At 55.1% G+C, this 56,599-nt stretch carries 53 protein-coding genes and 1 pseudogene (2 of these 54 cut by a window edge); 27 read left to right on the top strand and 27 right to left on the bottom strand.

Annotation, left to right across the window (positions count from 1 at the left end; genetic code table 11):
- From pgpB to lapB, 3 genes are all read left to right on the top strand, one after another.
- On the top strand, positions 1-157 hold the end of the coding sequence (gene pgpB / locus ACUTQ5_RS13560) for a phosphatidylglycerophosphatase B (RefSeq protein WP_445651680.1). The gene continues 617 nt to the left of window position 1, outside the view; only the last 157 of its 774 coding nucleotides appear in the window; its start codon lies beyond the left edge, outside the window; the stop codon is at positions 155-157.
- 284 nt (positions 158-441) lie between these two features.
- Positions 442-744 carry a LapA family protein gene (locus ACUTQ5_RS13555; RefSeq protein ID WP_261093700.1) on the top strand — a complete coding sequence of 101 codons (303 nt, stop codon included), beginning with the start codon at positions 442-444 and terminating at the stop codon, positions 742-744.
- A 6-nt stretch (positions 745-750) separates the two neighbouring features.
- Positions 751-1,920 (top strand): lipopolysaccharide assembly protein LapB, encoded by a 1,170-nt coding sequence (lapB, locus tag ACUTQ5_RS13550; protein ID WP_112362439.1) that lies wholly within the window; start codon positions 751-753, stop codon positions 1,918-1,920.
- A gap of 51 nt (positions 1,921-1,971) precedes the next feature.
- On the opposite strand, the gene ACUTQ5_RS13545 is transcribed toward lapB, so the two are convergent.
- Together ACUTQ5_RS13545 and bhsA are read right to left on the bottom strand one after the other, a co-directional pair.
- Positions 1,972-2,274, bottom strand: coding sequence for an Arc family DNA-binding protein (locus ACUTQ5_RS13545; RefSeq protein WP_445651679.1), 303 nt, complete (start codon positions 2,272-2,274; stop codon positions 1,972-1,974).
- 167 nt (positions 2,275-2,441) lie between these two features.
- The gene (bhsA, locus tag ACUTQ5_RS13540; RefSeq protein ID WP_445651678.1) at positions 2,442-2,702 is read right to left on the bottom strand and encodes a multiple stress resistance protein BhsA; all 261 of its coding nucleotides are present in this window, start codon (positions 2,700-2,702) and stop codon (positions 2,442-2,444) included.
- A gap of 328 nt (positions 2,703-3,030) precedes the next feature.
- On the opposite strand from bhsA, the gene pyrF reads away from it, so the two are divergent.
- Positions 3,031-3,759, top strand: coding sequence for an orotidine-5'-phosphate decarboxylase (gene pyrF, locus ACUTQ5_RS13535; protein ID WP_445651677.1), 729 nt, complete (start codon positions 3,031-3,033; stop codon positions 3,757-3,759).
- 10 nt (positions 3,760-3,769) lie between these two features.
- Complete coding sequence (yciH, locus tag ACUTQ5_RS13530; protein ID WP_445651676.1) at positions 3,770-4,096, top strand: stress response translation initiation inhibitor YciH; 327 nt, start codon at positions 3,770-3,772, stop codon at positions 4,094-4,096.
- Between the two features lie 189 nt (positions 4,097-4,285).
- On the opposite strand, the gene osmB is transcribed toward yciH, so the two are convergent.
- Positions 4,286-4,504, bottom strand: a complete 219-nt coding sequence (gene osmB, locus ACUTQ5_RS13525; protein WP_445651675.1) for an osmotically-inducible lipoprotein OsmB — start codon at positions 4,502-4,504, stop codon at positions 4,286-4,288.
- A gap of 363 nt (positions 4,505-4,867) precedes the next feature.
- Between osmB and araD the strand changes: the two genes are divergently transcribed.
- Positions 4,868-5,563 (top strand): L-ribulose-5-phosphate 4-epimerase, encoded by a 696-nt coding sequence (araD, locus tag ACUTQ5_RS13520; protein WP_445651674.1) that lies wholly within the window; start codon positions 4,868-4,870, stop codon positions 5,561-5,563.
- Positions 5,564-5,611: 48 nt separating this feature from the next.
- Here the strand turns inward: araD and ACUTQ5_RS13515 are convergent, their stop codons facing one another.
- The 3 genes from ACUTQ5_RS13515 to ACUTQ5_RS13505 are packed head-to-tail and all read right to left on the bottom strand — an operon-like array spanning position 5,612 to position 9,743.
- The gene (locus ACUTQ5_RS13515) at positions 5,612-6,358 is read right to left on the bottom strand and encodes a DeoR/GlpR family DNA-binding transcription regulator (RefSeq protein ID WP_012145371.1); all 747 of its coding nucleotides are present in this window, start codon (positions 6,356-6,358) and stop codon (positions 5,612-5,614) included.
- 48 nt (positions 6,359-6,406) lie between these two features.
- Positions 6,407-8,839 (bottom strand): formate C-acetyltransferase/glycerol dehydratase family glycyl radical enzyme, encoded by a 2,433-nt coding sequence (locus ACUTQ5_RS13510; protein WP_445651673.1) that lies wholly within the window; start codon positions 8,837-8,839, stop codon positions 6,407-6,409.
- 4 nt (positions 8,840-8,843) lie between these two features.
- The gene (locus tag ACUTQ5_RS13505) at positions 8,844-9,743 is read right to left on the bottom strand and encodes a glycyl-radical enzyme activating protein (RefSeq protein WP_445651672.1); all 900 of its coding nucleotides are present in this window, start codon (positions 9,741-9,743) and stop codon (positions 8,844-8,846) included.
- Positions 9,744-9,889: 146 nt separating this feature from the next.
- Here ACUTQ5_RS13505 and fsa point away from each other — a divergent pair, with 146 nt between their 5' ends.
- On the top strand, positions 9,890-10,555 hold the full coding sequence (gene fsa, locus ACUTQ5_RS13500) for a fructose-6-phosphate aldolase (RefSeq protein ID WP_174352078.1): 666 nt from the start codon (positions 9,890-9,892) through the stop codon (positions 10,553-10,555).
- 243 nt (positions 10,556-10,798) lie between these two features.
- On the opposite strand, the gene ACUTQ5_RS13495 is transcribed toward fsa, so the two are convergent.
- The 3 genes from ACUTQ5_RS13495 to ACUTQ5_RS13485 form a co-directional block, all read right to left on the bottom strand.
- Positions 10,799-12,856: a carbon starvation CstA family protein gene (locus ACUTQ5_RS13495; protein WP_445651671.1), complete on the bottom strand. Its 2,058-nt coding sequence runs from the start codon at positions 12,854-12,856 to the stop codon at positions 10,799-10,801.
- 274 nt (positions 12,857-13,130) lie between these two features.
- Positions 13,131-15,065 carry an exoribonuclease II gene (locus tag ACUTQ5_RS13490; RefSeq protein WP_445651670.1) on the bottom strand — a complete coding sequence of 645 codons (1,935 nt, stop codon included), beginning with the start codon at positions 15,063-15,065 and terminating at the stop codon, positions 13,131-13,133.
- A gap of 208 nt (positions 15,066-15,273) precedes the next feature.
- A complete protein-coding gene (locus ACUTQ5_RS13485; RefSeq protein ID WP_445651669.1) occupies positions 15,274-17,580 on the bottom strand; it encodes an FdhF/YdeP family oxidoreductase in 2,307 nt (768 codons plus the stop codon).
- A gap of 347 nt (positions 17,581-17,927) precedes the next feature.
- Here ACUTQ5_RS13485 and ACUTQ5_RS13480 point away from each other — a divergent pair, with 347 nt between their 5' ends.
- Positions 17,928-18,608, top strand: a complete 681-nt coding sequence (locus ACUTQ5_RS13480) for a hypothetical protein (protein WP_445651668.1) — start codon at positions 17,928-17,930, stop codon at positions 18,606-18,608.
- Between the two features lie 80 nt (positions 18,609-18,688).
- Positions 18,689-19,585, top strand: coding sequence for a LysR family transcriptional regulator (locus tag ACUTQ5_RS13475; protein WP_445651667.1), 897 nt, complete (start codon positions 18,689-18,691; stop codon positions 19,583-19,585).
- Here the strand turns inward: ACUTQ5_RS13475 and ACUTQ5_RS13470 are convergent, their stop codons facing one another.
- The 6 genes from ACUTQ5_RS13470 to sapA all read right to left on the bottom strand — a co-directional run bounded on the left by ACUTQ5_RS13470 (position 19,586) and on the right by sapA (position 26,557).
- On the bottom strand, positions 19,586-20,776 hold the full coding sequence (locus tag ACUTQ5_RS13470; protein WP_445651666.1) for a CMD domain-containing protein: 1,191 nt from the start codon (positions 20,774-20,776) through the stop codon (positions 19,586-19,588). It lies immediately after the preceding gene.
- 483 nt (positions 20,777-21,259) lie between these two features.
- Complete coding sequence (gene sapF, locus ACUTQ5_RS13465) at positions 21,260-22,072, bottom strand: putrescine export ABC transporter ATP-binding protein SapF (RefSeq protein WP_099062884.1); 813 nt, start codon at positions 22,070-22,072, stop codon at positions 21,260-21,262.
- A gap of 1 nt (position 22,073) precedes the next feature.
- Positions 22,074-23,066, bottom strand: coding sequence for a putrescine export ABC transporter ATP-binding protein SapD (gene sapD / locus ACUTQ5_RS13460; protein WP_445651665.1), 993 nt, complete (start codon positions 23,064-23,066; stop codon positions 22,074-22,076).
- Complete coding sequence (gene sapC / locus ACUTQ5_RS13455) at positions 23,066-23,956, bottom strand: putrescine export ABC transporter permease SapC (RefSeq protein WP_445651664.1); 891 nt, start codon at positions 23,954-23,956, stop codon at positions 23,066-23,068. Before sapC ends, sapD begins: the two co-directional genes overlap by 1 nt.
- Positions 23,943-24,908: a putrescine export ABC transporter permease SapB gene (sapB, locus tag ACUTQ5_RS13450; protein WP_445651663.1), complete on the bottom strand. Its 966-nt coding sequence runs from the start codon at positions 24,906-24,908 to the stop codon at positions 23,943-23,945. The genes sapC and sapB overlap by 14 nt, the downstream gene beginning before the upstream one ends.
- Complete coding sequence (gene sapA, locus ACUTQ5_RS13445; protein WP_445651662.1) at positions 24,905-26,557, bottom strand: ABC transporter substrate-binding protein SapA; 1,653 nt, start codon at positions 26,555-26,557, stop codon at positions 24,905-24,907. The genes sapB and sapA overlap by 4 nt, the downstream gene beginning before the upstream one ends.
- Before the next feature lie 205 nt (positions 26,558-26,762).
- Between sapA and folE2 the strand changes: the two genes are divergently transcribed.
- The 3 genes from folE2 to zigA are packed head-to-tail and all read left to right on the top strand — an operon-like array spanning position 26,763 to position 29,442.
- Positions 26,763-27,692: a GTP cyclohydrolase FolE2 gene (gene folE2 / locus ACUTQ5_RS13440; RefSeq protein ID WP_445651661.1), complete on the top strand. Its 930-nt coding sequence runs from the start codon at positions 26,763-26,765 to the stop codon at positions 27,690-27,692.
- Positions 27,682-28,242, top strand: coding sequence for a carbonate dehydratase (locus ACUTQ5_RS13435; RefSeq protein WP_445651660.1), 561 nt, complete (start codon positions 27,682-27,684; stop codon positions 28,240-28,242). Before folE2 ends, ACUTQ5_RS13435 begins: the two co-directional genes overlap by 11 nt.
- A gap of 12 nt (positions 28,243-28,254) precedes the next feature.
- Positions 28,255-29,442: a zinc metallochaperone GTPase ZigA gene (gene zigA, locus ACUTQ5_RS13430; protein WP_445651659.1), complete on the top strand. Its 1,188-nt coding sequence runs from the start codon at positions 28,255-28,257 to the stop codon at positions 29,440-29,442.
- A gap of 192 nt (positions 29,443-29,634) precedes the next feature.
- On the opposite strand, the gene pspF is transcribed toward zigA, so the two are convergent.
- Positions 29,635-30,642 carry a phage shock protein operon transcriptional activator gene (gene pspF / locus ACUTQ5_RS13425; RefSeq protein WP_445651658.1) on the bottom strand — a complete coding sequence of 336 codons (1,008 nt, stop codon included), beginning with the start codon at positions 30,640-30,642 and terminating at the stop codon, positions 29,635-29,637.
- 183 nt (positions 30,643-30,825) lie between these two features.
- On the opposite strand from pspF, the gene pspA reads away from it, so the two are divergent.
- From pspA to tyrR, 7 genes are all read left to right on the top strand, one after another.
- Positions 30,826-31,491, top strand: coding sequence for a phage shock protein PspA (gene pspA / locus ACUTQ5_RS13420; protein WP_445651657.1), 666 nt, complete (start codon positions 30,826-30,828; stop codon positions 31,489-31,491).
- 57 nt (positions 31,492-31,548) lie between these two features.
- Positions 31,549-31,776, top strand: a complete 228-nt coding sequence (gene pspB / locus ACUTQ5_RS13415; RefSeq protein ID WP_012145351.1) for an envelope stress response membrane protein PspB — start codon at positions 31,549-31,551, stop codon at positions 31,774-31,776.
- Positions 31,776-32,135, top strand: coding sequence for an envelope stress response membrane protein PspC (gene pspC / locus ACUTQ5_RS13410; protein ID WP_445651656.1), 360 nt, complete (start codon positions 31,776-31,778; stop codon positions 32,133-32,135). Before pspB ends, pspC begins: the two co-directional genes overlap by 1 nt.
- 97 nt (positions 32,136-32,232) lie before the next feature.
- Positions 32,233-32,499 carry a phage shock protein PspD gene (gene pspD, locus ACUTQ5_RS13405; RefSeq protein WP_445651655.1) on the top strand — a complete coding sequence of 89 codons (267 nt, stop codon included), beginning with the start codon at positions 32,233-32,235 and terminating at the stop codon, positions 32,497-32,499.
- Positions 32,480-33,877, top strand: coding sequence for a YcjX family protein (locus tag ACUTQ5_RS13400; RefSeq protein ID WP_445651654.1), 1,398 nt, complete (start codon positions 32,480-32,482; stop codon positions 33,875-33,877). Before pspD ends, ACUTQ5_RS13400 begins: the two co-directional genes overlap by 20 nt.
- Positions 33,874-34,935, top strand: a complete 1,062-nt coding sequence (locus ACUTQ5_RS13395; protein ID WP_445651653.1) for a TIGR01620 family protein — start codon at positions 33,874-33,876, stop codon at positions 34,933-34,935. Before ACUTQ5_RS13400 ends, ACUTQ5_RS13395 begins: the two co-directional genes overlap by 4 nt.
- Before the next feature lie 330 nt (positions 34,936-35,265).
- Positions 35,266-36,837, top strand: coding sequence for a transcriptional regulator TyrR (tyrR, locus tag ACUTQ5_RS13390; protein WP_445651652.1), 1,572 nt, complete (start codon positions 35,266-35,268; stop codon positions 36,835-36,837).
- Between the two features lie 64 nt (positions 36,838-36,901).
- On the opposite strand, the gene tpx is transcribed toward tyrR, so the two are convergent.
- Positions 36,902-37,405: a thiol peroxidase gene (tpx, locus tag ACUTQ5_RS13385; protein WP_445651651.1), complete on the bottom strand. Its 504-nt coding sequence runs from the start codon at positions 37,403-37,405 to the stop codon at positions 36,902-36,904.
- A gap of 222 nt (positions 37,406-37,627) precedes the next feature.
- Here tpx and ycjG point away from each other — a divergent pair, with 222 nt between their 5' ends.
- On the top strand, positions 37,628-38,599 hold the full coding sequence (ycjG, locus tag ACUTQ5_RS13380) for an L-Ala-D/L-Glu epimerase (protein WP_445651650.1): 972 nt from the start codon (positions 37,628-37,630) through the stop codon (positions 38,597-38,599).
- A gap of 5 nt (positions 38,600-38,604) precedes the next feature.
- On the opposite strand, the gene mpaA is transcribed toward ycjG, so the two are convergent.
- Positions 38,605-39,312, bottom strand: coding sequence for a murein tripeptide amidase MpaA (gene mpaA / locus ACUTQ5_RS13375; protein WP_445651649.1), 708 nt, complete (start codon positions 39,310-39,312; stop codon positions 38,605-38,607).
- 198 nt (positions 39,313-39,510) lie between these two features.
- Here mpaA and ACUTQ5_RS13370 point away from each other — a divergent pair, with 198 nt between their 5' ends.
- Both ACUTQ5_RS13370 and ACUTQ5_RS13365 read left to right on the top strand, forming a co-directional pair.
- Complete coding sequence (locus tag ACUTQ5_RS13370; RefSeq protein ID WP_445651648.1) at positions 39,511-39,861, top strand: hypothetical protein; 351 nt, start codon at positions 39,511-39,513, stop codon at positions 39,859-39,861.
- A 160-nt stretch (positions 39,862-40,021) separates the two neighbouring features.
- Positions 40,022-41,656 (top strand): peptide ABC transporter substrate-binding protein, encoded by a 1,635-nt coding sequence (locus ACUTQ5_RS13365; protein WP_445651647.1) that lies wholly within the window; start codon positions 40,022-40,024, stop codon positions 41,654-41,656.
- A 68-nt stretch (positions 41,657-41,724) separates the two neighbouring features.
- On the opposite strand, the gene ACUTQ5_RS13360 is transcribed toward ACUTQ5_RS13365, so the two are convergent.
- Entirely contained in the window at positions 41,725-42,801 is a 1,077-nt protein-coding gene (locus tag ACUTQ5_RS13360; protein WP_445651646.1) for a hypothetical protein, read from the bottom strand.
- Positions 42,802-42,946: 145 nt separating this feature from the next.
- On the opposite strand from ACUTQ5_RS13360, the gene zntB reads away from it, so the two are divergent.
- Positions 42,947-43,930 (top strand): zinc transporter ZntB, encoded by a 984-nt coding sequence (gene zntB, locus ACUTQ5_RS13355; protein ID WP_445651645.1) that lies wholly within the window; start codon positions 42,947-42,949, stop codon positions 43,928-43,930.
- Between the two features lie 218 nt (positions 43,931-44,148).
- Here the strand turns inward: zntB and ACUTQ5_RS13350 are convergent, their stop codons facing one another.
- The 4 genes from ACUTQ5_RS13350 to umuD form a co-directional block, all read right to left on the bottom strand.
- Positions 44,149-44,547 (bottom strand): VOC family protein, encoded by a 399-nt coding sequence (locus ACUTQ5_RS13350; RefSeq protein ID WP_445651644.1) that lies wholly within the window; start codon positions 44,545-44,547, stop codon positions 44,149-44,151.
- Between the two features lie 139 nt (positions 44,548-44,686).
- Complete coding sequence (gene ttcA, locus ACUTQ5_RS13345) at positions 44,687-45,619, bottom strand: tRNA 2-thiocytidine(32) synthetase TtcA (protein WP_012145335.1); 933 nt, start codon at positions 45,617-45,619, stop codon at positions 44,687-44,689.
- A 126-nt stretch (positions 45,620-45,745) separates the two neighbouring features.
- A complete protein-coding gene (gene umuC, locus ACUTQ5_RS13340) occupies positions 45,746-47,014 on the bottom strand; it encodes a translesion error-prone DNA polymerase V subunit UmuC (RefSeq protein WP_445651643.1) in 1,269 nt (422 codons plus the stop codon).
- Positions 47,014-47,436, bottom strand: coding sequence for a translesion error-prone DNA polymerase V autoproteolytic subunit (umuD, locus tag ACUTQ5_RS13335; RefSeq protein ID WP_445651642.1), 423 nt, complete (start codon positions 47,434-47,436; stop codon positions 47,014-47,016). Before umuD ends, umuC begins: the two co-directional genes overlap by 1 nt.
- A 306-nt stretch (positions 47,437-47,742) precedes the next feature.
- Here umuD and ACUTQ5_RS13330 point away from each other — a divergent pair.
- Positions 47,743-48,054, top strand: a pseudogene (locus ACUTQ5_RS13330) (alginate lyase family protein); the annotation flags it as partial.
- Between the two features lie 25 nt (positions 48,055-48,079).
- Here ACUTQ5_RS13330 and nifJ read toward each other — a convergent pair.
- Positions 48,080-51,613: a pyruvate:ferredoxin (flavodoxin) oxidoreductase gene (nifJ, locus tag ACUTQ5_RS13325; RefSeq protein ID WP_445651641.1), complete on the bottom strand. Its 3,534-nt coding sequence runs from the start codon at positions 51,611-51,613 to the stop codon at positions 48,080-48,082.
- Between the two features lie 251 nt (positions 51,614-51,864).
- Between nifJ and ACUTQ5_RS13320 the strand changes: the two genes are divergently transcribed.
- The gene (locus ACUTQ5_RS13320) at positions 51,865-52,197 is read left to right on the top strand and encodes an SMR family transporter (protein ID WP_445651640.1); all 333 of its coding nucleotides are present in this window, start codon (positions 51,865-51,867) and stop codon (positions 52,195-52,197) included.
- Between the two features lie 84 nt (positions 52,198-52,281).
- Here the strand turns inward: ACUTQ5_RS13320 and ACUTQ5_RS13315 are convergent, their stop codons facing one another.
- The gene (locus ACUTQ5_RS13315) at positions 52,282-52,497 is read right to left on the bottom strand and encodes a hypothetical protein (RefSeq protein WP_445651639.1); all 216 of its coding nucleotides are present in this window, start codon (positions 52,495-52,497) and stop codon (positions 52,282-52,284) included.
- Positions 52,498-52,808: 311 nt separating this feature from the next.
- Here ACUTQ5_RS13315 and ACUTQ5_RS13310 point away from each other — a divergent pair, with 311 nt between their 5' ends.
- Complete coding sequence (locus ACUTQ5_RS13310) at positions 52,809-53,069, top strand: DUF333 domain-containing protein (protein WP_445651638.1); 261 nt, start codon at positions 52,809-52,811, stop codon at positions 53,067-53,069.
- 43 nt (positions 53,070-53,112) lie between these two features.
- Here the strand turns inward: ACUTQ5_RS13310 and hslJ are convergent, their stop codons facing one another.
- Positions 53,113-53,541, bottom strand: a complete 429-nt coding sequence (gene hslJ / locus ACUTQ5_RS13305) for a heat shock protein HslJ (RefSeq protein WP_445651637.1) — start codon at positions 53,539-53,541, stop codon at positions 53,113-53,115.
- 21 nt (positions 53,542-53,562) lie between these two features.
- Positions 53,563-54,555, bottom strand: a complete 993-nt coding sequence (locus tag ACUTQ5_RS13300; RefSeq protein ID WP_445651636.1) for a 2-hydroxyacid dehydrogenase — start codon at positions 54,553-54,555, stop codon at positions 53,563-53,565.
- 548 nt (positions 54,556-55,103) lie between these two features.
- On the opposite strand from ACUTQ5_RS13300, the gene ACUTQ5_RS13295 reads away from it, so the two are divergent.
- On the top strand, positions 55,104-56,599 hold the 5' portion of the coding sequence (locus ACUTQ5_RS13295; RefSeq protein ID WP_445651635.1) for a YdbH family protein. The gene runs 1,117 nt beyond the window's last position; only the first 1,496 of its 2,613 coding nucleotides appear in the window; its start codon is at positions 55,104-55,106; its stop codon lies beyond the right edge, outside the window.

Below are 56,599 nucleotides of genomic sequence, written 5' to 3'. Positions count from 1 at the left end.
GCATTGGCCACGGGATCTGGCTGTGGCGACCTTGCTCAGTTGGCTGTTGGTGACGATAGCTTGCTGGTTGGCCCAACGCTGGTTTGGCCCTTTAACGCCACCGCCGCAAGAGCAGCAGGAAATAGCGGAAAGAACCTCGGAAGATAAAACCAGGTGACGCCGTCACTTAATGCGGTGTCGCTATGGCACCGCATTAACCGCTTACATTTCCTGTCATTGCAATTCTTATTAATGCCCCCACATCCTTATTAATCTATTATTTTGAGAAGCTTTCTCATTAATTTGGTCGGGAGCGTCGTTTACTGTCGAATATGCCAGCAGATATGTGGTTTTATCGTGCAGCAGGGTTTCCCTGCCACGATGGGAAATGCTAACTTAAAGGTTAGGGAAGCCACGTATTGGCATAATTCATCCGATTAACTCGGCATCGCGGGAAAGAATGTGAAATATTTGCTGATTTTTTTGTTGGTTCTGGTGATTTTCGTGATTTCTGTCACGTTGGGCGCGCATAACGATCAGGTCGTAAGTTTTAACTATCTGGTTGCGCAGGGCGACTATCGCGTATCGACCCTGTTGGCGGCGTTGTTTGGCGCCGGTTTTGTTATCGGCTGGGTCATTTGTGGCCTGTTTTATCTGCGTACCCGCATTGCGTTGGGGCGAGCCGAACGCAAAATCAAAAGGTTGGAACTGCAGCTTGAACAACCTGCTGAATCGGCAGTTCCGTCCGTTGTCAGCAAGGAATAACCTTCTATGTTAGAGCTGCTGTTTCTGTTGTTGCCCGTGGCTGCCGCGTACGGCTGGTACATGGGGCGCAGAAGTGCTCAACAGGACAAACAACAGGAAGCCAACCGTCTGTCGCGTGAGTATGTGGCCGGGGTTAACTTCCTGCTTTCCAACCAGCAGGATAAAGCGGTCGATCTCTTCCTTGATATGCTGAAAGAGGACAGCAATACCGTAGAAGCCCACCTGACGCTGGGTAACCTGTTCCGTTCGCGCGGCGAAGTAGACCGCGCAATCCGCATCCATCAGGCACTGATGGAAAGCGCCTCCCTGACCTTCGAGCAACGTCTGCTTGCCGTGCAGCAGCTGGGCCGCGATTATATGGCCGCCGGCATGTACGACCGCGCCGAAGATATGTTTGGCCAGTTAATCGGCGAAGAAGATTTCCGCATTTCCGCGTTGCAGCAACTGTTGGTGATCCACCAGGCCACCAGCGACTGGCAAAAAGCCATCGATGTGGCGGAAAAACTGGTCAAATTGGGTAAAGATAAACAACGTATCGAGATCGCCCATTTCTACTGCGAACTGGCATTGCAGGCGATGGGCAGTGACGATCTCGATAAGGCGATGGGCTTGCTGAAAAAAGCGGCCTCGGCAGATAAACAGTGCGCCCGGGTATCTATAATGGTGGGCCGAATTTATATGGCGCAGGGTGAATACGCCAAGGCGGTTGAATCGCTAACGCGTGTGCTGAACCAGGATAAAGAGCTGGTGAGCGAAACCTTGCCGATGCTGCATGAGTGTTACCAGCATCTGGAACAGCAACAGGATTGGGCGGATTTCCTCAAACGCTGTGTTGAAGAAAATACCGGTGCCACCGCAGAGCTGATGCTGGCGGAAATTATTGAGCAGAATGAAGGGCGTGACGTGGTGCAGGTGTATATCAACCGCCAGCTCCAGCGCCACCCGACGATGCGGGTATTCTATCGCCTGATGGATTATCACTTGGCAGATGCGGAAGATGGGCGTGCGAAAGAAAGCCTGTTGTTACTGCGTGATATGGTCGGTGAACAGATACGTACCAAACCGCGTTATCGCTGCCATAAGTGCGGATTTACCGCACACTCGCTGTATTGGCATTGCCCGTCATGCCGGGCATGGTCATCGGTTAAACCGATCCGAGGGCTGGATGGCCAATAATCTGCAATAAAAACGGGGCTAAAATAGTCCCGTTTTTATTATGTTAGCGCTTTATTTTTTCTTGCCGGCTTTGACGCCGCCTTTCAGCAGCTGACGCAGCTTCTTCAATTCTTTCTGGTTCAGCGGCTGCTCGATTTCTTCTTCAATCCCCTGATTGTCAATTTCACCGTGATGCAATTCCGCCGATTTTTTAGCGGTTTTGTTTTTGTCCCCCTTGGCCGGTAAGTCGAAGCTATTTTCAAGACGTTGACAGACCTCGGCGCTCAGAGAAAGTTGGTTATCGGCGGCAATGGCACGAATTTTCTCTTTGAGTTCCAGAGGGATTTTAATCGTTAGTGTAGATATCTCGCTCATTTTGAAGCCTTTCTGCGGGAAGATTGTCTTCAAGCTAAGCCAGTCGTGAGTGAGAGTCCAGTGTGTAATAAAAATTTAATATTTCCGTAACATTAGCGAGGGGTAATGAACGACAAGACGGGGGAATTGAGGGAGAGCCCGGCGTGCCGGGCTCTATACCAGAGTGCTTATTTGTAGATGACGGCGGTGCCACTTAGCATGTTATTACCACCGGCAGAGATAATGCGGTAGCTGCTGGCGCCCTGGGCTTTGGCTTTGGCAGCCAGTTTGGCTTCCAGGCTGCTCAGAGTGGTGGCATGGCCTGCAGAGACGACACCGGATGCGGTCAGGCTGGTGGCCTGCTGCAGGTCTACCGGCTCAGCGGCGAAGGTAGCAAAAGAGGTCATGGCGATAGCGGCTGCTGCTGCAAAATATTTGATGTTTTTCATAAGAAACTCCAGTCTATTTATTTAGGTTGGAAGTCGTTCGATTCCGATGTGTTGAATAATAAAGCACCCATATAGATTTAAAATCTGATAATGCTGAATATCTAATTCAAAATATTTGATTAACAATTTACGCATCTTTACGGCGCTTTACGCAGCCAGGGTTAATGGCATCGGGGCTATATTGACGCTTGATGACGAACCTGGGGATAACATTACTTAACTGCAGGCTGCGCTGCGGCTGGGATTTCTGTCGGCTGGCATGTAGAATGCGGCGGTCAGTTTGGCGGGTTGTTACCTGGTTATGTCCATTTTACAGAAGGTAGAAGAAATGAAGTCTGAAAATAACATTAATAACAATGACTTAAAATCATCTCCGATCATCGTTGCGCTTGATTACGCAGATATTGGCGCAGCATTGGCATTTGCCGATCGTATTGATCCGCAAGACTGCCGGCTAAAAGTGGGTAAGGAAATGTTCACCCTGTTTGGACCGCAACTGGTGCGCGACTTGCACGCCCGCGGGTTCGACGTATTTCTGGATTTGAAATTCCACGATATTCCCAACACCACCGCTCGTGCGGTCGCGGCGGCGGCTGAACTGGGCGTGTGGATGGTTAACGTCCACGCCAGCGGCGGTGCGCGTATGATGACCGCCGCCAAAGAGGCGTTGCTGCCTTATGGCGCGCAGGCGCCGTTGTTGATCGCCGTGACCGTGCTTACAAGCATGGAGGCGGAGGATTTGCAGGCTATCGGCATCGACCTTTCTCCGGCCGATCAGGCGGAACGTCTGGCGCGTCTGACCCGAGATTGTGGACTGGACGGCGTGGTCTGTTCTGCGCATGAGGCCGAGCGCCTGAAAGCAGCCTGTGGCCAACAGTTCCAACTGGTTACGCCGGGTATCCGTCCTGAAGGCAGCGATGCCGGCGATCAGCGCCGCATCATGACGCCGGTACAGGCACAGGCGGTGGGTGTTGACTACATGGTGATTGGGCGCCCGATCACCCAATCTGCCGATCCTGCCGCTACGCTGAGCGCCATTCGCGCTTCACTGGCCTGAGGAGATACTGATGAAGGACGATAACAGCCGTCTGGTTTATTCCACCGACAGCGGGCGTATCAAGCAGGAAGAAGTTAAGCCACAGCGCGACAAGGGTGATGGCATCGTGCGTATTCAACGCCAGACCAGTGGGCGCAAGGGGAAGGGCGTTTGTCTGATCTCTGGTGTTGATCTCGATGATGCGGGGCTGGAAAAACTGGCGGCTGAACTGAAGAAGAAGTGTGGCTGTGGCGGTTCGCTCAAGGACGGCGTGATTGAGATCCAGGGTGATAAGCGTGATTTGCTAAAACAGCTGCTGGAAGCCAAAGGGATGAAGGTCAAACTGGCGGGCGGTTAATCACTAGGGAAATTGCCATGCCGCGGTGTAATGCTGCGGCATGGCAGTGGGTGATGCTGCCGGGCGTTGACCCGTTAATGGCAATGATGCCACTGACTAAAAGTAAAACAGACCTGAAATATTCTTTATTATGGTTAATACGTCAAAGCGTAAACGCTTTTGCCAGCCTGTCGGCTAGTGGCGGTCAGGTTATTTACCTACCTGATGACCAATGATGCCCCCAACGGCGGCTCCGCCGAGCGTACCCAGTGCGCTACCATCGGTTAACACCGCGCCGCCCACAGCCCCAGCACCGGCACCGATAGCGGTGTTACGGTCACGTTTGGACATGTTGGAACAAGCGCTGAGTGAAAACGCCAGCGCAAGCGCCAGAGCGGCAGTGGCGAAACGTTTATTGATAATCATCATAGTGACTTCTCCTTAGCATTGGCTTATGGGAGTGCCCTATAAGTATAGGCATGAACCCTAAATTTGGCCTGCTCTTGGCTCCCAAAGCGTATCGATATAAAAAATGGCATTTTTTGTTAAAGGCAGAACAATTGAAAAGCTAAAGGCGCTCTCTCTGCCAATATCCACTATAAGCCTCTGCTTGACGATAAATAGGTAAATAGTCCTAAAGTCCATTTTCCCGCCTTTTGCAGGCTATTTCCTCTGTGCCCCACAGTTCTCGGTTTCCAGCAGAAGGCTACGCGGTCTTTAGCGATTTACGCCATACCCTCTAAGGGACAGCCTACCGACAATATTCCCAACAGTCTTAACCGGGAAAGACAAATGCTTAACGATCTCAAGCAGCAGGTATTAGAGGCCAATCTGGCCTTGCCACGCCATCATCTGGTGACATTCACCTGGGGTAACGTCAGTGCTGTTGCTCGCCGCGAGGGGGTGATGGTGATCAAGCCGTCGGGGGTAGAGTATGCATTGATGACCCGTGACGATATGGTGGTGGTGGAGCTGGAAAGCGGCAAAGTGGTGGAGGGGAATAAAAAGCCGTCATCGGACAGCGATACCCACCGGGCGCTGTACCTGGAGTTTGCCGCTGCCGGGGGGATTGTTCACACTCATTCGCGGCATGCCACCATCTGGGCACAGGCGGGGCTGGATATTCCTGCCTGGGGCACCACCCACGCCGATTATTTTTATGGTGACATCCCCTGTACCCGCCAGATGCACAATGCGGAAATCAATGGCCGCTACGAGTGGGAAACCGGCCGGGTGATCGTCGAAACTTTTGCAGAACGCCAGTTGGATCCGGCGGCGATACCGGCGGTGCTGGTGCACTCACACGGACCCTTTACCTGGGGAAAGGATGCGGAAAACGCAGTGCACAATGCGGTGGTGCTGGAAGAGATTGCCTACATGGGGATTTTTTCGAGCCAACTGACACCGGGGCTGGCGAACATGCAGCAGATGCTGTTGGATAAACATTACCTGCGCAAGCACGGTAAAAATGCCTATTATGGTCAGTAACCCTCAGGTAGGCCGTCGTGTGACGGCCACCACTTTCTCGCCTGACACCTAGTCGTTTACTATATCCAACTGAATTCCCTGGCGTTTTAATTGGTGCTGATAGTCCAGCGACAGCCGGGAATCGGTGATCACCCGATGCACTTTCCCCTGCTGAGTCAGCGGATTGGGTTGGATTTGTCCAAACTTGGACGAGTCGGTCAGGACAATATTTTCTACGCCTTTTGCCAGTACGGCATTAACCACATCGGCGCGCATCATATCGCGACCGGTAAAGCCGGTGTCCGCATGGTAGCCGTCAATGCCGATAAACGCCTTGCTGAAATGCACCTGCTGAATGCACTGTCGCGTTAACGGCCCGACCACGGTTTCGCTTTTTTTCTGATACAGGCCGCCCAGCACGATCACTTCGCAGTCGGTCTCTTTCAGCAGGTTGGCGATATAGTGGCTGACGGTGATCAGCGTGATGCGCTTGCGTTCGGCAATGTAGCGAGCCAAAAGCGCGTTGGCACTGCCGCTTTCGATAAAGATGGTTTCATCGTCGTTAACCAGCGATGCGGCATATTGCGCCAGCTTTTGCTTGAGAGTGAAGTTGGACATCATGCGTGCATCGACGTCGTCACTTTCCAGCGCCAGTGCGGAACCATGCACCCGCTTCAAGTAACTGCGCTTCTCCAGCAGGTTCAAATCCTGACGGATTGTCACCTCAGAAACGCCGGTAGCAGCAGCTAAATCGCTGACGCTGATGCGCCGACGGTCGTTAACCAATTGCAATATTGTCTGTTGTCTTGAATTCATATCAACCTGATGTGCGGCCACCAAGGTGCGGCCGCTAATATTTGTTGTTTAAATAGTATGTTCTGTTCGCGCAATAATATCATCCTGCGCGTCAGGGGATAATGCGGTAAAGAACGCGGAATATCCAGCAACACGAACCACTAAATCACGATACTGGTCAGGATGTTGCTTCGCTTCCAGCAGGGTTTCTCGCGACACAATGTTGTACTGTACGTGCCAGCCCTGATAGTCCTCAAAGAAGGTGCGCAGCATCAGCATCAGCTTTTCACGATCGACCGGGTTTTCCAGAGTGGCCGGGTTGAGTTTCTGGTTCAGCAGCACGCCACCGAGGATTGAGGCGGTAGGTAACTTTGACAGTGAATTAAACACGGCAGTCGGCCCCAGGTGGTCGGTACCTGATGCCGGGCTGGCACCTTCCGCCAGCGGCGTATGCGCTTTACGCCCATCCGGTGTTGCCAGGGTAGCCGCGCCAAAGGGGATGTTAGCCGAAATGGACGAAGTACCGGCGTAGTAAGTGCCGCCGATCGGGCCACGACCAAAGCGGGTATTGTGGTACTGCCCGAGTTCGTCAATGTAGGTTTGATAAGCGCGCACCAGCAATTGGTCGACCTCATCCACGTCATTGCCGTATTTTGGCGCGGCGTTGAGCAGCCGCTGACGTAACTGCTCACCGCTTAACCCGTCAAAGTCATTGGCCAGCGCTGCTGCCAACTGTTGCTGGCCGATCGCACCCTGATCGAACACCAGTTTACGCACTGCCGCCAGACTGTTGCCCAGGTTGGCAATACCGACCTGTAGGCCCGAAACCCAGTCGTATTTTGCACCACCTTGCTTAATGCTTTTACCGCGTTCAATGCAGTCGTCCACCAATGCTGAGCACAGAATGTCGTGAGCATTTTCTTCCAGCACGCTATCGACCACGCACTCAATTTCAATCGACTTACGGGTGTAGTAGCGGATCTGGCTGTCCCAGGCGTCAAGCACCTGATCGAAATGGCTGAAGTTGCCTCGCGACAACGCCAACTCCTGGTGCAGGAACACCTTGCCAGAGGTGGCATCACGCCCTTGATCCAGCGCCGCCAGCAATACTCGGGCGAAGTTGATAAAACTCATGCCGGTGCAGCGATAACCCCATTTCCCGCCAACGGCGGTTTCGATACAGCCAATCGCCGCATAATCATAGGCATCCTGTACCGCCACCCCCAGCTTGATAAATTCGGGAATGACGATCTCATCGTTGTTGAAGGCCGGCATGCCGAAGCCACAACGGATCACCTGCACGCAGGCATCGAGAAAATCGCTGCTCATCCCGGCATGGTAACGAACGCTGAGGTTAGGTTGGGTTGAGCGCAGACGGCCACAGGACTCCAGAATGGTATAGGATAAAGGATTCACCGCGTCGCAGGGTTGGCCATCGATCAGCTTCTGTCCGCCAAGAGTGACGTTCTGATACAGCGGGCTGCCTGCCGAGGCTTTGGAGTGCGAACCAGAACGGATCTTGTTGATCTCCAAAAGTTTCAGCCAGCAGCTGTGCAGCATTTCAATCGCACGCTCACGCGGCAGAGTCTGCTCCAGCTCGACATCGCGGCGATACCAGGGGTACAGGTATTGGTCGAGACGGCCAAAGGACACCGAATGGCCGTTGGACTCAATTTGTAACGTTAACTGAATGAAGTAACACAGTTGCAGCGCCTGCCAGAAGGTCTGCGGTGGGCGGTGAGCGATTAACTCGCAGTTTTCCGTGATGGCCAGCAGCTCTTCACTCCGCCAGTGGCGACTTTCCGCCAGTGCCATGTTGCGGGCCAGTTCGGCAAAGCGCAGGATATGGGCGCTCAGTGCCTCCAGGGTCAGGTCGATAGCCTTCAGGAATTGTTCCTGCTGTAACTCTTGCCAGTCGGTGAGGCGAAGGCGGCTGCGGCGCTCGTCCACCTTGTCGCGTAGCCCGTCCAGGCCTTTTTCCAGCAGCAGTGGGAAATTTACCGCCAGGTGGGCATCTCCCGAAGTCATATTGCCTTCGGCCTTGATGATGCCGGTGGCCAGCAGCGCCTGTTGTTCATCGGTGAACATGCCGTAGCAGCGGTCTTGTACCGTCTGGCCGCGCCACCACGGGCATATCCGGTGCAGGATGGCCTTATTCTCTTCGCTGATGGAAAAACCGGCGCCTGGGCGGTCGGCCAATTGGTCAATCTCGTCTTCTATCCAACTGACGGTATATTCCGGGAAGATCGGCGCGGCGCGCAATTCGCTGGCCTGGTTGCCGATAATCAGCTCATCGTTGTCGATTCTCAGGGTGCGTTTGGCCAGATGGTTAGTTAATGCCAGCGCCCGACGCACCGGCAAGGGTTTGTCCAGGTGTTGCTGATAGGCTTCGGTATAGTGCTGTGCGCGTTCGGTGCAAACCGGCGGTTTGACGATATGGATCAGCGCTTTCTTGTGGGCCAGGGTGCGTGCAGTCAGGGTGGTCAAGTCCAGCGTGGTCATGATGTTATCCTCGCAAAATAGCGGTTAGCCCTTTGGTTTTGGCGTACTGCTCGGCATAGGCCAGCAGTTCGGGTGTATCCAGTGGGGTACGGGCTGCGTGATAGGGTTCGCCGAGCAGGTGGTATTTGTTGATGCCCAGTGTGTGATACGGCAAAAAATGAATCTCTTTGGCACCGGCTTCATCGGCGGCGAAATCGACAATCGTGCGGACAGAGTGGTGATCGGCGTTAAACTCCGGGATCAGCGGCACGCGCACAATGGTTTGGGTGCCGCGCTCAGCCAGCCGACGAAAATTGTCCATTACCCGTTTGGCGGAGCCGCCGGTCCACTGTTTGAAGCGCCGTTCATCGACGTGCTTCAGATCCGCCAGCATCAGGTCAAGCCAGGGCAGTGAAGGGGCGATGTACGACCACGGGGTATGGAGGCATGACTCCACTGCGGTATGAATTCCAGCCTCACGACTGCGGCGCAGTAGTTCTGCCGCCACGGTCGGTTGCATAAAGGGTTCGCCGCCGGACAGCGTCAGGCCACCGCCGGTCCTTAGATAAAAGGGGCGATCGCGCAGGACCTCGGCCATGATAGCGTCGATATTTATCGCGCTGCCGCACAGGCTGAGCGCGCCAGTTGGGCAACGGGCAGCCAATGCGGCATAATCTTCATGGCTGAGTAAATCGCGCTGGATCACCAGATTATCGTCTATCCGCCGGACAGCCTGCGGATCCTCTTCGCTGCATAGCGTGCAGCCGCCAAGACACAGGCGTGGGTCGAACAACAGGTCTGCCTTTCGCGCCCGGCTTTCCGGGTTTTGGCACCAGCGGCAGCCGAGCGAGCAGCCCTTCAGAAACACTACGCTGCGAATACCTGGGCCATCATGGGTGGAATAGCGCTGCAGATTGAAGATCACGAGTCACCTGTCATTCGATTGCTTTTCTGTTTTTATTAAATTTGTTTCGAATGAAAGTTGATTTGATTTCGATCACATATAAACGTATTGCATGTCCTACTATGCTCAGAGTTTGAATTCGCCCACAGAAGATTCAGGAGTCCGTAATGGAGCTATATCTCGATACCGCTGATGTGAACGCCGTGAAACGCCTGGCGCGCATCCTTCCGTTGCATGGCGTGACCACTAATCCAAGTATTGTTGCCAAAGAGGGGAAACCGATTTGGGAGGTGTTGCCGGCTCTGCGTGATGCGATGGGGGGCACCGGCAAGCTGTTTGCTCAGGTGATGGCCAACGATGCCGAACTTATGGTGGCTGAAGCGGCGCTGCTTCATCAGCGAGTGCCAGGGCTGGTGGTGAAGGTGCCGGCGACCGCTGAAGGGCTGGCAGCAATTAAGAAACTGAAAACGATGTCGATCCCGACCTTGGGGACGGCGGTCTACGGCGCGGGTCAGGGATTGCTGGCGGCGTTGGCCGGGGCAGAGTATGTCGCCCCTTACATTAACCGTCTGGATGCGCAGGGCGGCGACGGCATCAAGATGGTGCAGGAGCTGCAACAGTTGCTGACGCTGCATGCACCAGGAGCCAGAGTGCTGGCCGCCAGTTTTAAAACGCCGCGTCAGGCACTGGAGTGTTTACTGGCAGGTTGCCAGGCCATCACCTTGCCGGTCGACGTTGCCGAGCAGTTCCTTGCCGCACCTGCGGTACAGGCGGCGGTAGAGAAGTTCGAACAGGATTGGCAGGGGGCCTTTGGGACTAACTTATTGAACTGAGCTGTAAACAAAGAAAAGGGCACTGATCAAGTGCCCGCAGACTGATGACAAACCTCATTCCTGCCCAGAGCGAGTTGAGGTCGATAAATAAAAATCAGGAAAATAAATTTATTGATTTTCGGCTGTTCACCACAAAGCAGGAAAAACCACGCTTTTTCCTGCTTTGTCAGCAACCTAAGGGCACTGATCAAGTGCCCGGTTGTTTAGAAGTAGGGGCGCTGCATGCCGCGTCTAATCGCAGGTTTAGCTATTCTCACGCAGGACGATCGGTGACTCCTGCGCCATAGGCTGGCTGGAGTTCAGCGCACGGCGGATCACAAAGAAGGCGGAGACCAGCATGGTAACCGCCACCAACATAAAGAAAGCACAGAGTGCGGCGTTAATCTGGTTGCTGAACACGATGGTTTCCATATCCTTTAAGGTCTTGGCCGGTGCGATTAACGTACCTTGCTCAATACCGGTAGAGAATTTCTTCGCCTGTGCCAGGAAGCCGATACTCGGTTTTTCATGGAAGATCTTCTGCCAACCGGCGGTCATTGAGGTGATAAACAACCAGACGGTGGGGAGAATAGTCACCCAGGCGTAGCGCTGTTTTTTCATTTTGAACAGCACCACGGTGCCGAGGATCAGCGCCATTGACGCCAGCATCTGGTTACCGATACCGAACAGCGGCCACAGAGTGTTGATGCCGCCGAGTGGGTCGACCACCCCCTGATAGACAAAGAACCCCCAGCCGGCGACCGCCACCGTCGTTCCCGCCAGATTACCGAACCACGAACGGTTGTTGGCCAACCGAGGGATCGCCACGCCAACTAAATCCTGCACCATAAAGCGGCAGGCGCGGGTCCCGGCATCGACGGCGGTCAGAATAAACAGGGCTTCGAACAAAATGGCGAAATGATACCAAAACGCCATCATCGCGCGGCTGTTAAACACCTCGGTAATGATGTGCGCCATACCTACCGCAAAGGTCGGTGCGCCACCGGCCCGCGACAGAATCGAGTGCTCTCCGACGTCTTTGGCAATCATCGTCAGGGTTTCCGGGGTGATCATAAAGCCCCAACCGTTAATCACCTGCGAGGCATTTTCCACCGTGGTGCCGATCAGCGCCGCCGGTGAGTTCATGGCGAAGTAAACGCCCGGATCGATAACCGAGGCGCAGATCAGTGCCATGATGGCCACAAAGGACTCCATCAACATGGCGCCATAGCCGATAAAGCGGATATGGCTTTCACGCTCCACCAGTTTCGGTGTTGTACCGCTGGATACCAACGCATGGAAGCCGGAAATTGAGCCGCAGGCGATGGTAATAAACAGGAACGGGAACAGCGAGCCGGCGAACACCGGGCCACTACCGTCGATAAAGCGCGACACCGCTGGCATTTTCATTTCCGGCATGGCAAAGACGATGCCAATCGCCAGCCCGATAATGACGCCAATCTTCATAAAGGTGGACAGATAGTCACGCGGCGCCAACAGCAGCCACACCGGCAGTACCGAGGCGACAAAGCCATAGACCACCAGCACCCAGGTCAGCGTAGTACCGTGCAGCGTGAAGAACGGGCCCCAGTAGGGGTCTTGTGCCACATTGCCGCCGTAAATAATCGCCAGCAGCATCAGGGCAAAACCCACCACCGAAATTTCGGCGATTTTACCCGGCCGAATAAAACGCATATACACGCCCATAAACAGCGCGATAGGAATGGTAGCGGCGATAGTGAACAGGCCCCATGGGCTGTCGGCCAAAGCTTTTACCACCACCAGCGCCAGCGCAGAGAGAATGATAATCATCACCCCCAGCGCACCCAGCATGGTGATCACCCCGGCGAAGGCGCCCAGTTCCTGCTTGGCCATTTCACCCAGCGAACGGCCGTCACGGCGAGTGGAGATAAACAGGATCAGGAAGTCCTGCACGGCACCGGCCAGCATCACCCCAACCAGGATCCAGATGGTGCCGGGCAGAAAGCCCATTTGTGCAGCCAGGATCGGGCCAACCAACGGCCCGGCACCAGCAATAGCGGCAAAGTGGTGACCAAACAGCACCCATTTGTTGGTGGGCACGTAGTCCAATCCGTCGTTGCGACGTTCCGCCGGCGTCATGCGGCGATCGTCGAGCTCAAAGACTTTCCTGGCAATAAACAGGCTGTAGAAGCGGTAAGCGATGCTGTAGCAGGCGACCGCCGCTACCACTAGCCAAACCGCATTAACATGCTCCCCACGGCTTAGCGCCAGCATGGCGAAGGCAAATGCGCCCACCAACGCCACCGCCAGCCAGACGATCCCGGACTTGACGTTTTTCATGATCAACAACTCCTTGGTGTGCAGAAATAAAAAAGAGAAGCTCTTATTGGAGAATGGATACAAATTAAAAGTAGGAGTTTTGTGCGTGAAAAACAGCAGGTCGGATGAGAAATGTGAAGCTGGTTGAGTAATAGCGTAAAAACAATGTGATGGTGTTGTAGCGTTCCCTCTCTTTTATGACGCAAAGACATCGGCGTTGTTATTCAATCGACGAAAAAAAACACCGGAGGTTAACCCGTCCGGTGTTTGTCTGACCTCAGTGAATCTTGCGAGCTTAGGCCGCCGGTCTGGCGATCACGCTGCGGGTTTCCATACGCACTTCGGCGATGGTGACCTGCAGGTTATCACCCTGGCGGTAGACGACTTCGCCTTTGATCTGAACGGTGCCGGTCTCCTGGCTGCAGACCATTTCATCACGCACCGCGTGAATAAAGGGAGCCGGGATAAAGGCCACTGCGCCGTTGTCCAGCAGGCGTACACGCAGGCCGCCGCGGGTCACGTCGATGATCTCTGCATTGAAGCGCTCATCGGTGCCGGCTTTATCTTTCAGGTAGCGGGCATACAACCAGTCGCCCACGTCGCGCTCTGCCATGCGGTTCAGACGACGGCGCTCTGCCAACTGGACGGTAACTTCGTCCTGCGGCTTCTCCGCGGACTGCTCGGCGATAATGGCTTTCAGCAGACGGTGGTTAACCATATCGCCGTATTTACGGATCGGTGAGGTCCAGGTGGCGTAGGCTTCCAGCCCCAGGCCATAATGCGGGCCCGGTGTGGTGCTGATCTCGGCATAGGTCTGGGAACGACGGATGCGGCTGTCGAGGAACTGGGTCGGCTGTGAATCCAGGTGACGGCGCAATTCGCAGAACCCTTCCAGCGTCAGCAGTTTCTCGGCATCGGCTTCCACGCCGTTGGCCTGCAGCACGGTAACCGCCTGTTCAACCAGCAGCGGATCGAAACCGGTATGCACGTTGTAAATGCCGAAGCCGAGATGGTCGCGCAGCACGATAGCGGCGCAAACGTTGGAAGCAATCATGCACTCTTCAACGATACGGTTGGCCGTGCGGCGTTGCTCGGTGACGATCTCCAGCACTTCGCCTTTTTCGCCCAGAACAAAGCGGTAGTCAGGGCGATCTTTAAATACCAGAGCGTGCTGGTGGCGCCAGGAGTTACGCACATCGCACACGCGATTGAGCAGGGTGATTTGCTGTGCAATGTCGTCACTTGGCGGTTGCCAGCCAGCAATGTCTTCCAGCCAGTCGGACACTTCGTCATAAACCAGTTTGGCTTTTGACTCGATCTCGGCGGCGAAGAAGCGAATGTCGTCAGCCAGGGCGCCGTCGGCACCGATGGTCACGCGGCAGGCCAATACCGGACGGCGTTGGTTCGGGCGCAGTGAACACAGGTTGTCTGACAGATCGCGTGGCAACATAGGGATGTTGAAGCCTGGCAGGTAGTTGGTGAAGGCGCGCTTGCGGGCGATTTCATCCAATGGGCTACCTTGCTCGACGTAGGCGGTCGGATCGGCAATGGCGATGGTCAATTGCAGTGAGCCGTCGCCGTTGTCCTGTACGAACAACGCATCGTCCATATCTTCGGTGCTGGCACTGTCAATGGTGACAAAATTCAGCGCAGTCAGGTCTTCACGCGGCAGTGAAGCATCCGGCTCGCTGATGGCGATCATCTCCGGAGCTTCTTTTTCCAGATTATGACGGGCCAGCGTGACCCACCATGGCGCCAGGTGATCTTCACCATCGGTAATAAATTGGGTCAAATCGGCGTTGAAACCGCGGTCGCCTTTCAGCGGGTGGCGACACATTTCTGCCACTGCCCAGTCACCGGCCTGGAAATTGTGGTTCAGACCACGCGCGGGACGACACTGAATCGCGTCTTTCAGCAACGGATGATCGGGCACGATCGACAAACGGTCATCGCGCTTTTGCACTCGGCCAACAAAGCGCGACAGGAATGGCTCGATCAGCGTTTCCGGTTCGGCGATTTCGCGCTCTTTTTCGGTATGCAGAGTCGCGCTCACACGGTCGCCGTGCATGACTTTCTTCATGTACGGTGGCGGAATGAAATAACTTTTTTGACCGTCTACTTCAAGAAAGCCAAAGCCTTTCTCAGTCCCTTTTACTACGCCTTCAACGCGCGGGGTCTGAGAGTGAAGTTGCTGTTTAAGCTGCGCCAGCAGCGGGTTATCTTGAAACATATCGTCCAGTGAATGGGTTGTGAGTGGCAAGATTTGCGGCTGACAGTTTTACGCGAATCACCCGCTGCGGGCAAGCCAAACGTCACGGTTTTACCGTGTTAGCGCGTGAATTTAGGGAATATTCAAAAAACAAAAGTCGTCACGGAGCAAAGTGGTACGGAAGGCGATTGAAATATTAGCGCGCCCGGCGTAAACCGGGCGCTGCAGGTCAGGCGATACGCAGCGTTGACTGTGCGATGCAGCGGCGTATTTCTACCGGTATCGATTTGGAGGTCGGAGTGCCAGTGCCATCACCAAAGCTGGCCAGTGGCACCAGTGGGTTGGTCTCGGGATAATAAGCCGCCAGATTGCCGCGTGGGATATCGTAGCTCACCAGTTTGAAACCGCTCACCTTGCGGGTGATACCGTCATTCCACAGGGTTTCGATCTCTACCAATTCGCCGTCCTGCATATCCAGAACGGCCAGATCTTCCGGATTTATAAACAGCACTTCTCGTTGGCCATATACGCCACGGTAACGGTCATCCAGCCCGTAGATGGTGGTGTTGTACTGATCGTGCGAGCGCAAGGTCTGCAGTGTGAAGGGGGCCTGGCGACCGTCTAACTGCGGGAACAGGCTGTCTGGCAACGGGGCAGCGCCGAATTCCGCTTTGCCGCTGGGGGTCGCGAAGCGTAGTTCAGCGGCGGCGTTACCCAGATAGAAACCACCCGGTTGCTCGCAACGACGGTTGAAATCCTCGAAGCCGGGAATGGTGGCGGCGATGTGATTGCGGATCAACGAATAGTCATCTGCCAATTCCAGCCAGTCGAGTTGTTGGCTGCCCAGTACTGCATCGGCAATTCCGCAGACAATGGCGGTTTCCGAGCGCTGGGTATCCGCCAGGGGTTTCCCGACGCCTTCAGATGCATGCACCATACTGAACGAGTCTTCCACCGTGATGTACTGCGGGCCGCTGGCCTGCAAGTCCTGTTCGGTTCGGCCGAGGGTCGGCAGGATCAACGCGTCCTTGCCGGTCACCAGATGGCTACGGTTAAGCTTGGTACTGATATGCACCGTCAGGTCGCAGCAGCGCAGGGCGCGGGCGGTGCGTTCGGTGTCCGGTGCGGCGGCGGCCAGGTTACCGCCCAGTGCCAGCAACACCTTCACTTCGCCACGCAGCATGGCTTCAATCGCCTTTACGGTGTTATGGCCCGGCTCGCGTCGCGGTGAGAAGTTAAAATGTTGTTCCAGGCTGTCGAGCAGCGCCTTGGGCGACTTCTCATCGATCCCCATGGTGCGGTTGCCCTGCACGTTGCTGTGGCCGCGTACCGGGCACAGACCGGCCCCCGGTTTGCCTAACTGACCGAACAGCAGTTGCAGGTTGGTGATTTCACGTACCGTCGGCACCGAGTGTTTATGTTGGGTCACGCCCATTGCCCAGGTGCAGATCACGCGTTCGGCACCCTGATAAATGGCCGCCGCCTGGCGTAGTTGCGCTTCGCTGAGGCCGGACTGCTGGGTGATTTGCTCCCAGGAGGTGGCATCCACCTGGGCCAGATAGTTCTCCACGCCGACGCTGTGCTGTTCAATAAAAGCCAGATCGAACAGGCCTGGCTCACCGGCAGCCAGGCACTGACGGTGGCCTTCTAGCAAGGCTTTCACCATACCGCGTACCGCGGCCATATCTCCGCCGAGGTTGGGTTGGAAATAGGACGAACTGATCGGTGATGACTTGGGCGTCAGCATTTGAATCGGGCTTTGCGGATCGGCAAAGCGCTCCAGCCCACGTTCGCGCAGGGTGTTAAAGCTGACGATACGTGCACCACGGCTGGCAGCGTTTTTCAGGCTGTGCAGCATGCGCGGGTGGTTGGTGCCGGGGTTCTGACCAAATACGAAGATGGCGTCGGCCTTTTCAAAGTCATCCATACGGATGGTGCCTTTACCCACGCCGATACTTTGTTTCAGCCCGACGCCGCTGGCTTCGTGGCACATGTTGGAGCAGTCAGGAAAGTTACTGGTGCCGAGCATGCGACCAAACAGTTGATACAGATAGGAGGCTTCGTTACTGGCGCGTCCCGAGGTATACAACTCGATCTGGTTCGGATTATCCATTTGCCTGATGTGCTGGGCAATCAACGCCAGCGCGTCTGGCCAACCGATCGGCTCATAGTGGTCGGTTTCGGCGTTATAGCGCATCGGGTGGGTGAGGCGGCCCTGATATTCAAGAAAGTAATCGCTTTGTTGCTGCAGAGTGCTGACGCTGTGGGCGGCAAAAAATTCCGGTTCGACCGCATTACGCGTGGCTTCCCAACTGACCGCTTTGGCACCGTTTTCGCAGAAGCTGAAGGTGCTGTGATTATCATCGCCCCAGGCACAGCCCGGGCAGTCGAAACCGCGGGCCTTATTTACGCGCATCAGGTTACGCAGGTTTTTCAGCGTCTGTTTGCTGTCGAGCACATAGCGAGTGGTGGCTTCGAGTGAACCCCAGCCGCCCGCCGCACCTGTATAAGGCTTTATTGACGGTTTAAATTTCATCTTGGTCTTCGCAGGTGGTTGTAGCTAAAAAGTGAACGCTTTTTTAAGCGCTTTCAGTGTTTATGTCACAAGTTTAGGAGGGCGCGGCTTCAGCGTCTAATCGAATGGGGCTATGGCGGCATAGAGCCGGTTTATCGCATGCGCGGAGCGGGCAAACAAATGGTTGCATAATGACATGGGCTGAAAAAGAGTAATGATTCCGCTTTCGTCACAACTAACGCATTCTATGCCTATGATTATATTGGCATTTTATTTTGCCCGTAGAGCCTGAGGAACAGCAATTAAAGCGTTCAGTATTGGTGGTGATAACCGGAATTTTGCTGCCTTCGGCGGTATAGGCGGCAGATGTGCCACTCAACTTTCCCCTCATGACACCACCGGCGAGAGACGCCGCCTCTTACGTGCTGATGGATTACACCACCGGCCAGGTATTGGCACAGGAAAATGCCGATCAAAGGCGTAATCCGGCCAGCCTGACCAAGCTGATGACCGGGTTGGTGATTGATCACGCGCTCGATCACAAGATAGGTCTGGATGATGTGGTACCGGTGGGGAAAGATGCCTGGGCTGAAGGTAATCCGGTATTCAAAGGGTCATCGTTGATGTTTTTAAAACCCGGTGACAGGGTCACGGTTCGTGACCTCAGCCGTGGCATTATTATTGCCTCCGCGACCGAAGGCGACCGTCGGCTGATTGCTGTGGTGATGGGCGGCAAAAGTTCGAAAGGGCGCAAAGAACAGGCGCGTAAACTACTGACCTGGGGTCTGCGTGATTTCGTTACCCTGCATTTGTTCAGTGCCGGGCAAAGCCTGGGGCAGGAGAAAGTGTGGGACGGCGATCGCCATGAGGTTGCGGTGGGCAGCCGGCAGGATCAATATCTCAGTCTGCCGAAAAGCGAAGCGGACAAACTGAAGGCGCAATATGTGATCAAGATGCCGCGTCTTGATGCCCCGCTGGCTCAGGGGCAGCCGGTCAAGCAGGGCGGCATGTTCTCGAGCCTGATGGACTATGTGAAGTTGAAAGTCTAACCCTCGGGGCGCAGTGCTCTGCGCCCGAAATCCTGCAGCGATGATATACTCAGGCCAGTGATGACTTGTTGAGCCGTTTTATGGATATTAAGCAACTGATCTACCTGTGTAATCTCGAGCGTGAGCGCCATTTCGGGCGTGCGGCGCAAGTTAGCTTTGTCAGCCAGCCAACGCTATCCATGAGGCTGAAAAATCTGGAAAAAGAGCTGGGTGTCTCGTTGATCAATCGCGGTAACAATTTCGAAGGTTTTACCGCCGAAGGTGAACGAGTGCTGTCGTGGGCGCGTGAGATTGTCTCAGTCTATCAGGGGCTGAAGCTGGAGGTGGAGTCACTTAAGCACGGCCTTAACGGTACGCTGCGCATCGGTGCCGTTCCTCAATGCAGCATTTCGTTGGCTCAAATGTTAAAGGCGGTCAGCGAGCGTTTTCCGCAGTTGGACTACCGGGTGTCAGTGTTGAGCGCCGATCAGCTGCTGGAGGCGTTGACGGCGCATACTGTGGATATCGGCATCGGCTTCTTTGAGCTTTCCACATTGCAGGAGCTGCATTTCCAGTCGCAGCCATTGGCGGACGCCGGCGTTGAATTGGTATTCCACCCTGAGTACTTCCCCGAACTAACAGGGGATGCACCAATGACGCTGGAGGAGGTGGCCGCACTGCCGCTGTGCCTGGCGGAACCGACGCGCTACTTCCGCCGCTACCTTGATCAAAACTTCCGTGAAGCAGGTTTGACGCTGCATGTACGTATGGAAACCACCTCGATATTCCAATTGCTGCAGGGTATTTTTGTTGGCCTGGGCTGCGGATTGTTTCCGCCAGGCAACCTGTTGCCGTCGATGATGCCGGAGCTGCAACACCGGCCGATTACCATCGCAGCCATGTCACGCCATGCCGCCGTGGTCACCGCCGAACCGGGGCGTGCATCGCCATTGGCGCAGCACTTTTTTGATGCCGCGCGCGGTTGGCTGTTGCGGTAACTATTCCGCCTGGTTTTCGCTGAGGTGCTGTGTGTCCCCCAGGGTTTGGCGTAAGCGGTTCTCCCAGGCGTAGAGTGCCCCGGTGAGGATCACGTCCAGCGCCTGAGCCTGATTCATCCCACTGTTAAACAACGGCTGCACGCTACGCGGAGTAAATTTTTCCGGCGTGCGAGTCAGATCTGCAGCCACGCGGACCACCGCCTGATGAACCGGGTTATCGGTGCTCTCCAGCCCATGATCAATATTGTCGAACAGGGCACAGACCAATACATCATGCTCAATATCCTGCGCTACGGTGGAGGCACAGTAGCGGCTGCCGTTAATGCGGGAAACCGCTAGCGTCGCCAGTGCCTTCAGCCGCGCGGAAAGGCCATAGCCATCGGCGTTGATGCTGTTAAATACGCCGTTGCGTTCGCGTAGCGCGGGGGCATCGTGGGCCAGTAGCAGATAATAAGACTCGCTGCGGGCGTCGGGGTGGCTTTGATCCAGCACGTCAAGCTGTTCAGCGCATGCCTCTTCCAGCACCACCGATGGCAGCCGTGCATGCCATGTCTGTTCTTCCGTCGTGAAGGCCACACTTTCAGCCTCCGCTATGTTCGGGAAACCGGGCACCACGCCAGTAGGGCGTCCGGCTAATGCGGCTACGCCGGCCACCACTCGAGCCTGATAACTGACAAAGCCGATAATCTGCGAAAACGTCACAATATCCGCCGGGCTGAGCCCGACGTCGCTGAGCTGCTGCAATGCTTTTGGGCAAATCAGGGTCGGCTGACCGGCAAGCTGGCGGGCATATTGGGTGATTTGCGCCAGGCGGATATTGCTTTCACGTGAGGCATCAGGGCTGTGCAGCGGGGCGAGGCGGGCAGCGTAATGACTACAGAGGGATTGCACGCCGGTCACCTGTGCCACCGTCAGCGCAGTGCTGAGACGGTCGTAAGGTGACAATGTCACTAATCGCGTTAATTCTACCCGATCTGGGAACAGTACGTGGTAACTGGCCAGCGAGGCGTTAAACACCCCGGCGCGTGCAGTCAGTGCTGTATTCAGCGCTTCGTCGGCAAAAGCGCCCAGCCCCAGCAGGAAGCGATCGCGGATACCGGCCACCTGGGGTTCCAGCGGTTGGTCACCGCGCACGCTGCTTTGGGTTTCGTGATACCACTGGGCATTATGTTGTCGACGTAGTAGTTCCATAGGGGATAGTCCTTAATCAAGCACAATAGCCACCGCTGCAAAAGGCAACGGCGGCAAGATAAAAAGGCAATCTGCCCGCAGAGAGGCGCGGCATGGCAGGATCAACGCTGACCGTCGCAACATAGTGCTTGGCCATAAACAGAGAAACCTGCGGCTAAAGCGAGCAAAAACTGCGCGAGTTGGCGATGGCGAGGGCTGTTCATCAGTGCGATATCCTGTCGTTTAAGAAGCTCAACGTAGGGGATATCCTCACCGATTCAATTGACGAGATAAAATAATGTTAAGTGCTAATCAATAACTGAATGGAATAAAATATAATGAGATATAACAAAAATGTAATTTGTATTTGAGGATATTGGCTAAGCCATGCCGGGTAGATCAACAAGTCTGTCCGGCATGGCTTAAGCGGACGTCACCCTCTCCAGGGGGAGAGGGCTGGGGTGAGGGGCTCATGCATCGCAGGCGTTCAGGATAACCGAAGGATCAGAACCTGCCGCCATCGCGCCGCCAGGCGTCCGCGGTGAGGGCTTCCCCAAAGTGGCTGGCGATCAGGCGTTTGGTCAGTTCGTGCAGAGGGGAAGCCAGTACTTCAGCGGTACTACCACGTTCGACAATTTCCCCTTCGTGCATCACCATCACCTGATCGCTGATATGCTTCATCATCCCCAAATGCTGGGTCACGTAGATATAGGAGATGCCGTGTTTCTCCTGCAGCTCCAACATCAGGTTGATGATCTGCGAGCGCATCGACATATCCAGGGAGGCCAGTGCCTCATCGGCAACGATCACCTTGGGTTGCAGGATCAGCGCACGGGCCAGCGCAACTCGCTGTTTCTGTCCAGAGGCCAGCATGTGCGGGTAATAATTGGCGTGGTCCGGCAACATACCTACCTGGCGTAGCGTCTGGTTGATGTGTTGCTCGCGCTCCGGGGCCGCCATTTCAGTATTCAGCCGCAGCGGAGCATCCAGCAGTTGGCCAATCCGCTGGCGCGGATTGAGCGAAGTGCTCGGATCCTGAAATATCATGCGAATGCGCTGGCTACGATAGCGATAGTCACCATAGTTGAGTCGATGATCGTCGATCAGCAGTTCACCGGATGAAGGCTCAACCATGCCGGATAACATCTTGGCCAACGTCGATTTGCCGGAGCCGTTCTCGCCTATGATGGCCAGCGTTTGTCGCTCACGCAGGGTAAAGCTGACCGATTTCACCGCCTCAACGTGCTGGCGGCGAAACAGCCCGGTGCGGTAGCGGTAGGTTTTGCTCAGATTACGCACTTCCAACAGCGTTTCCATGTTATTGCTCCTCCATGTTCAGCGGGAAGTGGCAGGCGAACAGGTGGTTTTTTACCGGGCGCAGGCGGGGTGTTTCAATGCACTTTTTCTGGGCATAAGGGCAACGCGGCCCCAGGCGGCAACCGATAGGTAAATGCTCCAGCGACGGAATGGCACCCGGTAGAGTGTTGAGACGGCTTTTATGCGGCAATGCGCGGCCGAAGTCCGGCATTGAGCGGATCAGTGCCTGGGTGTAAGGATGGTGCGGTGCGGCCAGCAGGTCTTCGCACTGAGCGCTTTCCACCGTTTGGCCGCAGTACAGTACGTTGACCCGATCTGCCCATTTACTCATCATTTGCAAATCGTGGCTGATCAGCAAAATGGTGGTGTTATTGTTTTGGTTCAGGCGCGCCAGCAGGCGGAAAATCTGGGCCTGGGTGGTCGGCTCCATGGCGTTGGTGGGTTCGTCTGCAATCAGCAGGCGTGGTTGGTTGGCCAGGGCGATGGCGATCATCACTTTCTGGCATTCGCCGTCGGTCAGCTCATAGGGGAAGCTGACCATAATGTCCTTGTGATCCTTGATACCCACGCGGTGCAGTAGCTCAATGGCGCGGCGTTTACGCCAGTTAAAACGTTGCCACCAACGACCTTTATAGGTCCAGCCAGGGATCGCCTGCGCCAACTGGCGGCCAATGCTCTCGGACGGATCCAGACAAGACTGCGGCTCCTGGAAGATCATCGAAACGTTATGCCCGACCAGTTTGCGCCGTTCACGCGGGGTCAGTTGCAGCAGATCGATATCGTCAAAACGGAAACGGTCGGCGGTAACGCGCCAGTTGTCTTTGGTGACGCCGCAAATTGCCTTGGCGATCAGGCTCTTGCCTGAACCGGATTCGCCCACCAAACCACGGACTTCTCCTTCGCTCAACGTCATGCTGACACGGTCAACCGCTTTGACCGGCCCTTCGGCCGTCATAAATTCAATCGTCAGGTTGCGGATATCAAGTAATGGCATTATTCCACCCCCGTATTGATTGCGCGGCGCATACCATCGCCCAACAGGTTAACCAGCAGCACGCTGATCAGGATCGCGGCACCGGGCAGCATCACCGTCCAGGGGGCAACATACACTAGCTCCAGTGAGTCGCCGAGCATGGCTCCCCATTCCGGAGACGGGAGTTGTGCACCGAGATCGAGGAAGCCGAGTGCGGCAATATCCAGGATCGCCATCGACAGCGCTCGGGTGAATTCAGTCACCAGCACCGCCACAATATTGGGCATTACGGCATACCACAGGATTTGCAGCGTAGAGGCGCCATCCAGACGCACCGCAACCACGTATTCTTTCTCCAACTCGTCATGTACTGCGCTGTAGATAGTGCGCACCATGCGTGGCAATAACGCCAGCCAAACGGCCAGCATAGCGTGTTCGAGTTTGGGGCCGAGGAACGCCACTACCACAATCGCCAGCAGCAGCGAAGGGATCGAGAGCAAGGTGTCGAGAATATGATTGAGCACCGCAGAGCGAAAACCACGGGTTACGCCGGCAAATACCCCCAGGATCACCCCGACAAAGGATGCGGCCACGGTGACCAGTAGTGCGGCACCGTAAGTGGCGGCGGTACCGGTCAGCAGACGGCTGAGAATATCGCGGCCCAGGTCGTCAGTACCCAGGAAGAAGGAAACGTTGCCGTAACGCGACCAGGAGGGTGGTAGCAGCTGATAGCCCAGGAACTGTTGATCGAGCGCATAAGGCGCCAGCAGGCTGCCGAACAGGGAAAGCAGCAACAGCGCTATCACGCCGTAAAAGCCAATCATCGCCAGTGCATCACTGTAAAAAATCCGCCAGGTGTAGAGCAGCGGACTCGGCATTTTCTTTTCGCGGTATACGTTATCTAAGGGCATACCATTCCTTATGTTTCAATGGGTTGGTGGCCGCGCCCAAGATATCGGCCAGCACGTTAATGGTGATCACCAGCGTGCCCACCACCATGACGCCGGCGGAAATCGCCGCGTAATCCTGCTGGCGGATGGCGTTAATCATCCAGCGCCCGAGGCCCGGCCAACTGAACACAACTTCGGTGATCATCGCCAGCGTCAGCATGGTGGAGAACTGCAGGCCCAGTTTGGGCACGATCGGCGGCAGTGCATTATGCAGCACGTGGCGGCGGATAATGGTAAAACGGGACAGCCCACGGGTAGCGGCGGCCTTAATGTAGTTCTGGTTGAGCACGTCGTCGGTGCTGATACGCATCAGGCGCACTACCTCGGTGGTCGGTGCCACCGCCAGTGCGGCAATCGGCAGGATCATATGACGTAGCGCGCTGCCAACCATTTCGCTGCGATAGGGCGAATCAGATAGCCAGGCGTCAATCAGGGCAAAGCCGGTGATCGGTTTAACCTGATACAGCAGATCGAAACGGCCGGAAACCGGTAGCCAACCGAGGTGCAGTGAGAAAAACAGCATCAGTAGCAGCGCCAGCCAGAACACCGGCATCGAGAAACCGAGCAGCGCAAAGGTACTGATGGCGGTGTCCTGCCATTTGCCGCGCATCACGCCGGCAATAATCCCCAGGGGAATGCCAATAAATAACGCCAGGGTGAAAGCCAGAATGCACAGCTCCATGGTCGCCGGGAACACTTCACGAAGTTGTTCGCTGATGGCCTGACCGTTAATGCTGGAGACGCCAAAATCCCAGTGCAACAGGCTGACAAAGTAAAACTGATAGGCATCCAGCAGGGCGGCGCCGTTCAGCGGAGCACGCGGTGTGAAATAGCTCAGGCTAAAGCTGACCAGCGTCAGGAAGAACAGCGTGATCAGCAGCAGCAGGCAACGGCGTAAGGTAAAGATAATCACTTTTTCTGCCCCTGGGCAGATTCACGGAACACGCCGGCAAATGACGCATTGCCGAACGGGCTCAGAACCAGTCCCTTGATGTCGTAACGATAGGCCTGCAGGCGCAATGAAGACGCCAGCGGCAACACTGGCAGTTGTTGTTCGAGAATTTTCTGCGCCTTCTGATAGTTTTCGATTCGCTGCGCCAACTGCTGCGAAAGCAGGGCATTTTGCAGCACTTCGTCAAACCCCGGGTCACACCAATGAGCATAGTTGGTTTGTGAGCGGATTGCCGCGCAGCTCAGCAGCGGCCGGAAGAAGCTGTCCGGGTCGTTACTGTCGGTGGCCCAGCCGGTCAGGGTCAGGTCGTGATTCATCTCCATCAGCCGGGCTTCCTGGAAGCGACCTTCAACCGGCACTATGGTGACTTTGATCCCCACCTGGGCCAAATCGGCCTGGATCAGCTCGGCGGTCTTCAGCGGGCTGGGGTTGTAGGATTGCGACGCGGTAGGTACCCACAAGCGCAGGTTGAGTGACTCAGCGCCTGCCTGTTTCAGCATTTCTCGTGATTTGGCCGGGTCAAACTCGGTGATGTGCGCATCATTGTCGTACGCCCACGAAGCGCGCGGCAAAATCGAAGCGGCGGTTTCTGCCGTGCCGTAGTAAATCGACTGCATCAGACGCTGGTTATTGATTGCCAGTGAAATTGCCTGGCGGACTTTCAGGTTGTCCAGCGGCGGTTTGCGGGTGTTAAACGCCAGGTAAGCGATGTTCATCCCCGGACGCAGCGTCAGGCGCAGGCGTGGGTCATCACGTAAAATAGAAAGCTGGCTGGCGGCTGGATAGGCCAGCACATCACACTCGCCGGTCAGCAGCTTCGACAACCGACCGGTGCCACCGGCACCCAGATCGATCACCACCTGCGGCATACGTGGTTTACCTTTCCAGTACAGGTCGTTGCGAGCCAGACGAATATATTGCCCGGAGCGATATTCATTCAGCAGGAAGGGACCGCTACCGACAGGTTCACGGTCGATCATCTCCTGACGGCCTTCACGCGTCAGGTTGTCAGCATATTCCGCCGACAGCACCGGCGCATAGTGGGTCGCGATATGCCACAGGAAGGAGGCGTCCGGTACCTGCAGGCGGATCTCGACCGTGTACTCGTCGAGCTTTTTCACGCTTTGCACCGAGTCGCCGAACTGAAGACTGTCGAAGTACGGATACTCGCCACCGTTGACGTCATGGTATGGGTGCTTCTGGTTAAACACGCGCTCAAAGCTGAATACCACGTCGTCGGCGTTCATCTTACGGGTCGGCGTGAACCAAGCGGTGGCCTGAAAGGGCACATCTTTTCGCAGATGGAAGCGGTAGGTCGCGCCGTTATCCAGCACTTCCCAGCTTTGCGCCAGTTCGGGGATCAACCGATAAGTGTAGGGGTCAACATCCAGCAGACGGTCGTACAGCTGTGCGGCCAGGGTATCGACCGTCAGGCCGCTGCTGGCCATCTGCGGGTTAAAGGTGTTCAGTATGCCGCTGACACAATAGACAAAGCCGCTTTGGCGGATGTCCGGCAGCGGGGAGTCCACGGCGGGCGCAGGAGGTGTTGAGGCCAGGGCGGTGCTCGCCAGGCAACTCAGCGACAAAATCCAAAGGGGTAAACCACGCATAGAGGCTTCATGGGTTAATAAGCAATAGCCTTAGTGTATCGCACTCTGACGAACAGCCCAATCCATTGAGCAAAATGGCTGAGTTTTCTGCTACTTGATTGAACAATTCGCCGTCACGGGCAAAAATAACTAAATTGATATGTTATAACATAACAAAATAATGTTACCTTTCTCTGGCAATGTATCAATAATCGCAAGGGGATGTATGAACAAGGTTGCACTTCCGCCAACCCAGTCGCTGCCGGATGCACAGGCCTGGCAGGGGGCCATGAGTGATGTCGGACTCGATTGGGTAGGGATGCAAGGGATCGCGCTGCCGCTGGAGTTGGTGGGCAAGCCGCTAATGGCAAAGGTTAATGCCGGGCTCAATCTGCGTGCCAGTCGCTATGGCGCGCGTGGAATACATATGTCGCGTCTGTACCTGATGCTGGATGAATTGACTCAGGGCGAACTGACGCCACAACGTATTGCTGACACGCTGCGGGCTTTTCTGGCGTCGCAGCCGGAACACAGTGACAGTGCCGGCCTGAGTATCAATGGCGAATTGTTGTTGTCGCGTCCGGCGCTGCTGTCGGCACATCGCGGCTGGAAAGCTTATCCACTGAAAATTGACGCCAGGCTAAGCGCCGGGTTAACCCTGTCGCTGACGGTGGGCGTGCCCTATTCCTCTACCTGTCCGAGTTCGGCAGCGCTAAGCCGTCAACTGGCGCAGCAACAGTTTCAGTTTGATTTCGAACAGACCGCGGACAAAGTCTATCAACAGCAGGTTATTGATTGGCTGGGTGAACAGGGCATGCCTGGCACGCCGCATAGCCAGCGCAGTTGGGCCTGGGTGACGGTCACGCTCAATGAGGGCGAAACCGAATTGCCGGTGGTCAATTTAATCGATCGCATCGAGCATGCGCTGGGCACACCGCTACAGACGCTGGTGAAACGTCAGGACGAGCAGGCATTTGCCTTGGCTAATGGCCAGAACCTGATGTTCTGCGAGGATGCTGCGCGCCGCTTGTATCGGATGCTGCGCAGTCAGTGCAATCACCGAGCTTTTTCATTGCGTGTGGAGCATCAGGAAAGCCTGCACGCCCACAATGCGGTGGCGGAGTTAAGCTGGCAGGAGGCTGAAAATGTTGCGTAAAAACCCCAGTGGTCATCTGCCCCAGGTTTCATCGAAAGCCTACATCGATCCTACCGCCATTATTTGCGGCCGGGTGATTGTCGAAGATTTTGTCTACGTCGGCCCCTATGCCGTGATCCGTGCGGACGAACTGAATGCGGCCGGAGACATGGAGCCGATCATTATCGGTTCCCATTCCAATATTCAGGACGGCGTGGTGATCCACTCGAAAAGCGGCGCCGCGGTCACCATCGGCCGCTTCAGTTCAATCGCCCATCGCGCCATTGTCCATGGCCCGTGCCGCATTGAAGATCGGGTGTTTATCGGCTTTAACAGCGTGCTGTTTAACTGCCATATCGGCTCCGGCTGCGTGGTGCGCTACAACGCGGTGGTAGACGGCGTGACGTTGCCGGAAAATCGGTATATCCCGTCAACCGAGCGTGTCGGTGCCGACAGCGATCTGTCGCTTTACCCGCAGGTCGATCGCGGCGCACTGCAATTTTCTGAAGAAGTGGCCGCTACCAACGTTGAACTGGTGCGCGGTTACCAGGCATTACGCAATGAGTTTTGAATGAGGCCCTCCATGAATCCATTACCCGTAACCGTGCTTTCCGGCTTTCTCGGCGCCGGTAAAACCACGGTGCTGAACCATATTTTAAATAATCGCCAGGGTATGCGCGTGGCGGTGATCGTCAACGACATGAGTGAAGTGAACATCGATGCCGCGCTGGTCGAGAACGAAGTCCAGCTCGACCGCCAGCAGGAAAAGCTGGTGGAGATGAGCAATGGCTGCATCTGCTGCACGCTGCGTGAAGACCTGTTGATTTCGGTACGCGAACTGGCGCAGGCCGGCCGCTTTGATTATCTGCTGATCGAGTCCAGCGGTATCTCCGAACCCTTACCGGTAGCGGAGACCTTCACCTTTGAGGATGAGCAGGGCGAAAGCCTGTCGCACTTTGCTCGTCTGGATACCCTGGTCACTGTGGTGGACGGGGTCAACTTTATCCAACAGTACCAGCAGGCGCAGTCGCTGCAGGAGGTGGGGCAAAGCCTGGGCGAGGATGATTTGCGTAGCGTGGCCGATCTGTTGATCGAACAGATTGAGTTCTGCGACGTGATGCTGGTAAGTAAAACTGATTTGCTGACCCCGGAACAACAGGGCGAAGTGATGGCGCTGCTTGCCAGCCTGAACCCGGATGCCAAAATCATCGCTATCTCTCCCGGCAAACTGCCGCTGGAGGCGGTATTAAACACCGGCAGTTTCAGCTTTGACAAAGCGCAGCAGGCGCCAGGCTGGCTTAAGGAACTGCGTGGTGAGCACCTGCCTGAAACGGAGAACTATGGCATCAGTAGTTTTGTTTATCGGGCGCGTCGACCTTTTGCACCGGATAAATTCTATCGGGTGATCAACGGAGACTGGGGCGGTGGCAAGCTGCTACGCTCCAAAGGGTTCTACTGGTTGGCGACGCGTCCGCGTCAGGCCGGGCAGTGGAGCCAGGCCGGTGGCATCGCCCATTATGGGTTGGCAGGGACTTTCTGGCGTGCTATCGCGCAGGAAAACTGGCCGCAGGATGAAGAGACCCAGGCACAGATTATGGAGAAGTGGGTGGAGCCTTTTGGCGATATGCGCCAGGAACTGGTGTTTATCGGGCAGAACCTGCCGCAGGCCGAAATAACCCGTTTGCTGGATGCCTGCCTGCTGAACGACGAGGAAATGGCGGCGGGTGTCGGCTACTGGCATGAGATGGCCGATCCCTTCCCTGAGTGGTAATTGCACAATGACAGTGTGGTAATGAGAAAAATTCTCAACAAAGCGCTTTACAGGTGATACTGATAACTATTATCATCGCCAGGCAGTTCACGGAAGGCTACAGCTTGTGGCTCTGCTGTGAAAGGCACGACATTGCTCACATTGCTTCCAGTGTTTTTTAAGCCAGCTCGGGTGCTGGCTTTTTTTTGCCCGTTATTCCTCCTCTGCCTCGCCATTTTGCAACAGCGCGTGCTTTTTCAGCATGCCGCGCAACTGGTGATAGGTCAGCCCCAGCAGCTCCGCCGCCTTACGCTGATTAAATCTTCCTTGTTGCAGCGCGGCCTCGATTAGCGATTTTTCCTGCGCCAACTGCCAGGCTTTTAAATCCAGCGGCAGGGCTGGTCGCTCCGCGAGCGTTTCGCGCTCCATGGGCAATGGCATAGTTTCCCTCTGGGCGAAGGGGTTGATGATTATCTGATCCAACGCGCTGTCACTGGTACCGTGCCGATACACCGAACGCTCCACTACATTTTTCAGTTCACGTACGTTGCCCGGCCAGTGATAGCCGAGCAGGGTGTCTCTGGCACGTTCGGTAAAGCCAGGGAACAGCGGCAGCGACAACTCGCGGCACATCTGAATCGCAAAGTGCTCTGCCAGCAACATGATGTCTTGCTGTCGCTGGCGCAGTGGCGGTAACTGCACCACGTCGAATGCCAGTCGATCCAACAGGTCGGCGCGGAATTTGCCCACCGTCGCCAATGCGGGCAGATCGTCGTTGGTGGCACACACCAGCCGCACGTCAACCTGCAGCGGCTGGCTGCCACCGACGCGCTCCAGGTGGCCGTATTCAATCACCCGCAGCAGTTTTTCCTGCACCAGCATGGGTGCAGTGGCCAGTTCGTCGAGAAACAGCGTGCCGCCGTCGGCCCGTTCAAAGCGGCCCAGATGGCGCTTCTGCGCGCCGGTAAAGGCCCCGGCCTCGTGACCGAACAGCTCGGAATCCAGCAGGTTTTCATTCAGGGCCGCGCAGTTAAGTGAGATAAACGGCCCCTGCCAACGGTTGGACAGGTAATGCAACCGGTGGGCAATCAGTTCTTTACCGGTGCCGCGCTCACCGATCACCAACACCGGTTTGTTCAACTTTGCCAGTTGTGAGACTTGCTCCAATACTTCGACAAAGGCATTCGCTTCGCCCAACAGGTTTTCTAACTGTTCGCTCATGATGAAATTCGCCAATGTTTGGTGAAAATAATCACTCTACAGTAAGCTCATAGAGAGTCAAAAATAAATAAGCTTTGTTATTCAATGAAGTAAAAGTTGGCACGGGTTTTGATTAACTATTAAGGAAATCTGTATGACCAACGCGGCGCTTCAGACGCCATCAGAACCAAGAGGAAGTGAATTATGGGTATTTTTTCTCGTTTTGCCGACATCGTGAACGCCAACATTAATACGCTGCTGGATAAGGCGGAAGATCCGCAAAAGCTGGTGCGTTTGATGATCCAGGAAATGGAAGACACGCTGGTTGAAGTCCGTTCTACCTCAGCGCGTGCGCTGGCGGAGAAAAAACAGTTACTGCGTCGTATCGAGCAGGGTGAAAACCAGCTTAGCGATTGGCAGGACAAAGCTGAACTGGCACTGCGTAAAGAGAAAGAAGATCTAGCCCGTGCGGCATTGATCGAAAAACAAAAAGTGGCCGGCCTGATCACTACGCTGACGCATGAAGTGTCCGTCGTAGAAGAAACGTTGGCACGTATGAAAAGCGAAATCGGCGAGCTGGAAAACAAGCTGACCGAAACCCGCGCTCGTCAGCAGGCGTTGACCTTGCGTCACCAGGCGGCATCCTCTTCCCGTGACGTGCGCCGTCAGCTCGACAGCGGCAAGCTGGATGAGGCGATGGCGCGTTTCGAGCAGTTCGAACGCCGTATCGACCATATGGAAGCCGAAGCGGAAAGCGTTATCATCGGTAAAAAGAAATCTCTGGATCAAGAGTTTGCCGAGCTGAAAGCCGACGACGCCATCAGTGAGCAACTGGCTGCGCTGAAAGCCAAAATGAACCGCTCTGAGTAAGGCGACAGCGGCCACGGTGGGTGGCCGCCCACCAAGACGCATTAAGAAGGAAAAGAAATGAGTGCTCTATTACTTGCCATTCCGTTGACAATCTTTGTGTTGTTTGTCGCACCGATTTGGCTTTGGCTGCATTATAGCAATCGGCAACAAAACGGCATTCAACTGAGCCATCAGGAGATGCAGCGACTGGCGCAACTGGCCGAAGATGCCAAGCGCATGCGTGAACGTATTCAGGCGCTGGAAGAGATCCTTGATGCAGAACACCCGAACTGGAGACAGTCTTGATGAACAACACTCTGGGCAGTAAAAAGCTTTATCGCGTTCCTGAAGAAGGCATGCTGAAGGGCGTCTGCGCCGGTCTGGCCCATTATTTTGACGTGCCGGTACGCCTGATCCGAGTGATCGTGGTGTTGTCGATGTTCTTCGGACTGTTCTTCTTCACCCTGATCGCTTATTTCGCACTGGTATTTGTGCTGGATGAAGCACCGGCCAGCCGATTTGAGGGCGAGCAGCAAAAAACACCGCGCCAATGGCTCGACCAGTTAGAGTACGAACTGGGCAGCGGTGAACAGCAACTGCGACAGGTTGAACGTTATGTTACGTCGGACACTTTCGGCGTACAGAGTCGCTTCCGCAAGTTGTAATCCCCGCCTTTGCGCGTAATGACCTGCGCTCGGCGCAGGTCAGGCATCGGACCTGACATCATCCTTTTGAACCAAACCGTGCCGGAGGGCTTTGATAATGAAAAAAACCTATGCCGTAAATGCCGTTAAATCCGATGGATTTAAACAAGGGGCAGGTGCAATGTTGAAGACATTGTCTAAAGTCATCATCATAGCGCTACTCAATTACGGCCCGGCTGGGGCGGCCGGCTGGCTGCTGCGCACCGTCGGTCGCAAACCGCTTCGCTTTGTCCTGGCGCTGGTGCTGGAACCGCTGTTCCGCAAAGGGCTGAACAAGGTATTTGGGCGTTATGCCAAGGAGAACAATGAAACGACTGCAAAATGAGTTAACGTCTCTGGTCAACCGCGGGATGGATCGCCATCTGCGTCTGGCGGTGACCGGCCTGAGCCGCAGCGGCAAAACCGCCTTTATCACCGCTTTCGTCAACCAATTGCTGCATGTTCACAGCGGTGCCCGCATGCCGCTGTTCTCGCCGGTGCGTGAAGAACGTCTGCTGGGCGTGAAGCGCATTCCACAGCGCGATCTCGGTATTCAGCGTTTTACCTATGATGAAGGGCTGGCACAGCTTTATGGCACTCCGCCGAGCTGGCCGACCCCGACACGTGGCGTCAGTGAAATTCGCCTGGCGTTGCGTTATCGTTCCAACGATTCACTGCTGCGTCATTTCAAAGACACTTCAACGCTGTATCTGGAGATTGTCGATTACCCCGGCGAATGGTTGTTGGACTTGCCGATGCTGGAACAGGACTATCTGGCCTGGTCGCGACAAATGGCCGGTTTGCTGCAGGGCGATCGCGCCGAGTGGGCTAGGCCTTGGCTGGAACTGTGCAAAAGCTGCGATCCGCTGGCACCCGCCGATGAAAATAAACTGGCGGCCATCGCCCAGGCCTATACCGATTATCTGCTGCGCTGCAAAAGTGAAGGGCTGCATTTTATTCAGCCGGGCCGCTTTGTGTTGCCGGGCGATCTGGCCGGTGCGCCAGCATTGCAATTCTTCCCGTGGCCAAACGTCGACAGCCTTGGTGAATCCAAGCTGGCGCAGGCGGATAAACACAGCAACATCGGCATGCTGCGTGCGCGTTTTAACTATTACTGTCAGACCATCGTTAAAAACTTTTATAAAGAACACTTTGTCCGTTTCGATCGCCAGATTGTGCTGGTGGATTGCCTGCAGCCTCTTAACAGCGGCCCACAGGCATTCAACGATATGCGACTGGCGCTGACCCAACTGATGCAGAGTTTCCACTATGGGAAGCGCACACTATTCCGCCGCTTATTTTCACCAACCATCGATAAACTGATGTTTGCCGCCACCAAGGCCGATCACATCACCGCCGATCAACATGCCAATTTAGTGTCGTTGCTGCAGCAACTGGTGCAGGAAGCCTGGCAGAACGCGGCGTTTGAGGGCATCAGCATGGACTGCGTCGGACTGGCCTCGGTGCAGGCGACCGAGAGCGGTATCGTCGACCATCAGGGGCAGCGCATCCCGGCGCTGAAAGGCAATCGTCTGGACGACGGCGCACCGCTAACGGTGTTCCCCGGCGAAGTGCCGGCCCGTTTGCCGGGGCCGGCGTTCTGGCAAAATCAGGGCTTCCATTTTGATGAGTTCCGTCCAAGAGCGATGAGTGTGGACAGTCCATTACCGCATATCCGTCTGGACGCGGTGATGGATTTTTTACTGGGGGATAAATTGCGATGAGCGAGCCGATAAAACCACGTATCGATTTCGAACAACCGTTGGAGCTGCCGCAGGAGCCGGTGCTGCGTGCCAACGTTGCTTTTGACGAACAGCAGGCGGAACACTTTTTCCCGGCGGCACCGGAGCTGCAGCAGGAAGAGGAAGAAGGGCGTGCCGAAGGCATTATCAATGCAGCCCTGAAACCCAAACGCAGTCTGTGGCGCAAAATGGTTACTGCGGGGTTGACGCTGTTCGGTGTCAGCGTGGTGGCGCAGGGCGTGCAGTGGGTGCATACCGCCTGGGTACAGCAGGATTGGATCGCCATGGGCGGTGGCGTGGCGGGTGGGTTGATTGTTTTCGCTGGGGTAGGTTCGGTAGTGACCGAATGGCGTCGCCTATACCGTCTGCGTCAGCGTGCAGAAGAACGAGATGTGGCACGCGAGCTGTTACACAGCCACGGATTGGGCAAAGGGCGTGAATTCTGCGAAAAACTGGCGCGCCAGGCCGGTCTCGATCAGGGGCATCCGGCGTTGCAACGCTGGCAGGCTTCACTGCATGAAACTCAGAACGATCGCGAAGTGGTAGCGCTGTACGCCAAGCTGGTGCAACCGGTGCTGGATAACCAGGCGCGGCGTGAAATCAGCCGTTCGGCGGCGGAGTCTACCTTAATGATCGCCGTCAGCCCGTTGGCGGTGGTGGATATGGCGTTTATCGCCTGGCGTAATATCCGGCTGATCAACCGTATCGCCGCGCTGTATGGCATTGAACTGGGTTACTTCAGCCGTCTGCGCTTGTTCCGCCTGGTGCTGTTGAATATCGCCTTTGCCGGAGCCTCTGAACTGGTACGCGAAGTGGGCATGGACTGGATGTCGCAAGACCTAGCCGCCCGACTGTCCGCCCGAGCGGCGCAGGGCATCGGTGCCGGTTTGCTGACCGCCCGACTCGGTATCAAGGCGATGGAGCTGTGCCGTCCGCTGCCCTGGCTGGAAGGGGAAAAACCGAAGCTGGGTGATTTCCGCAGCCAACTGATTGGCCAGTTGAAAGACACCATGAAAAAGAGCGATAACAAAGCCAAATAATCTGCCCACGGCGTCTATTCAGGCGCCGTGGTTATTTTTACCGCAATGACTTTCCCCGCTAACGCCGATACGTAACCCGCACTTGACGGAAGACGATCCCCCTGTAAATACATTATATTTATCTGCAAATTTACTGGCGGTTATGATAAATCTCTACTGATAAGCTAAAATGACGCCGATGGTGTTATTCACTTGCGTTTAAAATCATCAACAACAGCGATAAATCAGAGTTCTGTCAACTTTTGCTGACAGATTGCTTCTACCGCTTGGGGTGAGAGAGTATCATCATCTTCAGTCATCCCCGCACCTGCAGAGATAAGGCCAATACTGATGCGTTTGGAAGTTTTTTGCGAAGACCGGATCGGTCTGACTCGAGAGTTACTCGATCTTTTGGTATTGCGCAGCATAGATTTACGTGGCATCGAAATCGATCCCATCGGCCGCATTTACCTCAATTTTTCCCAACTGGATTTTGACACCTTCCGCGCGCTGATGGTGGAAATCCGCCGCATTGCCGGCGTGACCGATGTGCGCACCGTGAATTTCATGCCGTCTGAACGCGAACATCGCGCACTGCGCGCGCTGTTGGAGTCTATGCCTGAGCCGGTGTTCTCGATCGATATGAAAGGCAAAGTCGAACTGGCCAACCCGGCAGCGCAGGCGCTGTTTGGGCTTAGCGAAGACAAAATCCGCAACCAGACGGCCACCGCATTGATTGGCGGTTATAACTTCAATCGGTGGCTGGAGAGCGAACAGACGGCGCCACAATCGGAGCGGGTGGTGATCCGCAGTCAGGACTTCCTGATGGATATCACGCCAATCTACCTGGAAGACGAAAACCAGCAGAATGCCGCCGTAGGTGCGGTAGTGATGCTGAAGTCCACGGCCCGGATGGGGCGTCAGTTACAGAATCTGTCGGTGAACGACGATACCGAGTTTGATCATATCGTTGCCGCCAGCCCGAAAATGCGCCACGTGCTGGAGCAGGCGCGCAAGTTGGCGATGCTGGATGCGCCACTGTTGATTGTCGGCGACACCGGCACTGGCAAAGATATTCTGGCCCGGGCCTGCCATTTGCGCAGCCCGCGTGGCAAGCAGCCGTTCCTGGCGTTAAACTGCGCCGCATTGCCGGATGATGTAGCGGAAAGTGAGCTGTTCGGCCATGCGCCGGGAGCTTACCCGAATGCGCTGGAAGGCAAGAAGGGCTTCTTCGAACAGGCGAATGGCGGTTCGGTGTTGCTCGATGAAATCGGTGAGATGTCGCCGCGCATGCAGACCAAACTGCTGCGTTTCATTAACGACGGTAATTTCCGCCGCGTGGGTGAAGAACACGAAGTCCATGTGGATGTGCGGGTGATTTGCGCGACGCAGAAAAACCTGACCGAACTGGTACAGCGTGGTGAGTTCCGCGAGGATCTCTATTATCGCCTTAACGTTTTGACCATCACCATTCCGCCGCTGCGTGAGCGTCCGCAGGACATCATGCCGCTGACCGAACTGTTTGTGGCGCGTTTTGCCGATGAGCAGGGCGTAGCGCGGCCAAAGCTGGCGGGCGATCTGGGTAGTTTCCTCAGCAAATATGGCTGGCCTGGCAACGTGCGACAGTTAAAGAACGCCATTTACCGGGCATTGACGCAAACCGAAGGTTTCGAACTTCGTCCGCAGGACATTGTACTGCCGGAGTTCGAGGTTGAAATGTCGCTGGGCGATGAGGTGATGGACGGCTCGCTTGATGATATCAGCAAACGTTTTGAGCGTTCGGTGCTGACCCGTTTGTACCGTACTTATCCAAGTACCAGAAAACTGGCAAAACGCCTGGGCGTTTCACATACCGCGATTGCCAATAAGTTGCGCGAATATGGGCTCAGTAGCCGTAAGCCTTCCGGGGAAAACGAAGAATAAAAAAACGGGCGCCATAAGCGCCCGTTTCAACGTTTAGAGGCCGGCAATCGTCGGCCTTCTGGCATTACTTCAATGCAGCCAGCGCCGCATCGTAGTTCGGCTCGGTGGTAATTTCATTTACCAGCTCGCTGTACAGCACGTTGTCCTGGCCATCCAATACCACAATCGCACGTGCGGTCAGGCCTGCCAGCGGGCCTTCAGCGATTTCAACGCCGTAAGCCTGTTTGAATTCTGCGCCACGCAGCGTGGAAAGGGTGACTACATTGTTCAGGCCTTCTGCACCGCAGAAACGTGATTGGGCGAACGGCAGGTCGGCCGAGATGCACAGCACCACGGTGTTATCCAGGCCGCTGGCCAACTGATTGAATGTACGTACCGAAGTTGCGCAAACGCCGGTATCAATACTTGGGAAAATGTTCAGAACTTTACGTTGACCCGCGAAGCTGCTCAGCGCCACGTCCGACAAGTCTTTGGCAACCAGTGAGAAGGCTTTGGCTTGTTCGCCGGTTTGTGGCAGGTGGCCTGCAACGCTAATCGGGTTGCCTTGAAAATGTACTGTCTGAGTCATTAGCTTGATTCCTTTTACAGGTGTTTATACAAAGGGCATGAACCTAATAAAAGGGCTTTATGGCCACTTTTAACATTAGGTTCACACCCTGGCATCAGTTTATGTCAACAATTGTGGGTTGGATAGATAAAGTTTGCTAAATAGTTGTATATATTAGAATGTGTCCAAAAAAAAACCACGCGTTTGCCCGATTTTATGCGCAATTTCCGTTCAGGAGCCATTATGAGAAGCATGCGTTTTTACCCAGAAGCCTGGCCGTTGCATACCGCCTTTGTTATTGCCCGTGGCAGCCGCACTGAAGCCAAAGTAGTGGTGGTCGAAATTGAGCAGCAGGGCGTGCGGGGTATTGGTGAATGCACACCTTATCCGCGTTATGGTGAAAGTGAGACTTCGGTGATGGAGCTTCTGGCCGAAGTGGCTACGGCTGTCGAGCAGGGCGTGACGCGCCAGCAACTGCAGCAGCTAATACCGGCCGGCGCGGCACGTAATGCGGTGGATTCCGCCTTATGGGATTTGGAGTGTCAACTGAGCGGTCAGAGCCGCTGGCAACGCAGCGCTGTTGCCGAGCCGGAACGCATTCTGATGGCGCAAACCGTCAGCATAGGTTCGCCAGAAGCCATGGCCTTTGCCGCGCGTGAACTTGATCAGCAAGGGGCACGCGTGCTGAAAATCAAACTGGACAATCATCTGATCAGCGAACGGCTGGTGGCGATCCGTGCGGCGGTGCCGGATGCCACGTTGATTGTTGATGCCAACGAGTCCTGGCAGGCGGAAGGGCTGGCGGCGCGCTGCCAACTGTTGGCAGATCTGGGTGTGGCGATGCTGGAGCAACCGCTGCCGGCGACGGATGACAGCGCACTGGAGAACTTTATTCACCCGTTGCCCATTTGCGCCGATGAAAGCTGCCACACCCGTAGTGATTTACCCAAGCTGGCCGGTCGTTATCAGATGGTCAATATCAAGCTGGATAAAACCGGCGGCCTGACCGAAGGACTGGCGCTAGCGCAGGAAGCGCGGCAGCAAGGGTTCGCTATTATGCTTGGTTGCATGTTATGCACTTCGCGGGCGATAAACGCCGCATTGCCGCTGGCACCGGGCGCGCGATTCGTCGATTTGGACGGCCCGACCTGGCTGGCTAATGACGTTGAACCGGGGTTGAATTTTGAATGTGGGGCGATTAATCTCGCCCCATAGCCGATTTAGCCTGGGTAAGTCAGCAATTCTACCATCGCGTTAAGGTATTTTTCGCTGGCGGCATCGGCCGAGATCGGCGGGAACTCTGCGGTAATGCAAGGCAGTGACAAATCGGCGCACCAACTGCCGAAAGATCCCGGCGTTTCGTAACCGACGCTGGTGACCAGCGGCAGGGCAAACTTATGCGAAAGCCAGACGCCGAGCTGGGAACTGGCCGGGTCTTCAATACAGGCCAACGGCTCGTGGAACGACACCACCCAGTGTGGTTTCAACCGATGGATCAGATGACACAATCCCTGGGTTTCCGGTTCGGAGCCTGGGCGGCCACCGGTGGAGAGTTTTACATCCCGCGCTTGCGCCGCACTGTTCCAACGATAAACCGTATCCCCGGATCGCCAGTTGGCTGCCGGGAAGTTACGGTTCAAATCGACCCCGTTAGCGTTGGCGCGCAGCCCGAGCTGGCAACCGTCGGGATTGACTGCCAGTACCACATGGTGACGCAACTGGTTGGGTGCAATGCTGCGCAGTGCGCAGGATAGGGTAACGATAGCGGCGCTCTCATCACCGTGGGTGCCGGCAATAATCAGCCCGGTTTCCGGGCCGTTAACGGCCGCCGGGAAATAGAGCAGCGGTGCACCTAACAGCGAACTGCCGTAATTCTCTCCTGCAACGGCCAATTGGCCACGTTCACTGCGCGGTCGATGCTGGATCATGATGTAGTCCCTGATTTAAAGGTCGAGAGTGATTATCATTTTATTCAGTGTATTACGCTTTCACTTAACTTTCCCAGAGCAATTGTTCGCTATTGCTTGATATATGAACTGTGCGTTAGCGCAGGTAACAATAAAACCCCGCCATCTATTTCGCTGTTGTTATACTATCGGCAAAGCTAACCAAACAGGGGATTTAACATGCCAGTAGCCAGAATAGTTGCCAGCTATAGCGAAAATGATAAGGATACCATCACGCTGCTGTGCGGCGTGGACGAGGAAAACCAGATCCGTCAGGGTGAATGGTTTGGCGTGGTGAAGAATGACGACGGGCGTGGCGATGAGTCCAACTATCCGTTTACCTTGCACGTCGATTACCAGAAAAACAGCTTCTATCTCGACTATGGTTTTGACGATGCCGAGTCGCGCCAGATGCAGAAAACCGATATTCATGCCAAGCCATTGACCGAGAAAGGCTTCTTCACCATTTTTGATGAAGAAGAGGGTGAAGAATTTAGCTACCGCATCAATAGCATTCACCTTTACGACTAATAAAGCCGACTAACAGAAAATGCCCGTATCGACATCGTCGTACGGGCATTTTTATTGCCTGGCCCCCAGTTTTTACATCTTGTCCGCCGGGAACTCTAGGTGAGACTAATCTTGTGCTATAAGATAAAAAATTCAGATGGTTAACGGGGGATGAATCAGAATGACGAGAAAAAAAATTCAACAGGGTTTTCGTTTGGCGCTGTGTGCCGTGGCGATTGGCGCAGGATTGAGCAGTGCAATGGCGGCTCAGGTTCCCCCAGGTACTACGCTGGCGGAGAAACAGGAAATAGTTCGCCATATCAAAGATGAGCCGGCCTCACTCGATCCGATCAAAGCGGTTGGTCTGCCGGAAGCGCAATTGGCGCGCGATCTGTTTGAAGGGCTGGTGAACCAGGATGCCAACGGCAAGGTGATCCCCGGCGTCGCCACCCGCTGGCAAACCACCGATAACCAAACCTATATTTTCACCCTGCGTAAAGATGCGCGCTGGTCTAACGGTGACCCTGTCACGGCGAAAGACTTCGTTTACAGTTGGCAGCGGCTGGTTGAGCCGAAGAACTTGTCACCTTTTGCCTGGTTTGCCCAGTTGGCCGGCATCCAAAACGCCGATGAGATCATTACCGGCAAGCTGCCCGCCGATAAGCTGGGCGTCACTGCGCTGGATGATTACACCTTCAAAGTGCAATTGAACAAACCGGTGCCGTATTTTGTCAGCCTGACGGCTAACTTCAGCCTGTTCCCAGTCAACAAGGCAGTGGTAGAGAAATTTGGCAACGACTGGACCAAGGTTGGTAATTTGGTCGGTAACGGCGCGTTTAAACTGCAGGAGCGGGTCGTTAACGAGAAGCTGGTACTGACGCCAAACGATTACTATTGGGATCATGCGCACACGGTATTGACCAAAGTGACCTTTGTACCGATCAACCAGGAATCCAACGCCACCAAGCGTTATCTGGCCGGCGATATTGACATCACCGAGTCCTTCCCGAAAAACATGTACCAAAAGCTGCTGAAAGATATTCCGGACCAGGTCTATACCCCGGATCAGCTCGGCACCTATTATTATGCTTTTAATACCCAACGCGCGCCGACTAACGATGTGCGGGTGCGCAAGGCATTGTCTTACGCTATCGATCGCAAAATTATCGCCGAAAAAGTGTTGGGGACCGGTGAAAAACCGGCTTACCACTTCACTCCGGATGTCACCGCCGGGTTTAAGCCGGAAGTGAGCCTGTTACAGCAGCAATCACAGACGGAGCTGGATGCCCAGGCCAAGGCGTTGATGCAGGCGGCCGGCTATGGCCCGAACCATCCGCTGAAGCTGACGCTGCTATACAACACTTCGGAAAGCCATCAGAAAATTGCGATTGCCGTGGCTTCCATGTGGAAGAAAACGCTCGGTATTGACGTTAAGCTGCAAAACCAGGAATGGAAAACCTATATCGATAGCCGTAACACCGGCAATTTCGACGTAGTGCGTGCTTCCTGGGTCGGCGATTACAATGAAGCCTCGACCTTCCTGTCGCTGTTAAGCTCTACTCATAGCGGTAATATCGCCAAATTCAAGAGTGCGGATTACGACAAACTGCTAGCGCAGGCCAGCCGCGAAACCAGTCCGGCAGCCTTGACCACAGACTACAACAAACTTGAGCAGATCATCGCCGAGCAGGCACCGATCGCGCCAATTTATCAGTACACCAACGGCCGACTGATCAAACCCTGGGTGAAAGGCTACCCGATCACCAATCCGGAAGACGTGGCTTACAGCCAGACGATGTATATTTTGAAGCATTGATTTTGCGCTAGTCCCATGTGTTGCCATAAAACCCCGCATTAGCGGGGTTTTTAACTTAGGTGGCAGGATTATGGGGCATCAAACAATGCGCTGCGGCCAGTCGCCGAAGAAAATACGCAGGTGACGTCGTGGGCACAGTCGGAAACTATCAGTAAATCACGTTTGGCGTGCGGCGCAATAAAGCGACGGTCGTAAGCGGCATAGGCGATAGCGCGCTGCAGTCGGTAGGGGCCTTGCGCCTGAGCTGCGCAAGATTTATCGAGTATTTTGTAAAAGGTACCGGGCGTGCTGCCGGTATCTTTCTCGCCTTCAAGATAGGTGATATCCGCCGTTGCATAGCGCTGGCGCACCCTTGCACGATTTTGCCCGAGAAAGACCGGAACCGCTTCAATGCCGTATTTCCAACGATCGACGTTCGGGCAGGTATCGTTCCTGATCTTAACCCAATCAAAGCTACAGTCGCCTTGTTGGTTACAGTCGCGCCAGTCGGCAGGGTGACCATTCTTTACCGGCTGCGGTCGTCGGCTATCGAAATAGAGCCAACTGCCGGGGGCGGCGATAACGTAACGCAGCTTCACGCCGGACGGCGGATGGGCGAACCCGATATAGTGCTGCACAAACTGTGCTCCGGCGGAAAAGCCGGCGATAGTAACCGACTGCACTGTTGGCCATTTTGTTTTCAGCTCGGCAAGCAGACTATCCAATGCAGTAAATGAGCTGGTATTTCCCTGGTTGTCCAGACCCCCTTCGAGCCAGGAACTGCAACTCCAAAGTGCGTCACCTGGCTGTGCGGGGGGCACTCCGGGGGAATGACAGTGTGCGGCCTGCGCATTGCTAACCGGAAACAGCGGGGCGACCAGCAGCCGGTGATCGGCTTTGGCTGTGCGCTGGGCCGCCGTTAAGGCAGCGAGCAGCGTTTTGCCTACATCTCTGGGGTGCCCGTGCAGTACGATTAACGCGCTGTATGGTGTGGGGCCATGAGATTTCGCCACGAAGTAAGGCAGCTCACCCGCTGAGTCAGCTAATTTGACCCGGTATGCATCAGCGATAGTGTTGAGTGAATTATCTGCGGCAAACATCGGATGAAACAACGCGGGAGCAAACGCCAAAACCGAGGCTAACAAAAATGTCGAAGTGGATTTCATTGGATGTCCGGCCGCGCGTTGTGCGTTATTTATCCATATTAGCGCATAAGACTCTTCCTGGTGCAGCATTCGCACGGCTTCATCTTTGATCCGTTTGGCTTTAACGCTAGACTCTGGAATAACTGAAAAGCAGAGGGTATGAGGAATGGAAGTCATTGAGGGGCGCGAGTTACAGGTTCCTGACGCAGTGTATGCCTACCAGCTCGATGGCAAGGGCGGTGTAACATCGATTGATTACGATGATAAAGCCACCTGCAATGAGCCTTGCTGGCTGCATCTCGATTATGCGCACCCTGCAAGCGCTGAATGGCTGGCCACCACACCGCTGCTGCCGGATGCGGTCAGAGAGGCGCTGTCCGGAGAGAGTTCACGGCCACGCGTCAGTAAGGTGGGCGATGGCACCATGATTACACTGCGCAGCATTAACTTTAACGCCAATTCGCGGCCGGATCAGCTGGTGACAATTCGTGTCTACATGACGGATAAACTGATCGTTTCCACCCGCCATCGCAAGGTTTATTCCATCGACCAGGTGGTGAACGATCTGCAAAGCGGCAGCGGGCCGACCAACAGCGGTAACTGGCTGGTGGAAATTTCGGATGCGTTGACCGATCACGCCAGCGAGTTTATCGAGGATCTGCATGACAAGATCATCGATCTGGAAGATTCGCTGTTGGAGCAGCAGGTTCCTGAACGCGGGCAACTGGCGCTGATCCGCAAACAGCTGATCGTACTGCGCCGCTATATGGCACCGCAGCGAGATGTATTCTCCCGGCTGGCTAGCGATCGTCTGCCCTGGATGAATGATGACGACCGTCGTCGCATGCAGGATATTGCCGATCGGTTAGGGCGCGGCCTGGATGATTTGGATGGCAGCATTGCCCGTACCGCGATCCTTTCTGACGAAATCACCACCGTAATGGCCGATGCCATGAACCGCCGCACCTACACCATGTCATTATTGGCGATGGTGTTTTTGCCGACGACCTTTTTGACCGGGTTGTTCGGCGTCAACCTGGGCGGTATTCCCGGCGGCGGTAATCCTTTTGGTTTTGCTACGTTTTGCCTGACGCTGACCGGATTGGTGTTTGGTCTGGGCTGGTGGCTGAAGAGACGCCGCTGGCTGTAGCCAAAAAAACGTTGATAACCCGGTTAACATTGAGCGATATCAACTTTTGCCGGGGGGAAATGGGGCATGATCTATCTCGCAGGTGAATGCAACGTCAAGCGATGGGCGTTGTGCTCCATAATTGTCTTACTTTCTTATATTTAGAATTACTGTATAGCATATTGATTCATACGATGCCGGTTTAATCACCGGCATTTTTTTGTCTGTAATTTGCCCCATCAGACTGCACTCTCATCCCAGAAACTGGCCTCGATCTTATGTCCGTCCAGATCCCGAACAAAGCAGCCATAATAGGCTTCGCCATAGTGTGGTCGTGAACCGGGGGCGCCTTCATCTGTCGCACCGGCCTGCAGCGCCTGACGGTAAAAATCATCGACCTGCTGTTTGCTGGTGGCGAAAAAACCCACGTGCACACCATTGCCGGTAGTGGCCGGTTTACCGTCGATTGGCGCCTGTAACCAGAACTCCGGATAGTCACGTCCATAGCCAATGGCACCAGGGTGTTCCAACACCCGTCGGCAACCTAATGCGGCAAGAGTGCGATCGTAGAAGTCGGCTGCGGCGTCAAAATGATTGCTGCCGAGCGAAACGTGAGACAAGCAAGGGGTGATGTTCATCGGTAATCTCCAGTGACTGTATAAAAACACAGTACAGGATAAAAACGGCACTGTCCGATGAATTCTGCTGAAATTGCGAGCGGGATCAAAAACTGATGAAGGGAAATTTCCGCCCACCACGTGTGGGCGGAATAACGAGTTACTTGATTTCGAGTACGTCCAAACGTACCGGGGCGGCGTCATCTGCATCCTCCGGTTGCCAGCCGATCGGCTGCATCGGAATATCTTCACGGTCAAAGGCCAGATCGCCACCGTCCACCACTTCGCTGCCGTGGTGAATTCCTTTGAAATCAAAAAGGTTGTAGTCGCTCAGGTGCGAAGGCACTACGTTTTGCATCGCGCTGAACATGGTTTCCAGACGGCCCGGGTAACGTTTATCCCAGTCGCGCAGCATGTCGCCAATGACCTGACGTTGCAGGTTAGGCTGCGAGCCGCACAGGTTGCACGGAATAATCGGGAAGCCTTTGGCAACCGAGAAACGCTCAATGTCTTTTTCACGGCAATAAGCCAGCGGGCGAATAACCACGTGTTTGCCATCGTCGCTCATCAGCTTGGGTGGCATGCCTTTCAGCTTGCCGCCGTAGAACATGTTGAGGAACAGCGTCTGCAGAATGTCATCACGGTGGTGACCAAGGGCAATTTTGGTAGCCCCCAGCTCGGTAGCGGTGCGGTAAAGGATACCGCGGCGCAGGCGTGAACACAGTGAGCAGGTGGTTTTACCCTCAGGGATCTTGTCCTTGACGATGCTGTAGGTGTTTTCCTCAACAATCTGGTATTCCACCCCCAGGCTTTCCAGATAGGCCGGCAGAATATGCTCGGGGAAACCGGGCTGTTTCTGATCGAGGTTGACCGCAACCAGCGAGAAATTGACCGGGGCGCTTTGCTGCAGGTTGCGCAAAATCTCCAGCATGGTGTAGCTGTCTTTGCCGCCGGACAGGCAAACCATGATGCGGTCGCCTTCCTCAATCATGTTGAAATCGGCGATCGCCTGGCCCACGTTACGACGCAGGCGCTTTTGCAATTTGTTCAGATTGTATTGCTCTTTTTGACTAACTGTTTGTTGTTCTGACATTTAAATCGTGCTCGTTCTCAATTGGGGGCACTATGGGCATAAAGTTTTAGGCAGCGAGTTTAGCATTCTATGGACTGCTTGGGTATTTCATCCATTCGCCCGGAGAGCAAAGGCGGTTTGTTTACCTCAGTACACGCGGGCACGCGGCAAATCTGCCACCCGCGTGGTGTAAGCAGGAGAGAGAAACTCACGTTTCATTGACCATGTCTGTTGGTTTCCTTGCCCGGCAAACCAGACCCCGGCATGCCTGGACTGATTGATTTTATCCAACGCGGCCATCAAGCGTTCGCTGTTGGGGCGTGGCTGATACTCATCGAACAGGTCTGGCTGAGCAACGCCTTGCGAGTAAAAGTCCTGCAGCATAATGCCGGCTTTTAGATAGCGGTGACCGGGTTGCCAAATCTTGTCAAGACATCGAGTCGCGGCGGCGATGATGTCGCGCGTATCCTGCGTTGGGGTACTGAGCCTGATGCTCGCGGTGTTGCCGTAATATTTTTCGTTGACCGAAAAGGGGCTGGTTTTAACCCATGCATTGATATTCCGACAATACTGATGTTCTGCACGCAGTTTCTCTGCCGCTCGGGATGCGTGCATACAGATCGCCTGATGCATATCCTGGTATTCAGTGACGCGTTCGCCAAATGATCTGCTGCAAATGATCTGCTGTTTGGTTGGGGCAAACTCCTCGAGTGACAAGCAGGGTTCACCACGCAGTTCACGCACTGTGCGCTCAATCACCACGCTGAAATGCTTGCGGATCATCGTGGTACTTGCGTCCGCCAGCTGCAGGGCGCTTTCGATCCCCATATTTTGCAGCTCTTTGGTTATGCGGCGTCCGATACCCCAGACTTCTGCCGCCGGTACTCTCTCCATTAATTTTCGCTGCCGCTCCTGGTTGGAAAGGTCAACCACGCCTTGGGTCTGACTCCATTTTTTCGCCGCGTAGTTCGCCAGCTTTGCCAGCGTCTTGGTCTGGGCAATACCGACGCCGACGGTGAGGCCAGTGCATTGTAAAACGCGGGCGCGAACCTGGTGCCCAAACGTGGCCAAATCGACACAGTTTTGTACCCCGGCAAGCTCAAGGAAGCTTTCGTCGATAGAGTAAATTTCGGTCCGGGGCGCCATTTCTTCGAGCACGGCCATCACTCGCATCGACATATCGGCGTACAGCTCGTAGTTGCTGCTGAATGCGATACCCCCGGCACGCTCAAAGCTGTGTTTTATCTTGAAATAGGGCGCGCCTGTTTTCAGGCCCAGGGCCTTCGCCTCTTTGCTCTGTGCCACCACGCAGCCGTCGTTGTTCGACAGCACAACTATCGGCCGACCACGCAGGTCCGGACGCCACAGCGTTTCACAACTTGCATAGAAGTTGTTTACATCGGCCAGGGCGTACATTATTTCAGCCTGGTGATGGTTGAAACCACCACGCCGACGATGTCCAATTCTGCACCATCATCCGAGAGTGGTATCGGCCTGAATGTCGGGTTCATCGGCTCAAGCTGTTTGACAGGACGAAGACACAGTCGCTTAACCGTGAACTCGCCTGCGATGCTGGCAATCACGATATCGCCGTGACAGGCACCAATGCTTCGATCGACCACCAGCATGGATCCATCGGTGATCCCGGCTTCGATCATGCTTTCACCTGAGGCGATCAGGAAGTAAGTTGCCGAAGGGTGGCTAATGCAGTACTCATTGAGGTCGATCCGCGCGTGTATGTAGTCTTGTGCGGGGCTGGGAAAGCCCGCCGGGACGTTATCGGCGTAAAGCGGAATGAACTGTTTCTCTGGGGTTGGCGTGGGGAAAAAGTGTTTCATGGCGCATTTCTCTTTACTGTTTTTATATACAGTATAATCGAGTTTTAGCCATTACAACCATAAAGAAAGTCAGGGGCGAGATGATCCACAGCTATCCCCTTGTTGGGCAAGATGATCCTCTCGGAAAATTTTTAGGGTGTGGTTTGCAGAGCCGAATGTAGCGGTGTTTTTACGCTCGGAAACGTTTTTTATCAGCCGGGAAACACAAAACCGGGCAGGATAATCTCAATCACCTCTGATGATAATGGGGAACCCGTTTGATGATCCGCATCTGCCTGCAGGCTGGCCTGTTGTTTTGCCTGACGTCGCTGGCCGCCGAGCGGAGGCAAGCATGACTATCTGAGCTTGGGGGCTTATTGGTGGCCGGATGCGAGCAAAGCCAACGGGCTGCCCTGGGTCCGCCGCGATGGACAGGTGAATCCGGCCAGTAAGAATGAGCAAAGTGACGATGTGCGTTTGGCGGAGTTCACCCAGTGGGTTCAGAGGCTGGCACTGGCGGGATATTTCTCCGGTCAACGGCGCTATAGCGATCGGGCGATGGAATTGATCCGTACCTGGTTTATTAACCCATCAACGCAGATGAATCCTAACCTCAACGACGCTCAGGGCATCCCGGGGCGCGAACCAGTCGCGCCCCGATGACTTACTCGGCGGAGGATTTTTCCCCTTTGCCGGCCAGCAGGCTGAGGAAGTCGTACTTCTCTTTCAGCTCTTTCTCTGCGGCCTGATACAGCGCGCTGGCCATCTCCGGCTGCTGTGAGTTCAGGCGGCGGAAGCGCTGTTCTTTCAGCAGCGTTTCGGTCAGGTTGCTGTTTGGCGGCCGGGAGTCCAGCGCCAGCGCAGGTTTGCCCTCATCGGTGCGGCGTGGATCGAAGCGGTACAGCGGCCAGAAACCGGTGGCGGTCAACTGCTTCATCTGGTCGTGACTGAGCGCCAGATCGTAACCGTGCTCTTCGCAGGGGCTGTAGGCGATAATCAGTGATGGACCCGGATAGGCCTCGGCTTCCTGAATCGCTTTCACCGTCTGATTGAGCTGGGCACCCAGCGAGATTTGCGCCACGTACACATGGCCGTACATCATCATGCTGACGCCCAGATCCTTACGCGCCTTGCGCTTGCCGTGTTCACCGAACTTGGTGACAGCGCCCAGCGGGGTAGCTTTCGACTGTTGGCCACCGGTGTTGGAGTAACATTGAGTATCCAGCACCAGTACGTTGACGTTCTCGGTCAGACTGAGGACGTGATCCAACCCACCAAACCCAATGTCGTAAGCCCAGCCATCGCCGCCAATCAGCCAGATGGACTTATCCACCAGATAATCGGCGTCGGTTGCCAGTTGGCGTGCATCGCTGCCTTCGATTTTTTCCAACAGGCCGCGCAGTTCAGCGATCTGCAGGCGGCGCGGTTCCGGTGCAATATCTTCCATTTTCAGGGCATTAACCAATGGTGTCGGCAACTGCGGTGCCAGCGTGTTCAACAGGCGTAATACGCGGCTGCGGTGTTGGTCGACAGTCAGGCGGAAGCCCAGACCGAATTCGGCGTTGTCCTCAAACAGCGAGTTGGCCCAGGCCGGGCCGCGCCCTTCGGCATTGGTGGTGTAAGGTGTGGTGGGCAGGTTGCCGCCGTAAATGGATGAGCAACCCGTGGCATTGGCAATCAGCAGCCGGTCGCCATAAAGCTGGGTCAACAGTTTGATATACGGCGTTTCGCCGCAGCCGGAACAGGCGCCGGAGTATTCGAACAACGGTGAAATCAACTGTGAGGTACGAATATCGATCCGCTCGAGCTGTGCCGGGTCGATCTCCGGCAGTTGCAGGAAGAAGTCGTAGTGCTCTTTTTCCACTGCCAGATGCTCCAGCCGTGGCGCCATGTTGATGGCCTTGATGTCCGGATCCTGGCGGTCTTTCGCCGGACACACCTCAACGCACAGGTTGCAACCGGTACAGTCTTCCGGCGCCACCTGCAGCACATATTTCTGACCGCGCATATCTCGCGCTTTTACATCCAGCGATTGCAGCGAGGCAGGGGCATGTTCCATCGCATCCGGCTGAACCACTTTGGCGCGAATGGCGGAATGCGGACAAGCGGCAACGCAGTGGTTGCACTGGGTGCACAGATCCGGCTGCCAGATGGGGACCGCTTCGGCGATATTGCGTTTTTCCCACTGAGTGGTGCCCACTGGCCAGGTGCCGTCCGGCGGGAAGGCGGACACTGGCAATGCATCGCCCAATCCGGCCAGCATCGTAGCGGTGACGGTTTTGACAAAGTCAGGCGCGGCGTCGGACACCACCGGCGGTCGCATTGGGCTGCTGTCGTCTATCGGCTGCAGTGGGATCTCAATCAGTGCATCGAGCGTAGCGGCCAGTGCCTGCCAGTTGCGTTCAACAATATCCTGCCCCTTGCTGCTGTAGCTGCGGGCAATGGCGTCTCGCAATTGCTGCAGGGCCACATCGCCCGGCAGGATCTGGGTCAGGTGGAAAAACGCCATCTGCATCACGGTATTGATGCGCGCGCCAAGTCGGCATTCACGCGCCAGTTTGGCGGCGTTGATGATGTAAAATCGTGCCTGGCGCTGTTGCAGCACCGCCTGCACTTCCTGCGGCAGTCGCGACCAGGCCTCTTCAGCACCGTACGGGGTATTGAGCAGGAAAATGCCGCCGGGTTTCAGGCGCTCCGCCATCTGGTAGGTATCGATAAACTGCAATTGGTGACAGCCGACAAAGTCAGCGCGACTGACCAGATAGGCCGAGTTAATCGGCTGCTCACTGACGCGCAGATGCGACACCGTCAGGCCACCGGCCTTTTTCGAGTCGTAGACAAAATAGCCCTGTGCGTACAGCGGCGTGCTGTTGCCGATGATTTTGATGTTGTTTTTGGTGGCGGAAACCGACCCGTCGCTGCCCAAACCGTAGAATAACGCCTCCAGTGAGGCACGCTGTGGGAGGGTCTCTTCACTGAGGGGCAGGGAAAGGCCGGTCACATCGTCAAAAATACCGACGGTAAAACGCGGACGCGGTTTGTCCAGCGTCAGTTCTTTAAATACCGCCAACGCGCAGTCTGGCCCAAATTCTTTTGAGGACAACCCATAACGGCCACCGATCACCTTTGGCATGCTGGCGCGTTCACCCCGGCTGAAGGCTTCGGCCAGCGCGGTCATCACGTCCAGATACAGCGGTTCCGCCAGCGCGCCTGGCTCCTTGGTGCGATCCAATACGGCGATTTTGGTTGCGCTTTCCGGCAGTACGCTGAGCAGGTGTTGCGCGGAAAATGGCCGGAACAGCCGTACTTTCAGCACACCGACTTTTTCGCCGCGAGTCAGCAGGGCGTCGATCGCTTCTTCGCAGGTCCCGATAGCGGACCCCATAAGGATCACTACGCGTTCGGCTTGCGGATGGCCATAATATTCAAAAGGCTGATATGCCCGGCCGGTGATCTGGGCAAACTTGTCCATCGCATCAATCACGTGCTGGCCGGCACCGTCGTACCAGGGATTGGTGGCTTCACGCGATTGGAAGTAGGTATCCGGGTTGGCGGAGGTACCGCGCACCACGGGATGGTCTGGCGACAACGCGCGGCTGCGGTGCGCATCAATTGCCTCCTGCGGTAGCATCTGGCGCAGGGCATCATCACTCAGCGGGACGATTTTGTTGATTTCATGCGAGGTGCGGAAACCATCAAAAAAGTGAATAAACGGCAGGCGACTGTTGAGGCTTGCCGTTTGAGAAATCAACGCAAAGTCCTGCGCTTCCTGCACGTTACTGGCGCACAGCATGGCGCAGCCGGTCTGGCGGACTGCCATCACGTCGGAATGGTCGCCGAAAATCGACAGCGCGTGCGTGGCGATGGTACGTGCGGCGACGTGCAGGACAAACGGCGTCAGTTCGCCGGCCAGTTTGTACAGCGTCGGGATCATCAACAGCAGGCCCTGCGACGAGGTAAATGAGGTCGACAGTGCGCCGGTTTGCAATGCACCGTGCACCGTGGCGATGGCACCGCCTTCCGACTGCATTTCCACCACCCGCGGTACGTCGCCCCAGATATTCTGACGGCCATCGCCGGACCAGGCATCGGCCTGTTCCGCCATGGTCGAACTGGGGGTAATCGGGTAGATGGCAATCACTTCGCTGGCGCGATAGGCGACGGAAGCGACTGCGTTATTACCATCTGTAGTAATCATCGACTTTACCTTTCATTGCTCAAAAAACCGCAAAAGTCATTTCTTGCAGTAATTAACAAAGTCTAGCAGAGGGATATATTGGCCCTTTATCGCATTTGTGTGGCGGTGGAAAAATCGACCAAAGTTACTGTAAATTGATATTTCCCGCATTAAAATCACGCCGCGAAGACGAATTGTCATGGTTGTTTAACGACAATTTATTTCCAGCGCGTCATACTGTCGAACAGGTGAACTTACGGAAGAAAAAAACGATGAGCGGATTTATGTATTTAACCATGGCGATTGTGGCGGAAGTGGTCGCCACCACCATGTTGAAAGCCTCTGAGGGCTTTACCCGCCTGTGGCCGTCGCTGGTGGTAGTGGTCGGTTACGCGGTCGCTTTTTGGGGACTGTCGCTGGTGGTTAAAACTATGCCTCTGGGCATTGTCTACGCTATTTGGTCAGGGATGGGCATTGTGCTGGTGTCCATTGCGGCAGTATTTGTTTATCAGCAAAAACTGGATCTACCGGCAGTTTTCGGGATGGGGTTAATTATTGCCGGCGTATTGGTGATTAATTTACTGTCGAAAACAGCGGCGCACTAATTGTTATTTTAAGGTAAAAATAGTCAGCGTGACATTCAGTGACGCTGGCTGAAAACCTCAGTGATAATAACTGAAAATAATGAATCAGGTATATTCATCCAGTAACAAAATCAACGCTATTTTTTTACTATTGTCTGACAATTCCCAGTCCGTCCATTGCTCCCAAACCCCTCCTTCAAACCTGTCATCGCTCTTGTCGCCCAGAGCGCTCGGTGGCTGCTCCTTGAACCGCGTGAAAGCCCCGGTGACCATAAGAATGATAACAGCGTGCAAATAAACGCCAAATAATTGCAGGAACATATTTTCATTATTTATATATCAGGCTAGATTAAATAGGTTTGCATCAAAGATAACAAAACGTGTCCGTATAAAGTGACGCGAGTTATACCCTTTGGATTTCGAGTTGGCCGCTCTAGCGCGTCCATGCGCTCGCGGCATTTGTACATCCCTGTACAGCACCGCTAGGCGACCAGCTTGCTCATCCCCAGGTGCTTACTTGAGTAAGCAACTGGGGTGAGTGAGTGCAGGTAACAACGCTGCGGCTTGAAAGACGACGGGTATATCGGCAATGGCGATTTTACACAGCGTAGTCCGGGTTCAGGAGTGGAATAATGACAACATCAAAATGGTTGCTGGCCGGTGCCGTATTGCTTTTGGCCGCATGCAGCAGCAAAAATGAAGAGCCAGTACAGCAGGGCAACAGTGCCAGAATCAATACCTTACAGACCAGCGCGAACTGCGCCAGCGTGGGCGGTATCACTACCGTGACGCACAATTTAAACGGCGAGGCGGTAAGAATGTGCCAAATGCCGAATGGCAAGCAATGCGAAGAATGGACTCTGGGTCAGGGGGCCTGTTCAACCGCCGGTTAAGCAGGAAAGCACACCAGGCCACCAGGGCCTGGTGTATCGGGGGTTACTGCACCCAGTCTCGCTGGGTATAGACCAGGACGTGGCCGCTGCCGCTCAGTGTTAATTGTTGAGCGCTAAGGGTGACTTTTGCCCCTTTGCCCAGCACGTCGCCAATCAGCCGATCCCACTGGTTGAGCTGCGGATCTGAGCAGAGCATGCGGGTCGAAGCCAGCCCTGGCACCGTCAACACGCCGTCCTGCAACTGGCCACCACCAAAGAAGTGGTTACACATGGCGCCGGAAACGTGCATTTTCTCACCGAACTCAAGGTTGGGCCCGTTACCGGGGCGTGATTTCACCGCCACGCCATCGACGCTCTGCAACGCAAAATTGTGATGCAACAGATCGCTTTCTGTCACCGTTTTACCGTTCTGGCTCATTCCACACCCCGCTAACATCAGCGCCGTTAACGCCACTGAGATGGACTTTTTCATCGGCTTTCCTTGTTAAAAATATCAGGTATTGAGCTGATTAGGGCAGTTCTCACCCTGTTCCAACTGGTGAAGGTTTTTCAACGTGGTTTCCGAGATGCTGGTCAGCGCCTCTTCGGTCAGGAAAGCCTGATGGCCGGTAAACAGCACGTTGTGGCAGGCTGACAGGCGGCGGAAGATATCGTCCTGGATCACGTCATTGGATTTGTCTTCAAAGAACAGGTCGCGTTCATTTTCATACACATCCATACCCAGTGCGCCGATTTTCTGCTGTTTCAAGGCATCAATCGCCGCCGAGGAGTCAATCAGGGCACCACGGCTGGTGTTGATAATCATCACGCCATTTTTCATCAGGGTGAATGCATCACTGTCCAGCAGATGGTGGTTTTCCGGCGTCAACGGGCAGTGCAGGGTGATCACGTCGGACTGGGCGTACAGCGTTTTCAGATCGACATATTCGGCACCCATCTCCAGTGCTTGCTCGCTTGGGTAGGGATCATAAGCCAATAGCTTCATGCCAAACCCTTTCAGGATCCGCATGGTGGCGATGCCAATTTTACCGGTGCCAATTACCCCGGCGGTGCGGTTATGCATATTGAAGCCGATTAACCCCTCGAGCGAAAAGTTGGCATCGCGGGTACGCTGATAGGCGCGGTGAATACGACGATTCAGGCACATCATCATACCCACGGCGTGTTCAGCGACCGCTTCCGGTGAATAGGCCGGTACGCGTACCACTTTGATGCCCAATTCTTTGGCGGCGTCCAGATCCACGTTATTGAAACCGGCACAGCGCAGAGCCAGGATTTCAACCCCCAGCGCCGCCAGTTCTTCAAGGACTTCACGGCTGCCGTCGTCATTAACGAAGATACAGATGGCTTTGCAACCGGCGGCGTTTTTGGCGGTTCTTTTACTGAGCAGGAAGTCGAAAAATTCCAGTTCGTAGCCAAACTGCTGATTCACCAGCTCGAGATATTTACGGTCATACTGTTTAGTGCTGTATATCGCCAATTTCATCGTGGTTTCTCCAGCGTCATTTTTGTGATCAATTTAACAGATTTTAGTAAATTCTACAATTGGTTAGCCGGTTTCGGTAACGCTAAAAAGGGGTAACGACTATCGCTCGAAGCGATATCAATTAAGGGTAGCTGGCGATGCCGGAGCATGGCGGATATTCGTGGTGGGCGGACTGGAAAGGTAATGGGGGGCAAGGCTCTCGACCAGAGCAAAAAAAATCCCCACGGGGGGGTGGGGAATGGCTTCTCTAGTATAGTTAGCTAGCAGCTGACTTTTGTTAGAATGCTTGCAAGACTATTAATGATCAAATGTAACGACAATAACAAAAGTCTGAAATAGGTCATATTCATGTGATGAATGTGTAACTAAAACTTACAGCATCCGCAACAATGGCTATAAAAGCCCCGGTACAAGGCATCTTCTTCGGTCTCAGCTTCACCCTATGTCAAATTCATGCCATCATTATTGCCAATTCAGGCATAGACTTAGCCTAAATGGCCTTTGGCCCGACTAAAGGGCGCCTAACTCAGGAATGAAGCAATCATTTAATGACTAAGCGATTGAAAGTATTCATAGGGATTGTGGTGAGTGTGCTGCTCCTGCTAGTGGCGCTGTGGCAAACTCTGCCGCGCTGGCTGCCGCGTGTGCTCTCGCACTGGTTACCGCAGGGCAGCCAGTTGGTTTTACAGGGCAAACTACAGTGGCGGCAAGGTGCTTTGCAGCTGGATGGCGCCCGCTTTTTAGCGCAAGACTGCCTGCTTGCCAGCGCCGGCCCAACCCGATTGGCTTATCAGCAGGGCCGCTGGCAACTGATCGGCGAAAAGTTGCATGTCGATACGGCCTGCCTATCAAAATTGCGTGCCGGTGAGGCTAACAGTGCCCCACTGGCGCTCGACCAATTGCAAAAACAACTGCCGCTGCTGGATATCACCATCAAGGATCTCTCGGTGCTGCCGTGGCAATTCTATGCCGGTAAACTGCAGATACACGCCACGCCAGAAGGCCAGAGCCTGCAATATCAAGGTCCCAACATCAGCGTTGACGCGCTGCTGGATCAACATCAGCAACTGACGCTGAACAGCCTGACGCTCAAGGCGCCAAACAGCCCGCAGCCGCTGCATCTGACCGGCAAGATTAGCATTCCGCTGGATTTGGACAGTATGCCGACGCAAGGCGCACTACAGGGTGAACTGCAGACCGCTTATCTGGAAAAACCTTTGCTGGTGGATATGCGCTGGCAACAGCAGCAGGGGGTGATGACGCTGACGGAAAAGGGGGCAGAGAAACCTTTGGCCACCTTGCCGTGGGAAATCAATTCGCAGCAGGTCAGTATCAAGCAGGGCGAGTGGCGCTGGCCCTACAGTCAGCAACCGCTTAACGGCGGATTGAGCATCGCGCTGCATGACTGGAGTAAAGGCTTTGATGAAGCCCAGATCAGTGCCCGTTTAAATGTGATCACCGACGGCCACAACGGCAAAGGCAACGCGGTGTTGACGCTGGGGCCGGGTAAGGTCGGGCTGATCGACAGCGACTTAAGCTTCCAACTGACCGGTCAGGCAAATATGACCGATTTTTCCATGACTGCTTCCATCCCAGGTATCATCAGCGGCACTATTCTTAACCCGACGCTGATGTTGCAGTCCGGGTCACTGCTGCGTTTGTGGGGCAATGCCACACCGGAAATGAAACTGGAAGAGGCGCGGTTGCCGCTGGCCGGCGTGAAGGTCACCGCGGGGGGGATTACTGGCCGCCTGCAGGCGATCATTAATGCCAGCGACAGTTACTGGGGCCGTTTTAAACTGCATCTGGACGGCAAGGCCCAGGATTTTTGGCCGGATCACGGTAACTGGCAATGGCGCTACTGGGGTAACGGCCAGTTGCCGCCGCTACAGGCTGCCTGGGACGTCGCCGGCAGCGGCAGTTGGCAGGACAGTACCTTGGTGCTCGATCGTCTCTCTACCGGCTTTGATCAGTTGAAGTACAGCATGGTGAGGGTAGACGCACCGCGCCTCAGCCTTAGCCAACCGCTGCGTTGGCAGCGTGA

The sequence above is a fragment of the Serratia sp. NA_112.1 genome (assembly GCF_052691715.1).
This window is presented reverse-complemented; position numbering and strand designations above follow the sequence as displayed.

What these genes read in the sequence shown, in the direction of transcription:
- sapA (WP_445651662.1), bottom strand. Translation starts at nt 26,557, where the DNA reads ATGCGTGGTTTACCCCTTTGGATTTTGTCGCTGAGTTGCCTGGCGAGC.
- fsa (WP_174352078.1), top strand. Translation starts at nt 9,890, where the DNA reads ATGGAGCTATATCTCGATACCGCTGATGTGAACGCCGTGAAACGCCTG.
- pspA (WP_445651657.1), top strand. Translation starts at nt 30,826, where the DNA reads ATGGGTATTTTTTCTCGTTTTGCCGACATCGTGAACGCCAACATTAAT.
- ACUTQ5_RS13435 (WP_445651660.1), top strand. Translation starts at nt 27,682, where the DNA reads ATGTTGCGTAAAAACCCCAGTGGTCATCTGCCCCAGGTTTCATCGAAA.
- zigA (WP_445651659.1), top strand. Translation starts at nt 28,255, where the DNA reads ATGAATCCATTACCCGTAACCGTGCTTTCCGGCTTTCTCGGCGCCGGT.
- folE2 (WP_445651661.1), top strand. Translation starts at nt 26,763, where the DNA reads ATGAACAAGGTTGCACTTCCGCCAACCCAGTCGCTGCCGGATGCACAG.
- ACUTQ5_RS13510 (WP_445651673.1), bottom strand. Translation starts at nt 8,839, where the DNA reads ATGACCACGCTGGACTTGACCACCCTGACTGCACGCACCCTGGCCCAC.
- ACUTQ5_RS13485 (WP_445651669.1), bottom strand. Translation starts at nt 17,580, where the DNA reads ATGAAATTTAAACCGTCAATAAAGCCTTATACAGGTGCGGCGGGCGGC.
- ACUTQ5_RS13515 (WP_012145371.1), bottom strand. Translation starts at nt 6,358, where the DNA reads ATGAATTCAAGACAACAGACAATATTGCAATTGGTTAACGACCGTCGG.
- osmB (WP_445651675.1), bottom strand. Translation starts at nt 4,504, where the DNA reads ATGATGATTATCAATAAACGTTTCGCCACTGCCGCTCTGGCGCTTGCG.
- ACUTQ5_RS13365 (WP_445651647.1), top strand. Translation starts at nt 40,022, where the DNA reads ATGACGAGAAAAAAAATTCAACAGGGTTTTCGTTTGGCGCTGTGTGCC.
- lapB (WP_112362439.1), top strand. Translation starts at nt 751, where the DNA reads ATGTTAGAGCTGCTGTTTCTGTTGTTGCCCGTGGCTGCCGCGTACGGC.
- ACUTQ5_RS13470 (WP_445651666.1), bottom strand. Translation starts at nt 20,776, where the DNA reads ATGGAACTACTACGTCGACAACATAATGCCCAGTGGTATCACGAAACC.
- ACUTQ5_RS13495 (WP_445651671.1), bottom strand. Translation starts at nt 12,856, where the DNA reads ATGAAAAACGTCAAGTCCGGGATCGTCTGGCTGGCGGTGGCGTTGGTG.
- ACUTQ5_RS13395 (WP_445651653.1), top strand. Translation starts at nt 33,874, where the DNA reads ATGAGCGAGCCGATAAAACCACGTATCGATTTCGAACAACCGTTGGAG.
- ttcA (WP_012145335.1), bottom strand. Translation starts at nt 45,619, where the DNA reads ATGTCAGAACAACAAACAGTTAGTCAAAAAGAGCAATACAATCTGAAC.
- bhsA (WP_445651678.1), bottom strand. Translation starts at nt 2,702, where the DNA reads ATGAAAAACATCAAATATTTTGCAGCAGCAGCCGCTATCGCCATGACC.
- ACUTQ5_RS13320 (WP_445651640.1), top strand. Translation starts at nt 51,865, where the DNA reads ATGAGCGGATTTATGTATTTAACCATGGCGATTGTGGCGGAAGTGGTC.
- ACUTQ5_RS13310 (WP_445651638.1), top strand. Translation starts at nt 52,809, where the DNA reads ATGACAACATCAAAATGGTTGCTGGCCGGTGCCGTATTGCTTTTGGCC.
- ACUTQ5_RS13490 (WP_445651670.1), bottom strand. Translation starts at nt 15,065, where the DNA reads ATGTTTCAAGATAACCCGCTGCTGGCGCAGCTTAAACAGCAACTTCAC.
- sapF (WP_099062884.1), bottom strand. Translation starts at nt 22,072, where the DNA reads ATGGAAACGCTGTTGGAAGTGCGTAATCTGAGCAAAACCTACCGCTAC.
- ACUTQ5_RS13545 (WP_445651679.1), bottom strand. Translation starts at nt 2,274, where the DNA reads ATGAGCGAGATATCTACACTAACGATTAAAATCCCTCTGGAACTCAAA.
- zntB (WP_445651645.1), top strand. Translation starts at nt 42,947, where the DNA reads ATGGAAGTCATTGAGGGGCGCGAGTTACAGGTTCCTGACGCAGTGTAT.
- pspF (WP_445651658.1), bottom strand. Translation starts at nt 30,642, where the DNA reads ATGAGCGAACAGTTAGAAAACCTGTTGGGCGAAGCGAATGCCTTTGTC.
- hslJ (WP_445651637.1), bottom strand. Translation starts at nt 53,541, where the DNA reads ATGAAAAAGTCCATCTCAGTGGCGTTAACGGCGCTGATGTTAGCGGGG.
- pspC (WP_445651656.1), top strand. Translation starts at nt 31,776, where the DNA reads ATGAACAACACTCTGGGCAGTAAAAAGCTTTATCGCGTTCCTGAAGAA.
- ACUTQ5_RS13350 (WP_445651644.1), bottom strand. Translation starts at nt 44,547, where the DNA reads ATGAACATCACCCCTTGCTTGTCTCACGTTTCGCTCGGCAGCAATCAT.
- araD (WP_445651674.1), top strand. Translation starts at nt 4,868, where the DNA reads ATGCTTAACGATCTCAAGCAGCAGGTATTAGAGGCCAATCTGGCCTTG.
- tpx (WP_445651651.1), bottom strand. Translation starts at nt 37,405, where the DNA reads ATGACTCAGACAGTACATTTTCAAGGCAACCCGATTAGCGTTGCAGGC.
- ycjG (WP_445651650.1), top strand. Translation starts at nt 37,628, where the DNA reads ATGAGAAGCATGCGTTTTTACCCAGAAGCCTGGCCGTTGCATACCGCC.
- sapC (WP_445651664.1), bottom strand. Translation starts at nt 23,956, where the DNA reads ATGCCCTTAGATAACGTATACCGCGAAAAGAAAATGCCGAGTCCGCTG.
- ACUTQ5_RS13400 (WP_445651654.1), top strand. Translation starts at nt 32,480, where the DNA reads ATGAAACGACTGCAAAATGAGTTAACGTCTCTGGTCAACCGCGGGATG.
- nifJ (WP_445651641.1), bottom strand. Translation starts at nt 51,613, where the DNA reads ATGATTACTACAGATGGTAATAACGCAGTCGCTTCCGTCGCCTATCGC.
- ACUTQ5_RS13315 (WP_445651639.1), bottom strand. Translation starts at nt 52,497, where the DNA reads ATGTTCCTGCAATTATTTGGCGTTTATTTGCACGCTGTTATCATTCTT.
- pyrF (WP_445651677.1), top strand. Translation starts at nt 3,031, where the DNA reads ATGAAGTCTGAAAATAACATTAATAACAATGACTTAAAATCATCTCCG.
- ACUTQ5_RS13300 (WP_445651636.1), bottom strand. Translation starts at nt 54,555, where the DNA reads ATGAAATTGGCGATATACAGCACTAAACAGTATGACCGTAAATATCTC.
- ACUTQ5_RS13360 (WP_445651646.1), bottom strand. Translation starts at nt 42,801, where the DNA reads ATGAAATCCACTTCGACATTTTTGTTAGCCTCGGTTTTGGCGTTTGCT.
- pspD (WP_445651655.1), top strand. Translation starts at nt 32,233, where the DNA reads ATGAAAAAAACCTATGCCGTAAATGCCGTTAAATCCGATGGATTTAAA.
- ACUTQ5_RS13370 (WP_445651648.1), top strand. Translation starts at nt 39,511, where the DNA reads ATGCCAGTAGCCAGAATAGTTGCCAGCTATAGCGAAAATGATAAGGAT.
- umuC (WP_445651643.1), bottom strand. Translation starts at nt 47,014, where the DNA reads ATGTACGCCCTGGCCGATGTAAACAACTTCTATGCAAGTTGTGAAACG.
- umuD (WP_445651642.1), bottom strand. Translation starts at nt 47,436, where the DNA reads ATGAAACACTTTTTCCCCACGCCAACCCCAGAGAAACAGTTCATTCCG.
- mpaA (WP_445651649.1), bottom strand. Translation starts at nt 39,312, where the DNA reads ATGATCCAGCATCGACCGCGCAGTGAACGTGGCCAATTGGCCGTTGCA.
- ACUTQ5_RS13475 (WP_445651667.1), top strand. Translation starts at nt 18,689, where the DNA reads ATGGATATTAAGCAACTGATCTACCTGTGTAATCTCGAGCGTGAGCGC.
- sapD (WP_445651665.1), bottom strand. Translation starts at nt 23,066, where the DNA reads ATGCCATTACTTGATATCCGCAACCTGACGATTGAATTTATGACGGCC.
- yciH (WP_445651676.1), top strand. Translation starts at nt 3,770, where the DNA reads ATGAAGGACGATAACAGCCGTCTGGTTTATTCCACCGACAGCGGGCGT.
- pspB (WP_012145351.1), top strand. Translation starts at nt 31,549, where the DNA reads ATGAGTGCTCTATTACTTGCCATTCCGTTGACAATCTTTGTGTTGTTT.
- tyrR (WP_445651652.1), top strand. Translation starts at nt 35,266, where the DNA reads ATGCGTTTGGAAGTTTTTTGCGAAGACCGGATCGGTCTGACTCGAGAG.